The 57,671-nt window shown below is 40.4% G+C and carries 39 protein-coding genes and 1 pseudogene (1 of these 40 running past the window's edge); 4 read left to right on the top strand and 36 right to left on the bottom strand.

All coding sequences use genetic code 11. The features are described 5' to 3' along the window. The 18 genes from ACT29H_RS12955 to ACT29H_RS12870 form a co-directional block, all read right to left on the bottom strand. Nucleotides 1-1,235 carry the 5' portion of an arylsulfatase gene (locus ACT29H_RS12955; protein WP_444822062.1) on the bottom strand. It extends 364 nt beyond the left edge of the window, so only the first 1,235 of its 1,599 coding nucleotides appear in the window; its start codon is at nucleotides 1,233-1,235; its stop codon lies beyond the left edge, outside the window. 81 nt (nucleotides 1,236-1,316) lie between these two features. Then, entirely contained in the window at nucleotides 1,317-2,831 is a 1,515-nt protein-coding gene (locus ACT29H_RS12950) for a family 43 glycosylhydrolase (protein WP_444822061.1), read from the bottom strand. A gap of 11 nt (nucleotides 2,832-2,842) precedes the next feature. Continuing rightward, nucleotides 2,843-5,398: a family 43 glycosylhydrolase gene (locus tag ACT29H_RS12945; RefSeq protein ID WP_444822060.1), complete on the bottom strand. Its 2,556-nt coding sequence runs from the start codon at nucleotides 5,396-5,398 to the stop codon at nucleotides 2,843-2,845. Nucleotides 5,399-5,471: 73 nt separating this feature from the next. After that, entirely contained in the window at nucleotides 5,472-6,209 is a 738-nt protein-coding gene (locus ACT29H_RS12940) for a T9SS type A sorting domain-containing protein (RefSeq protein WP_444822059.1), read from the bottom strand. Nucleotides 6,210-6,233: 24 nt separating this feature from the next. Then, on the bottom strand, nucleotides 6,234-7,250 hold the full coding sequence (locus ACT29H_RS12935; protein ID WP_444822058.1) for a nucleoside hydrolase-like domain-containing protein: 1,017 nt from the start codon (nucleotides 7,248-7,250) through the stop codon (nucleotides 6,234-6,236). 914 nt (nucleotides 7,251-8,164) lie between these two features. Next, entirely contained in the window at nucleotides 8,165-10,987 is a 2,823-nt protein-coding gene (locus ACT29H_RS12930) for a T9SS type A sorting domain-containing protein (RefSeq protein WP_444822057.1), read from the bottom strand. Nucleotides 10,988-11,077: 90 nt separating this feature from the next. Next, nucleotides 11,078-12,736 carry a glycoside hydrolase family 43 protein gene (locus tag ACT29H_RS12925; RefSeq protein WP_444822056.1) on the bottom strand — a complete coding sequence of 553 codons (1,659 nt, stop codon included), beginning with the start codon at nucleotides 12,734-12,736 and terminating at the stop codon, nucleotides 11,078-11,080. Between the two features lie 8 nt (nucleotides 12,737-12,744). Further along, nucleotides 12,745-14,370 (bottom strand): glycoside hydrolase family 43 protein, encoded by a 1,626-nt coding sequence (locus ACT29H_RS12920; protein WP_444822055.1) that lies wholly within the window; start codon nucleotides 14,368-14,370, stop codon nucleotides 12,745-12,747. A gap of 33 nt (nucleotides 14,371-14,403) precedes the next feature. Then, nucleotides 14,404-14,949 carry a DUF4625 domain-containing protein gene (locus ACT29H_RS12915; RefSeq protein WP_444822054.1) on the bottom strand — a complete coding sequence of 182 codons (546 nt, stop codon included), beginning with the start codon at nucleotides 14,947-14,949 and terminating at the stop codon, nucleotides 14,404-14,406. 32 nt (nucleotides 14,950-14,981) lie between these two features. Then, nucleotides 14,982-16,886 carry a methyl-accepting chemotaxis protein gene (locus ACT29H_RS12910; RefSeq protein ID WP_444822053.1) on the bottom strand — a complete coding sequence of 635 codons (1,905 nt, stop codon included), beginning with the start codon at nucleotides 16,884-16,886 and terminating at the stop codon, nucleotides 14,982-14,984. Nucleotides 16,887-17,036: 150 nt separating this feature from the next. After that, nucleotides 17,037-18,077, bottom strand: a complete 1,041-nt coding sequence (locus ACT29H_RS12905) for a glycoside hydrolase family 43 protein (RefSeq protein WP_444822052.1) — start codon at nucleotides 18,075-18,077, stop codon at nucleotides 17,037-17,039. Nucleotides 18,078-18,089: 12 nt separating this feature from the next. After that, a complete protein-coding gene (locus tag ACT29H_RS12900; protein WP_444822051.1) occupies nucleotides 18,090-19,508 on the bottom strand; it encodes a sulfatase in 1,419 nt (472 codons plus the stop codon). 171 nt (nucleotides 19,509-19,679) lie between these two features. Then, nucleotides 19,680-21,809 (bottom strand): T9SS type A sorting domain-containing protein, encoded by a 2,130-nt coding sequence (locus ACT29H_RS12895; RefSeq protein WP_444822050.1) that lies wholly within the window; start codon nucleotides 21,807-21,809, stop codon nucleotides 19,680-19,682. A 26-nt stretch (nucleotides 21,810-21,835) separates the two neighbouring features. After that, entirely contained in the window at nucleotides 21,836-23,332 is a 1,497-nt protein-coding gene (locus ACT29H_RS12890) for a hypothetical protein (protein WP_444822049.1), read from the bottom strand. 489 nt (nucleotides 23,333-23,821) lie between these two features. Further along, a complete protein-coding gene (locus tag ACT29H_RS12885; RefSeq protein WP_444822048.1) occupies nucleotides 23,822-25,327 on the bottom strand; it encodes a sulfatase in 1,506 nt (501 codons plus the stop codon). Between the two features lie 26 nt (nucleotides 25,328-25,353). Beyond that, the gene (locus ACT29H_RS12880) at nucleotides 25,354-26,871 is read right to left on the bottom strand and encodes a family 43 glycosylhydrolase (protein WP_444822047.1); all 1,518 of its coding nucleotides are present in this window, start codon (nucleotides 26,869-26,871) and stop codon (nucleotides 25,354-25,356) included. Between the two features lie 31 nt (nucleotides 26,872-26,902). Continuing rightward, nucleotides 26,903-28,321 (bottom strand): sulfatase family protein, encoded by a 1,419-nt coding sequence (locus tag ACT29H_RS12875; RefSeq protein WP_444822046.1) that lies wholly within the window; start codon nucleotides 28,319-28,321, stop codon nucleotides 26,903-26,905. Nucleotides 28,322-28,331: 10 nt separating this feature from the next. After that, the gene (locus tag ACT29H_RS12870) at nucleotides 28,332-29,762 is read right to left on the bottom strand and encodes a sulfatase-like hydrolase/transferase (protein WP_444822045.1); all 1,431 of its coding nucleotides are present in this window, start codon (nucleotides 29,760-29,762) and stop codon (nucleotides 28,332-28,334) included. Between the two features lie 254 nt (nucleotides 29,763-30,016). On the opposite strand from ACT29H_RS12870, the gene ACT29H_RS12865 reads away from it, so the two are divergent. Next, nucleotides 30,017-31,330 (top strand): hypothetical protein, encoded by a 1,314-nt coding sequence (locus tag ACT29H_RS12865; protein WP_444822044.1) that lies wholly within the window; start codon nucleotides 30,017-30,019, stop codon nucleotides 31,328-31,330. A gap of 16 nt (nucleotides 31,331-31,346) precedes the next feature. Here ACT29H_RS12865 and ACT29H_RS12860 read toward each other — a convergent pair whose 3' ends face one another. From ACT29H_RS12860 to ACT29H_RS12795, 14 genes and pseudogenes are all read right to left on the bottom strand, one after another. Further along, complete coding sequence (locus ACT29H_RS12860; protein ID WP_444822043.1) at nucleotides 31,347-33,224, bottom strand: glycoside hydrolase family 2 protein; 1,878 nt, start codon at nucleotides 33,222-33,224, stop codon at nucleotides 31,347-31,349. Between the two features lie 77 nt (nucleotides 33,225-33,301). Beyond that, nucleotides 33,302-34,798 (bottom strand): family 16 glycoside hydrolase, encoded by a 1,497-nt coding sequence (locus ACT29H_RS12855; protein ID WP_444822042.1) that lies wholly within the window; start codon nucleotides 34,796-34,798, stop codon nucleotides 33,302-33,304. 101 nt (nucleotides 34,799-34,899) lie between these two features. Next, nucleotides 34,900-36,969: a family 43 glycosylhydrolase gene (locus tag ACT29H_RS12850; protein ID WP_444822041.1), complete on the bottom strand. Its 2,070-nt coding sequence runs from the start codon at nucleotides 36,967-36,969 to the stop codon at nucleotides 34,900-34,902. 8 nt (nucleotides 36,970-36,977) lie between these two features. Then, nucleotides 36,978-38,402 (bottom strand): sulfatase family protein, encoded by a 1,425-nt coding sequence (locus ACT29H_RS12845; protein WP_444822040.1) that lies wholly within the window; start codon nucleotides 38,400-38,402, stop codon nucleotides 36,978-36,980. A 17-nt stretch (nucleotides 38,403-38,419) separates the two neighbouring features. Next, the gene (locus tag ACT29H_RS12840; protein ID WP_444822039.1) at nucleotides 38,420-39,508 is read right to left on the bottom strand and encodes a family 43 glycosylhydrolase; all 1,089 of its coding nucleotides are present in this window, start codon (nucleotides 39,506-39,508) and stop codon (nucleotides 38,420-38,422) included. Between the two features lie 103 nt (nucleotides 39,509-39,611). Then, complete coding sequence (locus ACT29H_RS12835) at nucleotides 39,612-40,622, bottom strand: Kelch repeat-containing protein (protein WP_444822038.1); 1,011 nt, start codon at nucleotides 40,620-40,622, stop codon at nucleotides 39,612-39,614. A gap of 281 nt (nucleotides 40,623-40,903) precedes the next feature. Continuing rightward, nucleotides 40,904-42,082, bottom strand: a complete 1,179-nt coding sequence (locus ACT29H_RS12830) for an aldo/keto reductase (RefSeq protein ID WP_444822037.1) — start codon at nucleotides 42,080-42,082, stop codon at nucleotides 40,904-40,906. Between the two features lie 274 nt (nucleotides 42,083-42,356). After that, the gene (locus ACT29H_RS12825; protein WP_444822036.1) at nucleotides 42,357-43,841 is read right to left on the bottom strand and encodes a hypothetical protein; all 1,485 of its coding nucleotides are present in this window, start codon (nucleotides 43,839-43,841) and stop codon (nucleotides 42,357-42,359) included. A gap of 240 nt (nucleotides 43,842-44,081) precedes the next feature. Then, nucleotides 44,082-45,674 carry a sulfatase family protein gene (locus ACT29H_RS12820; protein ID WP_444822035.1) on the bottom strand — a complete coding sequence of 531 codons (1,593 nt, stop codon included), beginning with the start codon at nucleotides 45,672-45,674 and terminating at the stop codon, nucleotides 44,082-44,084. Nucleotides 45,675-45,822: 148 nt separating this feature from the next. After that, the gene (locus ACT29H_RS12815; RefSeq protein ID WP_444822034.1) at nucleotides 45,823-47,139 is read right to left on the bottom strand and encodes a glycoside hydrolase family 27 protein; all 1,317 of its coding nucleotides are present in this window, start codon (nucleotides 47,137-47,139) and stop codon (nucleotides 45,823-45,825) included. A gap of 1,043 nt (nucleotides 47,140-48,182) precedes the next feature. After that, nucleotides 48,183-48,497 (bottom strand): hypothetical protein, encoded by a 315-nt coding sequence (locus ACT29H_RS12810; RefSeq protein ID WP_444822033.1) that lies wholly within the window; start codon nucleotides 48,495-48,497, stop codon nucleotides 48,183-48,185. A gap of 918 nt (nucleotides 48,498-49,415) precedes the next feature. Next, complete coding sequence (locus ACT29H_RS12805; protein WP_444822032.1) at nucleotides 49,416-49,598, bottom strand: Fic family protein; 183 nt, start codon at nucleotides 49,596-49,598, stop codon at nucleotides 49,416-49,418. A gap of 186 nt (nucleotides 49,599-49,784) precedes the next feature. Continuing rightward, nucleotides 49,785-50,852: an ATP-binding protein gene (locus tag ACT29H_RS12800; RefSeq protein WP_444822171.1), complete on the bottom strand. Its 1,068-nt coding sequence runs from the start codon at nucleotides 50,850-50,852 to the stop codon at nucleotides 49,785-49,787. A gap of 24 nt (nucleotides 50,853-50,876) precedes the next feature. Next, nucleotides 50,877-51,212 (bottom strand): annotated as a pseudogene (locus ACT29H_RS12795) (AlbA family DNA-binding domain-containing protein); the annotation flags it as partial. 263 nt (nucleotides 51,213-51,475) lie between these two features. Between ACT29H_RS12795 and ACT29H_RS12790 the strand changes: the two are divergent. Both ACT29H_RS12790 and ACT29H_RS12785 read left to right on the top strand, forming a co-directional pair. Next, on the top strand, nucleotides 51,476-52,009 hold the full coding sequence (locus ACT29H_RS12790; RefSeq protein ID WP_444822031.1) for a glycoside hydrolase family 108 protein: 534 nt from the start codon (nucleotides 51,476-51,478) through the stop codon (nucleotides 52,007-52,009). An 11-nt stretch (nucleotides 52,010-52,020) separates the two neighbouring features. Next, nucleotides 52,021-52,509, top strand: a complete 489-nt coding sequence (locus tag ACT29H_RS12785) for a hypothetical protein (protein WP_444822030.1) — start codon at nucleotides 52,021-52,023, stop codon at nucleotides 52,507-52,509. A 228-nt stretch (nucleotides 52,510-52,737) separates the two neighbouring features. Here the strand turns inward: ACT29H_RS12785 and ltrA are convergent, their stop codons facing one another. From ltrA to ACT29H_RS12765, 4 genes are all read right to left on the bottom strand, one after another. Continuing rightward, nucleotides 52,738-54,135 (bottom strand): group II intron reverse transcriptase/maturase, encoded by a 1,398-nt coding sequence (gene ltrA / locus ACT29H_RS12780; protein WP_444822029.1) that lies wholly within the window; start codon nucleotides 54,133-54,135, stop codon nucleotides 52,738-52,740. Between the two features lie 481 nt (nucleotides 54,136-54,616). Further along, entirely contained in the window at nucleotides 54,617-54,832 is a 216-nt protein-coding gene (locus ACT29H_RS12775) for a hypothetical protein (protein ID WP_444822028.1), read from the bottom strand. Then, nucleotides 54,832-55,575, bottom strand: coding sequence for a hypothetical protein (locus ACT29H_RS12770; protein WP_444822027.1), 744 nt, complete (start codon nucleotides 55,573-55,575; stop codon nucleotides 54,832-54,834). Before ACT29H_RS12770 ends, ACT29H_RS12775 begins: the two co-directional genes overlap by 1 nt. 75 nt (nucleotides 55,576-55,650) lie before the next feature. Continuing rightward, nucleotides 55,651-56,043 (bottom strand): hypothetical protein, encoded by a 393-nt coding sequence (locus ACT29H_RS12765; protein WP_444822026.1) that lies wholly within the window; start codon nucleotides 56,041-56,043, stop codon nucleotides 55,651-55,653. Nucleotides 56,044-57,093: 1,050 nt separating this feature from the next. Between ACT29H_RS12765 and ACT29H_RS12760 the strand changes: the two genes are divergently transcribed. Continuing rightward, nucleotides 57,094-57,441, top strand: a complete 348-nt coding sequence (locus ACT29H_RS12760; protein ID WP_444822025.1) for a hypothetical protein — start codon at nucleotides 57,094-57,096, stop codon at nucleotides 57,439-57,441. Nucleotides 57,442-57,671 lie beyond the last annotated feature (230 nt).

Here is a 57,671-nt window from a genome sequence, read left to right as displayed (position 1 = left end):
AGAAGGGTGTGCCCATCGGATCTTAATGAATCACCCGAAAGCCCTGCCAGCTCTATCGCAGTAGGGAAAAAGTCTGGCAACCAAACAGGTTCATTTTCAACACGGGAGGCAATATTCTGCGGCCACGAAACAAAAAAAGGAATTCTGCATCCTCCTTCAAGAGTGGAAAATTTTCCGCCGGAAAAAGGGCCTTTATTTCTCAACCAGGGATCATCAGGCCAGTCAGGACCATTCCCCCTGTCAGTATAACCACACATGGAATAACCATTGTCTGAGGCAAAAAAGATCACTGTATTTTCATATACACCAAGTTCTTTTAACTCTTCAACTAGTTCTCCCACGAAACGATCTAACTTCAATACCATTGCACCCCATTCCCGGGATAATTGCAAAACACTATCCGGTTGATTCATCTCGGCCAAATCATCCACAATCACCGGCCCATGAGGTAACTGAGTTGCATAATAAAGAAAAAACGGATTACCACTCTGATCAGGACTATTCTTTCTAAGAAAATTGAAAGCTGCTTCTTTTATTTTATTTTCTGAGTAAACATAGCCATAAGGATCTTTCAGCTCATCAATGCATAATCTGCCATTTGCATCATAGGTGTTTTGTGGCTTGTTATCCTCATAATCATAACGCCTCATCATATCAAATCCCTTATTCTCCGGAAAGAAAATCTTCTTTTCGTTTTCTCTTAAATAATCAGGTATGTATGTATGGGCCCTGGTTTGATCATAATATCCATAACTGTAATCAAACCCTTGCTTGTAGGGAACTCCTTCGGTTCCGGGAAGACCAATACCCCATTTACCTGTAAATGCGGTATTGTATCCTGCGGTTTTTAAAACTTCGGCAATGGTTATATCTGAATCTTTCAAATTATCCTGACCTCTGGCGCTGGAATTCATTCTTACAGAAGAATGTCCTGTGTGCAATCCGGTTAAAAGACTGCACCGTGACGGGGCACATGCCGGTGCTGCAGAATAAGCCTGTGTAAAACGAATCCCTTCTGTGGCTAACTTATCTATATTGGGTGTCTGATAGCGCTCTTGCCCAAATACACTCAAATCCCTGTAGCTCAAATCATCTGCCAGAATAAATATAATATTGGGCTTCTCCTGACCGACAACTGGTGTAAATGAAACACATATCGTAGCAAGACAAAAAGTTATAAAACAGAATGCCCTGCGCTTGTTGAAAACTTTTATATTCGATAATTGATTGCTCATCAGAAAGGCTTGTTTTGTTGGTTCTCACTAATGCAAGGAGGTTCAATGACCTCCCTGTTATTTTAAAACACATAAAATGAATTAATAACTTTGGAGTGGAGCTCCACCAAAAAACTCAGGGAAGGACACTTGAACCTCTCCTTCTACGCCCATCTCAAACACAAGAAAGATATCCCTATTCCCTTTTGCTCCTCTTATGAAGGTTTCCGCACGTCCACGGTTTACCTGATTACTGAACTCATCCAATAAAATAGTACCAGCAAGTTTTCCATCAGGACTATCAAGGCGAATTTCAACTTTCCCCTCAGAAATAGTGTTCAAAACATTTAATCCAAAATAATAATATCCGGTACCTAAAGGCACATTTTTAAATTCACAAATCCCGTTTTCAGAAACATTTATTATTTTATTTTGAATGGAAACCCCATCGGAAGTATTTACCTGACCATTCAAGAGCTCAATCGCATAAGGTTGTACAATTTTTACAGGCTCAACCCCCGAAAGCGTTTGTTGTACAGGAACCACATTCCCCTTGTCATCATACTCCAGCAAGTCTATGCAGACAGATCTCTGTGTCCATGTTCCCGGGCCCTGAAATGAATCCTGACGCCAGGAGGAAAGAGCCGAAGTATGGTAAAATAAATATTCATTGCCATGAAACTCAACTATTCCTCCATGGTTGGACTGAAAGACGCGCCAGGGAACAAATTCTTTTCCCGGGTATTTGGGCCCTTCGTTCACATTCACGCCCAATTCATAATTCATAACCCCCCCGTATTTGAAGGGCCCTAACGGATTATCACTGACACCATAATCCAGTGTGGATTTCATTCTTTCTGGATCATCAGGGTTTTCCGGATCAATAGGCTTTCCATAATGAGCATGATAGGATACATAATATTTATTGTCACGCTTATGCATCCAAATGGCCTCCATAAAATCTTCATCATCAACGTCCATATGAATGGGCTTCCCGTCCAGTTCTTTCATATTGTCCTTCAGCTTTGCTCCCCAGTGATTACCAAAATAAAGATACTTTTCTCCATCATCATCAATAAAAACCGATGGATCAATACCCCGTGTTCCTTCAATTTTTTCATTTATTACAGTGAATCGTTTATCAGGTGAATCACTGACAGCTACTGCAATATAAGATTCCGTTTTTCTCTTCTGCTCATCATACCCGTGCTCAGTAAACAACTTTCTTACAGGAAAGTACAAATAATATTTACCCTCATGGTAAACCATATCAGGAGCCCATAATGCCCAGTCTTCACCTTCAGGCTCTGTTGCGGATCCTAAAACATCCCATACATTTAGAATTTCCCCATGATCCACCCAGTTAACCATATCGGCAGATGAAAATGTATGGTATTTATGCATTGTGGAATAACCGCCCCCATGCTCATGATCAACCGAAGTAACCATCCAAACTCTTCCGTCAGGCATCACATGAGGCGAAGCATCAGCAGTGTACATGTGGGTAATTACAGGATTTCCATAAGGGTAGGGCTCCGTGTTCTGATTTTTCTTTCCCTGTGAAAACCCCACATAAAGGAAAGATAGTAAGAAGATAGCTGAAATAAACTTTTTCATAAATAACACTTTTATTTTATTATTAATTTTTTTGACACAGAATAATCTTCACTTTGAAATCTTACAACATATTGACCTTTAGGCATATTACTCAAATCAATATTCCCGGTGGGATTTTCCACACTCAGTGAATAAATTAAACGTGATGAATAGGAATAAAAAGAGATGGTAAAGTCATCCGTAAAACCAGTCTCAAAAAACAACCTTGTTGAAGCCGGATTGGGATAAATCTTAACAAAGGGCACACAATCTGCTGGCTCTGCTAAAAACTGTTTCTTTACCTTAAGCTGAAAACCATTAAAACGAAAAGCGGCTGGCACTCCACGAGAGTTAATAAACTCGAAATGTATATTTTGAAAGCCTTTTTTTAATTCTAAAGCTATTGCTGAGGTAAAGGAATAGTCCATATCTCCACCGGTAAGAGGAACGTTAATTTCTCCAACCTCCCCATGCTCTGTTTTTACAACAATACTGCAATCAGCCTTTTCGGTCGCAGTACGCGCAGATAAATAATAAGTCCCTGATTCCGGGATATTGATCAGATAAGTAGATTGTCCATGTCCATTTATTATTAAGGACTTGGTTTGGCGCTTTTCCTGATTAGTATCATCCAGGCACTTCTGAAGAAATACTTCATCTATTTTAGAATATCTTTCTGCATTAAAAAAAACTTTCTCTTCGCCGGAGGCTCGCCAAATTACAATCTGATCCTCATTTGAAATTCCATTGCTATAACCAATGACTTTGATTTTATATTTCCCTGCTTCTGAAAAAAAAGAATTGTTTATATTATTAAAAGCTCCACTGAATAATTCAGAAAAAGCAATTTCTTTTGGATGATTTTGATTTCTGCCTGCAATAGTGTTCTTCAAATCTGAAAATCCGGAAACGGAAAAATTAGAAACTTCTGAACAATTCTCATGAGGAAACGCAATCTCTCTTCCATTTACATAAAGTTTTAAACTATCATAAACCTGCATTCCTGCACCACTTTTTTCATTAATGATTACGTCAACAGTCTCATTGAACAGCAGACTTGTCCCTGTCGATGGTTCAGAAATCCTAATCGAGGGACTAAGCGGCAAAGGCTTACCGGCAATTAGGCTTGCCGAGTCAAAAAAAACTTCCTCCTTCGGATTCTCTAATGTAAACTTCAGACAAAGATCTTTTTTCCCTTTAGCACCTATCAGTAAGGCGTACTCCGGACTATTGATTTTCTCAGACTCATTTCCTTTTTCTGAAAGTAAAAGTGTCCCAATCAGTTGCCCATAACAATCATCAAGGAATACTTCTACGCTTCCTAAAGCTTCAGACAAATTCCTCAATCCAAAATAATAGTAACCTGATCCCATCGCAACTCCTTTGAACTTAATCCAACCTTCCTTTTGAGATAGTTGGATAGTCCCGTTTTCCATTAAAACAGAATTGGAGTGGATGACAGAATCAGAATCAAGATCTATCCTGTACGGTTGATTTATTCCGGTAGATTGCACACCTCCTAAGGTTTGCCGGACAGGTAAAAAAACATCATATTGATCTTTAATTATTTCATCAATACAAACAGAGCGCCTAAAATCACCGCCTGCATCTTTAAAACCAAAATCAATCCACGAAGAAAGAGCTGAATTATGGTAAAACAAATATTTTTTTTCATGATAATTCACCACACATCCCTCATTGGAATGATTTAATCTCCAGGGAACAAATGATTTTCCCGGAAGTTGAGGCCCGGTCTTTATATTTGCTCCTAATTCGAAATTCAGAACCCCTCCCTGTCTGTATGGGCCCTGAATGTTATCACTTATCTGATAATATATATTGGATTTCTTTCTAAAAGGATCTTCTATGGATTCGGCATTTAGGTTATGCAAATATTTGGTCTGATAACTCAAATAATAACATCCGTCATACTTAAAAAGCCACGGCATTCCCAGATAATCATCTCCTTCCAAATAAAACCGAAATGGGGCTGAGGCCAGATTGGTCATTGACCGATCTAATAATGCGCACATTTTGTTACCCCATAACAAATAAAACTTTCCGTCACTATCCACAAATACAGAAGGGTGTCCTCCAAAAACATTTTCAATACTTCTCTGTAAGAGTTTAAATCGCTTATCAGGCCTTTTACTATATGCAACACCGATACACTCCTTTTCCACATCTCCTTCCTGAAGAATATACGAAAAGAACAAATAATACATGCCATCACGAAATACTACATCACCGCTACCTAATGTTTTAATCAGGCTCAACGAATCTCCGATAGTATTCAAATCAACGATATTGAAAACTTCTCCATGATCTGTCCAATTTTTAACATCTGAAGACGAATACATCCTGAAACTACCTATTTGCGGTTTTTGAGCATCCGTCTGAGCTTCATCAATAGATGCTAACATCCATAATCTGCCATCTGGAAAAACATGCACTGAAGGGGATGCTGTAAAGCAATTCTGGATGACAGGGTTTTGAAAAGGATACTCAACTTTCTTCTCAAAAACCGGCCCTGACCACGCCTTTACGATGGCAAAAACTAAAACAATAAAAACTGAGTATTTTTTCATTAAATCCGGCAATGGCAAACAAAAATGCTTGCTTCAGGAATATCCCTTAAAGCAAGCATTACAAAAAAATTATTTATTCTACAATCAGCTTCCGGTTTATGATTCCATCCTTCATTTCAATCTTCAAAAGATAAATACCACTTTTTAATGAAGAAACGTTAATTTCACCTTTCCCTGAAATTTGCTGGCCGGAAATCACTTCCAGCCCGCTCAGGGAAAATGCGGAAATCATTGCATCTTCCTTACCATCCAGGTCAACAAAGACAACATCGCTGGCAGGACTGGGATAAACGCTTATGTTCTTTTTCACAACATCATTTACAGATGTGTAATCTCCTGATCGGAAATTTACTTTATCCACATTACATAGATAGCCGGTAATCTCACCGATATGCCAAAAAGTTAGTCGAATAGTATGTGACCCGGCAGGTAAACCTGCCAATTCATTGGATGACCACTCATAGGTTCCCCAACCTCCGGTATTAAGGAGTTCAAGCGTGGCCACATCTGCCCCATCCACAGAAACAGTAATTCTGGTACCAGCCTGGAAACCTGAGGTAAGTGCAGAAACTGTATAATTTCCAAGTGCAGGAATATCCACATTCTCATATTCAGCCCAGGTAATAGTACCGTCATAGTTTCCATCAGCATCTACTGCTTTTATTCCGTCAAGTTCAGTTCCGGCATTACTCACTTTAATGTTACCGTTTAAGGTGGTAGCATTTTCTGCTTCGATCTCAAAATCCTGGCCTGACGCAGAATAGGACAATCCCATTAAACACATTCCAAATAAAACTGTAAAAATTCTCATAACTAAAGATTTAAATTAAACATATTAATAAACTGCAGCTTCAGATCGTCTGAGAAGTTCATTGTGTATTCGTTCAGACCAATCTTCGAACAACTTTTTATTTCTTTTTTCTATTTCAGGATAATTTTTACCGTTAGACAAAAGATGATTCAGAGTGACTCCCCATTGTCCCAATAAAACCCAATAGGTAGCAGCATCAGAATGATCAACCGAACCATGAACAAATTTGCCTTCAACGAAAAGCTTGCCGAGATGACTTTCTTTGAATGGATTATAATATTGTTCTCCTTTGGGACTTCCACTCACGATCCCATGCTGTCCGATGGCTCCACATTCATAATACTCGATAAATCCGTTTAATGCCATCCGTTTCAAATAAGCACAAGCCGCTGCATCCTCACGGCAATTGGCAACATCTTCAGGATGTTCCGCAGTGCCCTGATGGAGAGGCGAGTTTGTCCAGTGAGCTATGAATCGCACATTATACAAGAGTTCTTCCTGACCACTATCAATGCAGTGTTTTACCAAAATGGCTGGTTCAGTCAATGAACCCCAACATAATACGTTTAGGACATCTCCCCCGGCCTTAACTTCCGCCAGCAATTCTTCCACTGTATTATATTCATCCAATGAGCTATAATCTTTATCGGGATCAAAACGTTCTCCACGCTCTTTTATGCAAGATTGCATAACGTTAAAAGTCTCCGGAAAACCTCCGATATTTTGATTAAGTTGAGGAAGATCTTTCTTGTAAGCACTTACCATTACAGCATTAAACCAGTCTTTCTGGTTGGGGGTATCCTTATGGGCATCACGGTGAGTACTGGCAACAACGATCCCTTTTGTTTCAAACATATTGCTTAGAAGAAAATAGCCGGCCATGGCCGAAACATCATCGGGATCATTGATTGTACCCATGTGGTTGAATCCCTCAAGAGTCGGATCAGAAATATCTGAAATTATCCAAACTTTTTCTTTTTGAGCTTCAGCACTATTTGAAAACACCAAAAGCAGTAATAAAAATCCAATCCAATATTTCATGACAACAGTATTTAGGTTTTAAGTAAAATTAGAATTCACATGACCGGATTTTTAAGACATTCCATATCATGCTTTCTTTATGTCTATCTTAGGATCGGGTTGCAGGAAACGCACAATCGTTAAACAATTGTTTACCGAAAGTAACATCTAAAAACAGCTTCTAATTTGTTCTTATGTGCAAGTCTTTAATCGTATCATACACCCCCCCCGGTTTTCCCCATTTAAACTGTCCTCTAATAGAACTTTCTCTTATGTCAATTAAGAAATTATCCACCACGATGAAACAAACCATCCAAATAAAAACCTCATTTGAAACATTCAAAAGGCTGAATGAAGATCGGATTTATCTGCTGTTAAATTTGGACAGGATTTCTGTAAAACTTCATTCATTTTGCACCTCAACACTCTGTTCTGTGCTGTATCGCATTTTCAAAAATAAGGCATTAGCATTCCTCTCATTTGTTTAATCATACATTACCTTAGCGCTGAAATGCCACTGTAATTAAAACGATTGCGCAAACCCAACGAAGACTATAGATGTGGACTGCTAATAAACTTCGTATAATAATCTTCAAAACCAGCGGACTCCAGGTGCGAACTATTAATGCATGAGTGTGGTATAAAAAGGTATATTTTTGTCAAAATCAAGGCGTTTTAAATTTTTGCCTCGGAGTTAACTAATTGTTAATGAGGATGCAAAAATTTAAAACAACGATGAGTTTGGCAAGAAAGATGCTTTTTAGACCGGGCTCATTCATAGAACCTATATTTTGCAAAAGAAGAATGATGGAAAGAAAATATCGTAAGACTCTGGAAAGCTTATTTACGTTCGAACAGAACCAATTTCTAAATTCTTTGATACCTCAGGATAACTCGCCCTTTTTTCCACACAATAAATCAACACCTAAGATCTATCACAATACAAGAAATACATTAGAATGATCCGTTCCCCCAAACTTTAAAATATATTTCCCATGAGGTAAATCAGAAACACCGATCTGGTCATCATCTGCAGCTGCAATTTTTCTTTTAATAAGACGACCATTTAAATCATAGATAAGAATTTCCGTCCCCACACCTACATTGTCAATATTTAGTATCGATGACACCGGATTGGGATAAACTTCTACCATGCTCAACCCGCTTTCCTGTATTGAAACATTGGAAGGAGTAGTACGAAAGGTTTCATTTTCAGATATTATGTCACTTGCGGCATACAGCGGCATCTCAGGGCCACAATTTTCTTCAACACGCAAATACCTCCTCATAACCTTTGAATATAGAGCAAATTCCCCTTCGCCCAGATCAACCCATTTGAATTTAGCCCAATCCGTAATGGCGGGTTCATCAGAATCTCCTCTCAAATCGTCAGGTAATGTATAAATGTATCCATATCTGGTAGGATCAGCTTTCACATAATGCCCGTTTTGAGCTTTAAGCGCTATGTAACCATCTCCTGCATTTTCGACCAGGAAGGTATTCTCCAAATTATCAGAATTAGCACAAAGGGGCGCCAGGCTATAAGGTAATGATTCATCAGACTGGACTACCTGATCTGTCTTTTTCGCAATTATCCGTACACTACGATCATACGGAACATATCCGACATCCGGCTCCGAAATCGGCTCCGGCAGCGAAAAGAAAGTTATTGTTTGAAGCAAAGTTCCATTCATGCCATTACTTGATACTGCGGACTCTGGAACTTTCTCGTTGTAATCAAAAAAATCACCATCATCAATATTTTCCACATGGTTTCCTTCAATAACAAGATTGTCAAAATGAATAAAACGCATGTATGCCTTTTGATTGGTTGCCGGGACAACTTCTGTTTGTAGCAAATTATCGCTACGGGAATGATGCTCTATAACAAAATCTTTAAATGTTTTATCTTGAAAAACACTTATCTGATTGGCATTTTCTACATTTTGATCACTCGAAATCCCTATATTAAATACAACATTCTCAGTCCCTGTAATTTTTACATCTTCCCAATAGCCACCAGAATGCTGTTTCAAGTCCCCTGCCTGCAACCGACTATTAAAAACGCCATGATTATGCCAATAACCAGAATTTCTTTTATCGGCAGGTAAAACCGTCTGGTCGAACACTCTGGCTCCTGCATTGTTTTCATTATTCACTCCCCAGCCAAATTGGAAACTTGGACCATTATGGTATATCCGGGTTGTACAATAATGCATTTCATAATCTTCATGAGTATAAGTAATATCATCATCATTAACAGCAAAAATCCCAATATAGGAAGTTCTGGTATCCCCTTCTTGATATAAACCGCCGGCATAACCAACGTCTTTATGATCAATCAAGCTCCCACTTCCACCATATTTGGTCGAGGTGCCCATCCTACGGCTAATGGAAGAAAGACCTTCGACTATCTGTTCCTGAGATTTATTTCCTTTAAAAAAAATACTTGCTTCCCACGAACCTCCTATACCCCAGGCGTTACCTTCTGCAGGCCTGATTGCAGCCCAGGGAGTTCGTCTGCTCCAGTTATCATCTTCCTGATGCACAAGGAAAAGCTCATCACTATAAACACCTCTCCCCCAAACATGTATGGGCTTTTGCGTGCGATTTAAACAAAAACCTCCGTGAAAATAGGCATCTCCTGGGATGTATACTTCTTCAGCAGTATTGTTTTCTCCATCCCCAAAGAAACGAAGATGATTATCTGGTAGATGAATCCCGGGTCCGACAACAATTAAGCGCCCCTGGTCAAATTCTTTATAGGTATTTTCAGGTGCCGAAGCAGGCGCTGGCTTCACCGGATTAATGAATACCATTAAGGGATGTTCATAAATAAGTGCCCCACGGTTAGGATCCTCCCAGTCTTTTCGATTAAATGTAATCATATAATGACGGGAAAAATCCATTTCATCATTCCCGGCTCCGGGTAATGTTACATCAATGGTACTATTATCAACAAGTGTTTTTGTCAAAGGAGCAGGATGTATTTCAAGTTGATCAAACGTAATGGTTTGACTCAAAGCCCCCTCAAGTAACCTAACACGAACCACTACATCCGTTTGGGCATCAAAATTATTCCAGTGTCTGCTATGCAATGTTCTGGAGGGAACATTTGAATTCGGACCATAATTCCCATAGGCATAAACATCATGACCTCCGGTATGGGCCGGATCATTCTGTGATTTTTGGTCCCTTATTTGAGGACGGACTTCATAGGTAGGGGAATATTTCCATTCCCCTTCGGAAACAGGTCGTACCTCTACCTCAAAAAATGATGAAATCCTTGTAGCTTTCCCTTTTTCAGGTTCTGAAGGACATTGATCCTGGATCATTCCAAAGGTAATCCCATTAATGGTTGTATCTTTGGGATTTCTTATTCCCGGTATTTCAGGGTAAACTTCCAATTCTGAATCACTTCCAACAATTCTTATTACATTTGAATAATCAGACTGCGTTTCAGAGTTGACAGCTTTTATTCTTAAATCAATAGATTCAAGCAATGAAAGATTATCAATTTCACAAGAAGTTAAATTGGCACTAACATTTTTTATTACCTCCCACTCTTCTCCATCCTCTCTGCCCTCAATAATAAAAGAGTCTTCTCCGGTACTATTATCTGTCCAAAACAAAACAATCGATTCTGAATTGCTATCTCCCCGATAAAAATAAAAACCATCAGGAGCATCTAGATTCTGGGAAAAAACGGTAAAGACATTACAATAAATAAAAAAGATAATTGTTAGACTTTTCTTCATAGCTTAAAAAATTACATCATTCTGTTAAGTAATTTATTATGGATTTGATTTTAACATGGGAAATGACACAAGCTATAAATCAATCTCTCCTCAATAAGGAGCATATTTCACAAAATCAAAAACAACCTCCTGGTCAGTTTTCTTCCCGCTAGAGGAGCCATACAATCCTACAAAACTACCCGTAAAGCCTTTGGCAATTTCAGAACTAAGTAATCTCGCATCAATCACCTCCCCAACTCTCTTCAATGAATGGCAATGATCCCCTGCGTAGAATTGAAAATCCCATCCTCTGGCTTCAAGCTTAAGGAAAAGATCTTCACCTGTTTTCACATAAAGGGGATACTCACCAATAACAATTTCCTTACCTTGATCAACAGTAACCAAACGACTGTAATATTGGTCTTCCTCCCCGAATACTTCAAATCGAATATGATTCTTATGAGTAATAAAAGCCATAATCCCGGCCACTTCATTTTCAGCACCTGGGTGAAACTCCATTTTTGTTTCAAAATTAAAATGGTGATGCTGTTGCCTTCTGCCAATAAATGCAAAATTATCGCTTGATGTAGCTGTATTTTCAAGTAATCTCATTCGAAGCTGACCATCTTCCGTTTTCAACCAATCAGTGGAAGCTGGAGTCTTGTAAAAGTTCCAGGCCAAATCAAGCCGGTCACCGTAAAAATCATCCTTCCATGGCCATTTTTGCTGACAATCAGCATTCCATATCAAGTCAGGACGTACATCTTCCATGAGTGTCATATTTCCCTTCTGAGGATTATATACCGGCCAGAAACTTCCATCTGAATATTTCTTCCACTCAACCGGAACGAGAAAAGTTTCCCGACCAAGTTTGTGTTTTCCATCCTGCTTTCGCACTCCTAAATGAACAGACCACCACTCACCATTTTGCGTTTCAACCATATCAGCATGACCGGTAGCACCAATAGGTGAGGACTTATCGCGATGTGTTAAAACAGGGTTATCAGGATGATACTCCCACTGTTCGACAGGTGCTTCCAGACTTTTAGTCCTCAAGAATGAAACCGCATGATTTGCCCAGGTTCCTCCCTCTGCAATCATTAAATAATAATAATCCCCTCTTTTGTAAATATGAGGCCCCTCAGCAAAATTATCAGGACCCACTCCGGATCCATCCGTCACATAAATTCTGTCTCCGGTAAAAGAGGCCTCAAGTCGATCGTTTCTTTCAACCGGGTTTAAATCTACCTTTTGAATCCAAACCCAGTGCTTTATTGATCCGCTTTTATTTCGGTCGTTTGATGCCAACCAACAGGTGCCGTCTTCATCCCAAAATAAGGAAGGATCAATCGCAGAGACCATCTTTTTATCTACATCAAAATAAACTGGTTCAGACCATGGCCCTTTGGGATTATCTGCGGTAACAAAGAAAATAATACCAGGTCGTTCGGTGCATATAATATAATATTTACCATCGTGATACCGGATGGTAGGTGCCCACAAGTTAAAATTCGCACCCAACATTTCCGGACGATCGATGGCATACCCTATTAATTCCCAATTAACAAGATCCGTTGAAGTGTGTATGGGAAGGCCTGGATACCATTCAAAGCTTGAATTAACCAAATAATAATTTTCACCAACGCGGCAAATCGAAGGGTCTGGATGAAATCCGGGAATTACCGGATTTTCAAAAGTTTCCGGCACTTGAGCCGATGCGAAAAGCACCACCCAAAGTGCCGAAATAAAAGAAATAATTTTTCTTTTCATGAAGAATTCTATTTACCCAAATATTCAAACCAATCAAAAGAGGCTTCATTTCTGGAAACTAAACCATTGGATGTGGCGTACATTCCGATATATGGTCCGTTAAAACCACCAACTTTTTCATCAGAAATCATTTCAAGAGGTTGACTATCTCCAATGCGTTTAAGATTTTGAATTGAATTTCCGTATTTAAATATAAGATCTAAACCATTTGTTTCGGCCTGAAGAATAACCTCGTCTTCTTTCCAGTCAACTCGTGCAACTTCATGACTTCCTTGAGCATCCACTCGTTTTAAAATCAGCTCATTCCTTGTTTTAACAATGCATACATAACTCTTGCTGGTTCGATAGATAGCTATCCCTGCTTCTTCATTTTTATTTCGTGCATCAAAATTCACCTTGGTGGTTGCAATAAACTGATGATCTGTAATCCTTCGGCCAATAAAAGAAGGATTCACAAGACTATCCAGGACCTCCGGACGCAATTCAACATCCAATTTTCCATTGTCAAGTGAATACCATTTCTCATTTGGCGTTCGCAGAAAATTCCAATACAAAGCCAATTCATCTGAATTAAAATCATCTAAAGAATAATTCCCTGCTACAGGCGTCCATGGCAAGTCTGGTCTGGTCTGCTCATCAAGCAAACGTCCTATTCCCGGGTTAAAAACAGGAGTGGGAATTCCTTCCTGCTTTTCAAATTTTATGGGTGTTAAAAAAGTTTCCCTACCCAAAAGTGTAAAGCCCTGATACTTTCTTTTCCCAAGCATTACAGCCCACCAATCTCCATTTTGCGTCTGCACAATATCGGTATGTCCGACAGAATGTATAGGATAATCTGTCCCTAAATGACGATGAGTCAGGATAGGATTTGAATGATATGGAATATATGGCCCCAAAACATTATCACTGTGATGGGCTGTCACAGAATGATGAAAGCCCGTTCCTCCTTCTGCTACGAACAAAACATAAGTATTGTCAATCTTATAAATATGAGGCCCCTCGGTCCATCGGGCATTCTTGGCGTGCCCATGGGTAAGTTGTTTTCTTTCTCCTAAGAGCTTTCCGCTTTCAAGATCTATTTGTTGAATCCAGACACCATTTTTATTGGGCCATTCATTCTTTCCCGAAATATTTGCATGTCCCACGTAATAACAAGTGCCATCGTCGTCCCAAAACAAAGACGGATCTATTCCTGGTGAGGATAACCAGACCGGATCCGACCAGGGCCCTTTGGGATCAGTCGCAGTAATATAGAAATTTCGATTGCATCCAACGCAGGTGGTGATAATATAAAAACGCCCGTCATGATACTTAATCGCAGGTGCATATATGCCTCGTGAATCAGGCAACCCTTCGGGCAATTCTACCTGATCCGGCCGTGTCAGACCATAACTGATCAATTCCCAATTTACAAGATCCTTGCTATGATAAATGGGCAAGCCGGGAAACCACTCAAAACTGGAATTGACCAAATAATAATCATCACCTACACGGCAAATACTGGGATCCGGGTGAAAACCGGAAATAACAGGGTTTTCAAATTTTTCCGGCGGAATTTGAGCCACCACGGGGGTAACACAAAAAGCAATAAATAAAAGAAGGAATGAATTATATTTTCTTAATATCATCTTCATAGCGCAATATGTTATTTGAATACAATAATATTATTACTGACCAATTTTTATTTCAACAGAAACAGGATCTGCTATATTGCCGGCAGCATCCTCTGCTTCAAAAATCAATTTGTACTTACCGAATTTTACATCGTATGGAACAGGACTCGTACCAAATGGCAATGGGAACTCCTCCTGAAAAGAAAAAGATTCACCGGAAATCTCAATCGTCACAGGATCTAAACTATACGGCTCATCATAGATACCAGCCTGTTGATCCTGAACCCCGATACCGGAAACCGAACTTTTGAGTTCTTCATTTTCCACATTAACAGCTGATTCCATTTCTCCAACATATTCCAATGAAATCGTGGTGCTTGCAAGGTCATAATTATCAGTAATAGTTCCTTCAACACGAATAGGGTCGATAAAGGCTCGTAATAGTTTACCGGAGGAAGGAGAAGTAATCTGGATGACCGGTTTCTCAGTATCCTTTACTTCCTCTTCACCATCATCACTACCACAACCGCTTATCACTATGGGGAGATACAGCAATATTGATAAAAAAACCAACTGGGAATAAATACTTTTCAATTTCATAACTTCTCAATTTTATTAAATACTCAAACAAATTACTCTTCTTCGGACATGTGAAAAAAACTAACCACCCGACTCATAGTGGCAGCATTGTCCGACAATTCAAATGAACGCTTTTGCAGAACATCAGAAAGTGATGCATTTTTCTGGGTAACACTATTTAAATCGTTCATAGCAATAGATATTTGCTGAATTCCCATACTTTGTTCACTTGCAGCAAAAGCGATCTCCTGAACAAGACCGGTAGTTTCTTCAATATCTGGGATCAAAGCATTAAGTTGATCATTTGTCAATGATGCTTCCTTTAACGTTTGTTTAATAGAAGATTCAATCAAGGCTGCTGCATCTTTACTCCTTTCTGCGAGTTTTCGCACTTCTGTTGCCACAACTCCGAACCCGCGTCCATAATCACCAGCCCGGGCGGCTTCTACGGAGGCATTTAACGAAAGAATATTCGTCTGCCTGGCTATATCATTAATCAATGCAATTTTTTCATTCATTCCCTGCATTGTTTCCATAACCTTCCCATATGCTTCTGTGCTACGCCTTATTTCTTTCAGGAGCAATTTTGATTTAACCTCAGTATTGGAAGCATTCTCTTTACTCTGATTAATATTACTTTCTATCTCTTCTATTACAGAACTTATTTCCTCTGAATTTGAGGCCATTTGAGAAGAATTGGAAGATAAGTTTTCTGATTCTGACTTGAGGGCAACAGATTGTTCAATAACAGCATCTGACTCTCTGTTTAGGTCTTTTGCGAACATATTAAGCCGTGAAGCCATTTGATGAATTGACGACATCATCTGCCCAATTTCATCTCCGTATTTCAAAACCTTATTGGATAAACCAAGATTTAATTCTCCCTCTGATATCTTATGCGTGTAATCCTTTACTGTTTTTATGGGCTTCAATATATAGGACACAACAAGAATGATGATCAAAAAAATAACCAAAAGACCGGGTACTCCGACCAATAAGGATGCCTGAACCATTGAAGAAGCCTCTTTCTCAACATCGGATAAGGGAACACCCACACCTCCCCACCAGGATTCACTGGTACCTATTTTAAAAGTGGAAAAAAAGATTTGGTAAGGTTCTCCGTTTATCGGGTATCGAAGAGAAAAATTTTGCTTTTGCTCCAGGGCTTTTTTAACAACCTCGCGTTCCATTGCACCGGGAAATACCTTATCAAATGATTTTCCTACATTTTCAAAACTGGAATGACCGGCAATAGTTCCGTCATTGGACAAAAGCATAGAAACATAATCTGTCCGGGCCGAGTTTTTCAACATTGAATTCAATTCATCCAGAGATACATCGATTCCAAAAACTCCGATTCCCTGTCCCTGAAGGAAAACAGAGGTAGTCAATCTTGTAACTAAACGATTATCCTCATTAAAAAATGGATTGGACAATTGCTCTGTTCTCTTATTTAAATGATTAACAAAAAGAGAATCCTTATATCCGCCTGTTCCTTGAATCAGGTTTATTTGCCGTACATGATTGCTGGTATCTCGCAAATAATAATAAGTATCACGACCGGGATTACCCTTTCCCCAGTCATCATTCAGATATTGCTTTTCTATGGACAAATAGGTCCCGGCATATCGGGGTTGAGAATAAACCAGTCTTTTGATCTGGGTGTTGAAAAATGAGAAACCGGGATTACCCAATTCACCCCATTCAGCAACCAGTCTTGCCATAGTCCGCGCAGTACCCATATCAATACTTAATACAGATCTCATACTGTTGGAAAATCTGAATGATTCAGAATTACTCAACTGAAGAACCGCCGCCTCTGCATTGGATCGTGTTTGTCGTATTATGATGTAAACAATTGAAGAATACACAATGCCAATTCCCACAAAAAGCAAAACGGGAATTTTTATTTTTAAAGGAAGATTTCGAATCCACCCTACCAGTTTTGAAGACCTCATACTACATTTTTTTCAGTTCATTTTTGTCTTCCTGTTTTCCTTGTTGACGTTTGCATCAATATCATCAAAGGGTGTCCAATACCCAATGTTATGGTGTCAGCATAATTCTTTAGAATAGGTTCTCTTAGCCAACACACCACTACTCCCTCGTTAGTAATAAATTACCTGTTCCTCATGAGTTGGCCCCTCAATGATTATTTTTCCGTCAATAATCTCAAACGGATCAATTACCAGTCCCGGCTGTTGATTCTCCCCCTTGAGGATACCATGACAGGAGATCCATCGCCTTCCATCCGGTCCTGTAAACACTTCATTGTGTCCGACAGCCTGCCAGGGACTATCAGGATCTCCCGAATATACAGACCCAAATCTTTTGCATGCAGCTTTACTTTGAGCTCCATAGATAGGATTTCCTTCAAATTTAGACCATGGCCCCAAGGGATGTTTGGCTGTGGCATAGCCAATTTCATAGCCTCTTGACCAGGATGAATAAAACATATAATAGGTATCCTTCTCTTTAATAACATAAGCCCCTTCTATGCCTACATGATCCCAGTCACCGGCAGCACTATCCCCAACAGTAAAACAAATTTCAGGAGTCCCGATAATTTCCATTTTTTCAAGATTTAGCTCTCCTCCTTTAATTTCTCCACTTCCATTATTAAATGCATAGATTTTACCGTTATCATCTTCAAAAAAGGTAAGATCATTACCATTCATCAAGGGTTTCCCGTCTTTCAAGACCTTGTACTCTCCAAGAATGCTATCCGACACGGCAACAAATCCCTTCAGGTGTTTACTGGGAGAACAATCATAGGTCTCATTAAGACTATTGAATAGGAGATAGTATTTGCCCCGTAATTTATGAATCTCAGGTGCCCAAAAGCGATCCAGGTACCATCCGCAGGAATCTAGTTCAGAACGGTCAATCAGCAACTTCTCAAACTCCCACCCGGTAATGGAATCGGATGAATATATTTTGATACCCGGAGACTTCCCTTCTCTTGGCCAGAAAGGAGCGGATGTGCCCATCAAATAAAACTTCCCATCATCATCCTGAAAGATCTGAGCATCCCGGATACCTGTCTGGAGACCTTCGTGAATAGGATTTTGGTATCCAAAGACTGTTTTAGGTTCAGAACAACCACTAATTGTCAGCACTATTACTAATAACAGGATTAATTCGCGCATTTCATTTAAAATTTAAAATTCAACAAATTCCAGCACTCCGGATTTTTCTATTAACTTCTTTTTCAAATCATCATATTTTGGGAATTTGGCAAGATTATACCATTCGTTGGGATCTTCCTGATGGTTATAGAGTTCTTCACTACCATCCTTGTAATGAATATACCGCCAATCGGCATCCCTGATAGCGAAATTCCCGGGATCTCCAAACCACGTGTTAGCCGTGTATGGCCATGCTGAATTTGGATTTTCCAACAAGGGTCTTAATGTATGACCATGTAAATCGCCTTTCACAGGCAGATTACACAAATCATTTAATGTTGGATAGAGATCTATCAAATTAACCGGTGCTTTACATTCTCCCACCGACATTTCCGGAACATGAATCATGAGAGAAGTTTTCGTGGCTCTTTCCCAAAGGGTAAATTTTGTCCAGTGTTTCTTCTCTCCCAAATGCCAGCCATGATCCCCGGAAAGAACAACAATCGTATTATCAGCATAATCCGATTTTTCAAGTGCATCCAAAAGCATTCCTATACAATAATCTGCATAAGAAATACTGGCAAGATAGGCCCTCACGGCTTCTTTCCATTTTCCCTGTCTTACCAAAGCATCCTGCACATGTGGTTTAATAAACCCCTTGGCAATTTCCGGAATATCATCCAGGTCATCTTGAAAAACTTTTGGCAATTGGACTTCGTCAAGGGGATACATGTCGATAAATTCCTGAGGCACGAACCATGGTAAGTGAGGCCTGAATATCCCGCAAGCTGCAAAAAAAGGCTTTTCATGGTTTTTCCCGAGAAAATCTGAGATGTATCTTGTTAACTGATAATCATGAGTCTCTTCTAACTCTTCGGGACATGCTCCCCATACAAAATGTTTACCAAAGAAATCATCTCCAGGAAGTTTTATCTTTGGTTCCGGGAAAGGTTTCGGGGATCTGGTTCCTACATGACCCACCCATTCTTCGTCCCACGACTGCGAATCACTCAACTCAGCGGGCTTCTCTCCGGCTCCCCTGGGATGATGAAACACCTTTCCGGCTGCAATACTGTGGTAACCATTCGCACTGAAGTATTGAGGAAGTGTTACAGCATCTTCTGTTTCACCATTTTTCCTGAAATTTTGTGCATTGGTATATACTCCTGTCTTAAAAGGATAATACCCGGTCAAAGTAGATGCCCGTGATGCATTACATAATGGAGACGGACAATGGGCATTGGTAAAGACAACAGATTTCTTTGCCAGACGATCAATGTTAGGAGTGATTGCCTGAGGATGTCCTTCCAGTACACTATTCCAATCGTTTAAATCATCAGAATAGATGTAAAGAACATTCATCCGCTCTTTTTCAGGCTTACTCTCCACACATCCACAAAAGAGCAATGGAATCAATAAAAAACAGTATATAGTATTGAACCCTGTTCGCATGCTTTTCAATTTTATCTTTAGTATTAAAGTTTATTTTGAGTATGTCCATAAACAAAGCATAGTTTGTTTAGCTTTGTGCCTGATCCAAAAGTGCAAATTACAGTCAGCATCCTTCGGAATAAGTACTTGGGTGCCAAGCATTATACTACAAGTTGTACTTTATGAACAGGACTATTTAATCATCAGCTTCTCAGTCACCATACCATCAGGTGTTTCAACTTCGACCAGATAAATCCCGGGCTTCAGGTCGGCAACCATCAACTCAACCTGATCTGAATTCCATCTTTCCAGGGAACGAATAAGTTGCCCGTTCATATTCAAAAGTTTAATAAATATTTGACCTTTCATTTCCGGGAAAGAAACAGTCACTTTTTCACTGGAAGGATTTGGAAACAATTCAAAGGAAGAAGCCGTAATTTCATCCCCTGTAGAGGTGGGATAGTCAAAATAATCAGCACCTGAAGCAAACTCAATTTCAATGGAATGATCTCCGGAAATTTCGGATAACAGAATATACTGTAGTCTTCCTTTTGATTCTCCATCAATTTTCACATCTTTTATTTTATTTCCGTTGTCGGGGATAATATTAACAACCTGATCCTTCCCACCAAGGCAGGTTATTTCTCCATTTTCTCCAAAAGGCGTGAATGTGCCTCCGGCGTTGGCAGTAACACTTATTGTATATAAATTCCCTTCTGAATTAAAAGTAATATTCCGAACATATTTCTCCTGATCAACATTATCACCATTGGATCCTTCAAGATCAAAATCGAAATAATCTTTATGATTATCCCAGGTAACCAAAACTCCGGCAACAATAAGATTGGTAAAAGTCCATCCTTCAATCCAGTTTTGATCCCGGCCTCTCATAATCTGTTTTGTCAGCGTACCGTTCTCTGTTTGAAATGGATATTCAACTGTAATATTCTTAAATAGAAAATTCTTCAGAAATCCGAATTCTCCATCTTCTCTTATTGCACTATTGACAAGATAGTTTGTCTTATCCTCGATCGTAAGATTTTCGAGCACATTATCCTGTAACTTAATTCCGCCAACTGCTTTTGAGCCACAAAGGATACCGGTATTCTCTTTATTAGGCCAGGGAGTTGACCATTCTGCATTGATGTAATAATTGTTTCTGTATTCGGCATAACCGGTTCCCAGGTTATTCCATCCCATCATCCCTGAGGCACCATTGTTCATGGGCCAGAAAATGGAGTTTTTCACTTCGTGAGGATCCCTGGCGTAATCATAGTCATCACTTGTTTTTATAAAAATCCCGTCAACAACACTTCCACCTGAAGGCCTGACACCATCATTATTCGAAGCCCAACCGATGATTTTAATATTTTTGATATAGGTATCACTACCTGATGGAATGGTATGATGCGTCGGGTTTTCAATCACGATTCCCTCAATGTGAGCATCGTCTGTTCCCAATAGATTAAGATAAGCCTCCTTTTTCCCCTCAGAATCTCTAAACCAATGCCAGGCAAATTTTCTTCCGGTGATTATTCCACGTCCATAAAGCCAGATACCATTGTTCCGGTTAGAAATAACGGCTCCGTTTACTACAGCTCCGCCTTCAATATAAACCCGCTGGTTCTCTTTTAATGGCATTTGCCCTATCTGCCCGGGAACACTATTGAACCGCTCATCCAGATTGTATTCTTTACCGCCTTCAAAATAAATTACAGAAGCAGACTCCAGATTTGCCGAATTTGAATAAACAACTGTGGAGTTACTGCTCTTTGAAGGAGCATTCGTTTCAGGTTTATCCGCGAAAACTACTAATCCATTCTTAATATTGTCCCCACCAGACCTGTCATCATCATAATTCTCCGGCATCACAAATTCAACACTTAAATAAAGAGGCACCTCCGGCTTGTGTTCCAACAAAAACTTGACGGTTTCACCATCGAAATAAATGGGATTAATTCCCAATCCCTTTGGCGAAATTTCAACTCGCGAAGCAGCACTTCCAAACTTTTTAGTGACCTCAACAATCACCTGACCGGAAAAAGCAAACTGCACAAAAGACATGGTTCGGTCATTCAGGTAAGCTGTAACCCCACTCCCTTCATTGGGATAATTGGGATCCACATTCTGATTAGGTTTGGACAAATGCGTAAACACATCTTCAGTTACAGCTCCCTGACGCACTTTCACACTATAATAAGGTGATTCTTCAATTGTCTCCGGCCAATCATAATTTATTAATTCCTGACTTAACCCATTTGAAACAAATAAAGCAATGGCTAATACCGTAAAAACGATTTTTTTGGTAAACGTTGCATTCATATTTTTCAATTTTTAATAGACAATAATTAATTAGATGAGCACTTATTCAATTGTATTTCAGCTTCATCTTCATTGACTTTGAAATCCAGTAATTCTATTTCATCAATACATCTTGATTTGTGAAAGATGTCCTCAAAAACAATTTTTTTAACCAATGCTCCTTTACTTTTAAAAATATAGTTAGAAGCTCGCCAATCCCCGTCAATATGAATATTCTGAAAAGTCAGTTTTTTTAAACTACCACCACTTACATCCAAGCCGAAAACCAATTGAACATCATTTTCGATATAAATATTCTTAAAAACAATATTGGAAATATGGGCACCGTCATTATCCTTTAAGTTAAAAACGGCGGTATTACATGGTATTTTGGGAGTCTTTGGATCATCATTTACAATATAGATATCGGATATTTCTGAGTTGGTGGCTTGCCCGTATTGGTTCCATCCAAGCTGAAAGGCCGCCCCATTAATTTGTTTATAGATTACAAGATCTTTAGCAACTTGATGATCCCGGTAAATCTTCACGATATCATCATTGACTTTAAAAAAGCAATCCACAACGGAAGAATGATGTCCGCCACCCCATCCATCGGTCTGATGCCACCAACCAAACATTTTTAAATTACGGGCATGTACTTCTCCTCTGGACAGAACAACGAAATGGGGGGGATTGGTAAAGGTCAATCCTTCTACCTTTTGATTTCCTGAATCATTGCCTTCAAGCATAATAAGATTATAGGGAATGCCTTCCGTTCCTCCTATCCGTTCCTTGCCAACTCCTGTTATGATACCTCGCCCACGGATGGTAACATTCGATGCCTCTCCTTTAAAACTTCCAATTACAACAGATCCTCCAGGAATGTAGTAAGTCTTATTATCCAAAAGTGGTAATTGATAGCCCATGTAATCCTTACCGGTTTCCTCTCCATAAGAATGGATGCCCTTCTCAAAATAAATCACCTGGTTCTTCGGGTCTTTTATTAAACCAATTACCTGAGAGGCACTCATGGATGTTTTAACCACTCCCACTCCGGGAGCATTAATTTTCGGAATTTTTGTTTCCGGACCATCAGCGAAAAGGAATAATGGATGATCATCCATTCCTTCCATTTTAACATAGAACTTCCCGGGTTTACCCAAAGAAATAACCATTTCTTTATTATCACGTGTAAGATGGTGTTCTACCTGTTTACGTTTAGGGTAAACCTCATACATCCCTATCGAAGACCCGTCTTTTTTACGAATCTTAATTTCTACTTTCCCGGAAAAAGAAAAAGTCGAAAAGTGATTCCATTCAGTCATCAGCCGCCTCTGCCCATGGTCGAATGTATTAAAGTCGGCCATTACAAAAGCTTTTGAACCCTCCCCGTTTTGAGTCACAGTGACATCATAAACGTCAGATCGGATCAATTTCCCCAACCTGCTGGTTGATGCGATAGTGTCAGGATAGTCATAAACCCAAACCTGTGAAAAAGATGAAAGTGAAACCAACAATAGGAGCAGTATTGCAAAAAACCTCATAATTAAAAACTTTACCTTCAGTGATATTCATAACCAGGGTTACATCATTAAAACATGTTTCAGTAACCTTTAAAATGTAAAAATATATTTCACCGGACTGAGCTTTTTGTCTTTTTGTACTCATTGTTGCCGCCTAAGTACAGAACAATGGTAAAAACCTTGTATTCAACCAACAATCATCACCTGAAACCAACTAATCACGGAAAGAAATATCGTTCCCGGAAAGAAAATCTCAATACAAAATTTGTATTGAGGCATTTTCAAATCAACGCTTACCTGAAAAATCATAAAAAAAGGTTGCCCTCAAAAGAGCAACCTACGTAATTTTAAGCCTTGATCATTTTCTATAAAACAACCATTAAAAACATAATTGTAACTTATATCTTTAAATATCAACCAAATTAAACTCACTTTTTTAAATCGTAAAAACAAGCTTATTACGAAATTAACACCTTAACACAAAAAGTCCTTCTTGTGCTCAAAACAAACTTATCGTTTACGAGGCGATGTAATGGCAGGTGGATAAGTGTTTAAGATATTTTCAAGTTCTGCTACAATCGCTGAATTATCGGCTGCTATATTTTTAGTTTCCAATGGATCATTTTCATAATCATAAAGTTCGTAAAGCACTTCAGCATCTTTGTCTTTCAGGCTGGTCCATCTTACCATCCTGTATCGACTGGTTCTGATGGCCTCTCCCAAATGCCGCCATTTGATATAAGCATGGTAGGCATGATCTTTTAATTTGGTTTCACCATCCTTCAAAACCGGCACAAGACTGACTCCGTCAACAGGCTGCACCACATCAGGTTTCTCCAATCCAGCAAGTTCTGCCAAAGTGGGATAAATATCAACGGTTTCTGCAATTTGCATTGTTTCACTGCCAGGTTTTGTTACTCCGGGAGCAACCAAAAGCAATGGAATCCGGTTGGCTTGCTCATAATTGGTATGCTTTGTCCATGTACCATGATCGCCAAGATGCCAACCATGATCTCCCCACAATACAATAATGGTGTTTTTATCCATGTCGAGCCGTTTAAGTTCATCAATTACACGCCCCACCTGGGCATCTGTATAACTTACACCGGCGTAATACCCATGAATGAGCTTCCGCTTCAGCGAGTCGGCATAAATACCATTACTCTTTTGAGGAACCGGCTTAAATTGAGTGATTTCACCATTTCGTTTTCCGGCCAGACGGGGAGCATCTTCAGGAAATTCCTCATACTGAGGCATAGGCAATTCTTCCGGGTTATACAAATCCCAATATTTTTTCGGAACCGAAAAAGGAAGATGTGGACGGGCAAATCCTACAGCCATGAAAAATGGTTGGTCGGCTTTCTTTTTTAGTTTCCGCAAACGGTCTATGGCATGAGTTGCCACACGCCCATCGGCATAAGCATCGTCCAGCACATCCGGACTTTCCCAGGCAGCTCCTCTTGGCAGCTCCTTGTTCGAAGGCGTATCTTCAATGTACATCCTGGTATTTTGGAAATAAGCTTCTTCCCTGGTTAATTCCCGGTTCGTACTTTCAGGTAAAACATATTCAATTACCTTGTCTTTATGATGAGGAATACTCCATGATGCCTCATCATTGGTATTGCCATGACCTATGTGAAAAACCTTTCCCATCGATTCGGCATGATAACCGGCACGCTTAAAGTATTGTGGAAGCGTAACAGCATCAGGATAAGCATCTCTTAATTCCTTGCCAAAATGGACCAACCCGGTACTCGTTGAACGGGAACCGAGCATCAAATTGTACCTTGATGCAACACAAACAGCCTGGTTACAATATGCATTATTAAAACGCATACCCATATCTGCCAGTTTATCGATATTAGGACTAACAGCAATTTCATCACCATAAGTACCAAGGGTGGGTTTTAAATCATCTACTAAAATAAATAAAACATTGGGCTTTTCCGATTGCGCAAAACCACCTGATAGTATAAAAAATACTAAACCAATTATTGTAATAATTTTCAACTTCATACATTTAAATTTTATAGAGTTTTTGCTCATTCGTTTATTTCAGATAAAATAAAGTGGTTAAATACTGCTCTATCTTTCTCTCTACCTTCACAGTACAAACCAACACGCACAGCCCTGTCCCACGGCGGTAAAAAGGCAAAATCAATTGGCTCTTCATTTACCGGCACAAAAACATCTCCGTCAATTCGATACAAAAATGTGGCTTTGGAATTGTTTTCAACCAAAACACTTAGCTCCAATTTTTCATACTCTTGAGGCAAAGCCATTTTGTTGATGGTTTCTTCTTCTTTCCTATTTTTATATTCAATCCACAAGCTGTCGTTATCCAGAACCAAACTTATGTTTTTGTTCTCGTCACCAATTAAAGAAATTCCTGTAGCAGCAGTGCTTTTTTTACCGATGGATAAAGTGGCCTGGTAGTTTTTTGAATAAATCCTTTGCCCCATAAAAACAGGTTTTTGATTATTTGCACCTGAAACAACCAGCGTGTTTTTTCCCATCTTAAAATTTGGCTTATTGTACACAGACCATTGCCACGATGGTTTAATTTCAGCCCCCGAGAAATCGTCTTCAAAATATACAAGGGTGCCATTTGCATTTTTTGTTCCCAAGTCGGATTCAATATAATTTGGCAAAAACGCTATCCAGTTATCATCGGTAATGGCATACTCCCTCAAGATTCCCTGACGCCCGGTAAAAACACCTGTTTCTTCATTATAGCCATGATACAAAAGGTAGTTTTTGTCATCAACAACAATGGGCGTACCATGCCCCTGACATTTCCAGTTTTCTTCATCTCCCAAAATCGGATTATCGGGGTCTTTTTCCCATGGGCCAAGTAACTCCTTTGCCCTGGCTACACCTGTTTTGTATGAGCATCTTCTGCCACAGCAGCCATTTGCTGAATAAAAACAATAATAATAATCACCATGTTTTACAATGGCCTGTCCTTCAATCAATCTGCCTTCCCATTCCAAATCATTGCGAAATAACTCCACCGGTTCGCCCAGGAGTTCGGTACGTTCTTCGTTCATTTCCTGGGCCCAAATAGGTGTAGGTTGGTTTTTACTATTCCCATCGGTTTTCCAGGTTAAATAAAGCTTGTTGTTTTTATCGCGTATGGCAAATCCGTCAATAGAGCCAACCAACGGCTCACAAACCAAAGGTCCATGATCTTTGTATGGCCCTTCAGGCTTGTCGGCACTGGCAACGGCAACGCATAAACCTGCGCCTTTTTTTCGGGCGGTATAATAAACATAAACCTTCCCGTTTTCGGTGCTTATTTCAGGTGCCCAGTAGGAGTTGTTAATCCAGTCGGGTTTTTCGGGAAAAACATTGCTTACCCACTCCCAGTTTTTTAAGTCTTTAGATTTTAATATCGGAAAACCGGGGGCCCAATTAGAGCTGGTAGAAATGCAATAGTAATAATCGCCATATTTAATGATGGATGGATCGGGGAAATCACCATGAACATTCGCTCTTTGAGCAAATGTTGACAAACTCATGATGGTTAAAAGGAAAATCAATATATGGATTGTTTTCATCGTTACGTCTTCTTTATATTCAATTTTTAAATTATTTCGAAACATTGACCTCAAAATGCTCACCCCGCCGCTGAGCGTTGAATTCTTCGCGTTTATCCAGTGGCGCTCCGGGATCTCCCTGTTCATTCATCCAGTTTTCAAGTTCCTGAGCCAATTGTTTTTGAATTTCGCTGTATTCTCTCTTTCCGGCCAGGTTATTTCTTTCGTACTTATCTTTTCCGGGCTCAAATAATTCTTCTTTGGGGCGAAGCATATAGCCGGATACGATATCGAAATTTCTGTCACTCCTGGTAATGTTCAACATCCACGATGGCCAGTATGTAGTATGGTCAGGCTTTCCCATCAAATGTTTTTCAATGTACATGTTTTCATGGTTCAGGTTTAATATGTAATGATATGTACCATCGGTAACTGAACGTATTGGGTACGACGGACCTTCGGGAAAATTGTTATGCATAGAATAAGCATATTGACGGTGGGTATCGCTTTCGCCCTTTAAGACAGATAGAAAACTTGTTCCGTCAAATCCTTTAACATCCCCGCCAATGGCATCCAATAAGGTTGGCAGCACATCGGAATATTGAATTAAGGCATTGGTTCGCGTACCGGGTTGGGCAACCCCTTGCCATTTAACAACAAACCCCGTATGCACCCCGTTTTCATAGTTCGTCCATTTACAATACGGGAACTGCGACCCTTGTTCTGATGTGAAAATTACAATAGTATTGTCATACACGCCTGCATCTTTTAGCACCTGGATGGTTTTTCCTGTTTGTTCGTCCAATACCTCTACCTCGGCAAGGTATTTTGCATATTCCTCTCTTGTTTCTTTGGTGTCGACCATGTACGGGGGCAGCACCAGACTATCGGGATTAAAATGTGAGGGATCGCCTACAGTCCAAGGGGCATGTGGACTGGTAAGGGCTGTAACCAGACAAAAAGGCTGTTCTTTATCTCGGGAAACAAACTCCATCATACCATCGGGGTTGAAACCAGCTGTATTTTTAACACAGTTTCTTTCAACTCCCGGAACCAGTTCAAAAGGAAAAACCGTTTTAGGTTTGATGTGTAATTTTCCTGCGATCCCTGTGCGGTACCCATGCTTACCCAGGTGTTGAACAATGCTTTTGGTGCCGGTTCTTGCTTTCGCGTGATTCCAACATGCACCACTTGTGGCAGGGTACAGTCCGGTATAAAGTTCGGTACGGCTTGGTGTACACATCGACATGGAAACGTAAGCTTTGTTAAACGTTAAGCCTTCAGAAGCCAGCTTATCAATATTGGGGGTTTTTACATTTTTGCCCCCGTAAAGAGGCAAATCGTTATAAGTACAATCATCGCCGATTACGATTAAAATATTCGGTTTATCTGATTGTTGTGCATTTGATATTTGCCAGGCCACACAAGCACAAATAGTGGCAATTAACAATCTGGTTATTTTAATCATCATTCAATGGTTATTAATTGTTTAAATCTTCCCGTTCTCCTTTTTCTAAAACCGGCATCGATTCGTACCATGCTACAACCTGGTTTGACATTTCCTCAACTACATCTTTGTTTTCATCAGCCAGGTTTTGAGTCTCCCCCGGATCTTCAACAATATTATAGAGTTCAGGCTGGCTTCCATCGTATTCGCAAAGAAGTTTCCATTTACCATGACGCATAGCTAAATCAGGCAGATCTTTAAAGCCGTAAAAATTATTTCTGTCGGGCGGACGGCTGTAAAATATCGGGGATTGCCGTGAGGCTTTGGATTCGCCCAAAATTGTTTCAATAAGGTTTTCTCCATCTGTGACAATGCCTTTAGATTCTTCAACCCCTGCAAAATCAAGCAATGAAGGTTTTAAGTCAATGGCGGAAAAAACCGATTCTTTATTTCGTGTACCCATTTTGCTTTCCTCAATAAACCCTGGCCCCCAAACAATTAGTGAAGAACGTATACCCCCTTCGTATAGATGGGTTTTGTAGCCTTTTAAGTTTCCGGCACGTCCGGCACCTTTCTCGGGGCCATTATCAGAGCAGAATACCACAAGCGTGTTGTCACGTAATTTTTCATTGTTCTGTAAGTAATCGAAAAGCTCACCAAACTGTTCATCCATTTCTTCCAAAACCGCCAGATACAAACCGCGTTTACCTTCTTTTTTTGCAACCTTGTATTCCTCGAAAGACGGCCAGAACGGACTATGAACATCATCGGGCCAAATATTTACATAAAAAGGCTCATCTTTAGCAATGGCTTCGTCCATGAATACGACGGCAGAGTCGATAAAACCAGTGGTTATCTCCGACCTTTGCATCCAATAGAAAGGTTCGCCAAGTTTCTCGGCCCCGCCCCAAATGCGCCCGACATTTCCGTTTTCATCAATTGTAAGAGGCAACAGTTTTGCCCCCATTCCTTCAAAGTTGGTGAGCGATTCATCAAAACCATACTCGGTAATAGCCGGGGCATTGGTTACATCCCGCTGGCCACCCATGTGCCATTTTCCAAAATGACCGGTGGCGTACCCCGCGTTTTGAAGACTACGAGCCAGCATCGGGGCCGAAGGATCAAGCCAGTTGGCCATGCCACGTTTCCGGTTGTTTGCGCGGTGCGCCAAATAGGAAGTGATATTCCATCGCTGCGGGTAAGTACCGGTTGAAATAGCCACACGAGAGGGAGAACAAATAGGTGAGTTTACGTAGAACTGTTCAAAGCTGATACCTTCAGACGCCAACTTATCAATATTAGGCGTCTGTGCATCATCATTTCCAAAGCAGGATAAATCTGCCCACCCCATATCATCAATAAAAATTAAAATGATATTTGGGTTTTTACTTTTTTCATTTCTATTGCATGCACTTAAAAAAACAATAGCGATAATTACATAAAGTGCTGTTTTAATTCGTTTCATAAATTCATTTTTAACCTTAGTATTATCGACCAGTATTACAATTCGTGATCCGGGCAAACCCGGCTGCTTCCAGGATAAATTACGGTATAAAGCTCATTAGGAATTGACATAAACTATTACCATCGACAAAACAATTTTATTTAAAGTCACACCTATATTTTTAAAAACATGAATCTATAAGTCTCTGGAATAATTCCTTATTTTTGTTTTGTAAAAAGGACTGTAAAGCTTGTCAAAATTGTAATCAGCACAATATGAACGACATAAAAACTCACCAAAAATGGATTGAAATAATACAAGAACGAAAAAAATGGCCCCGGTATACCCAATGGTCTAATCATGAGTTTGAAATTATCAGCAGGGAAATAGAACAGCTTACCGGAGTTTATATCAGCAGAAACACCATACGGAATGTCATTGAGAAAGTAAAAACCAATGACCCGAATTACAATCCTCAAACAGCCACAAAAAATGCATTTGCAAACTATGTAGGATACAACAACTGGGAAAAACTGGGGAGCGAACACAAACGAACCTTTTCAGTAAGCAAAGCCTTGCTGGCCGGCCTGATGATTTCTGCAATCATGCTTATCATCGTCTTTTTCATATTAAATTTTGACAAGGAAAAACCTACAAAAGAAACCAACAATAGAAATTTTACTTTCAAAGTTGAGAATCCCCGCGGGACGGCCCCCCACACCGTGAAGTGCAAATATGATTTTTCCGGCTTAAATACAGATGATATAGAAATTGATTACCGCCATATTGGTCCCAACGGCAATTATTTACTTCGGAAAATACATGATAAAAAGGGAATTCAAACGCAGTGTTTTCATTTTCCGGGCATATATAGGTTTAACTTATTTATAAATAATAAAGAAGCTTACGACACGCTAATCGTAGTCTATTCGCGAGATTGGTTTATTCATGCATCGGAAGCAAGAATTCAACAGGTTATAGTTCCTGAATATGTACACAAAAGAGGTTTTTTTAGTCCCAGACGTGTATTGTTTGACAATATTCTAAAAAAGAACATTACACGCAATGGATACTTGCATATTCCCAAGCAGGAGATCAACAAAATAGAAGGATTATCAACCAACTATAATATTAGTGTTCAAAACATTCAGGATTACGGAATTCCGGCAAGAAACAGTAGCCTGAAAGTACGTTTCAAAAACGAAGATATCGGGAAAAGAGTTCATTGCTACGAAGCATTAATCATGCTACAGGGCGAAAATGGAAATATTGAAATAAAAATAGCAGAGGAAGGCTGTTCGCAATACACGTTCTTACGCGTTGGGAGTAAAGTATACAGTGGAAAGAAAAACGATATAAGATTTTTAGAAATTGACTTTTCTGACTTTAGAGAAATTGGCATCCGGAGTAACGAAAAGGAAGTTTCATTTTTCACCGAAGAGAAATTGCTTTATACCATGCAGAGCGAACAAGATTTAGGCCGGTTAATTGGCATATCACTCATTTTCAAAAATTCGCCCCACCTCGATTATGTTGAACTTTATAACGAGGGGGGCGATATTATTTATTCCGACTATTTCCAGAATTAGAACGCATCAAAACAATTCATTCCAAAAGTCCTGCTTCTTCATGGATCTCATAAAGCTTTTGAGCAGGAATCTTAACAACTTTACGGTCGTAGGTAATCAGCCCGTTTAATTCCCCCTCAACATCGGTGGTTTGGGTATAAACGCCGGCACTTATACCTTTATCTTTTAACTTTCCAAGTAACCGGGCCGTATTTTCATACCGATTTATGTACTCCTCTTTTGTTTCAGGCAATCCGCCATAGCCCCAGTTATTCGTGGTGGTATCCCACAGGTGACCTTCAACGGGCCAGCCATGGCCGCCAAATTCGCCAACTACCTTTATATAGTTATCATAAAGAGGGATTTCTAAGGGATATTTAGGGTTGGGATAATTGTGCTCATCAGCAATATCACCCACCTCGAAAAAGTTTCCACCACTGGCAATATTAAGCAAACGCGATGGATCATAATCTTTTACAAAATCTCCAACTTCCATACTGCGATGTTGCCCCCAACGTTCATTGAAGGTAGTCCATACCACAACCGACGGGTGATTGTAAAGCACATCTATCATGGTTTGAAGCTCACTCAGATACAACTCATGAGCCCAGTCGGGCCAGTCGGCATCCAATGCATCGCTTTCACTCTTCCACCAGTTCTTATTCTTGGTTGAATAGTCATCTGAAAGGGCCCGAAGCTTTTTCCATTTGGGCCACTCACGACCCCCGCTGCCGCCTGATGTTTGATCCTGCCAGATAAGAAAGCCCATACGATCAGCATGATAGTAATACCGTCGTGGTTCCACTTTTTTGTGCTTACGGATCATGTTAAAGCCGGCTTTTTTCAAATAATCCATTTCCCACACGATGGCTTCATCGGATGGGGGCAGCAAAAAACTACCCGGCCACCACCCCTGATCAAGGGGGCCAAAGTGAAAAATCTTTTCACCATTCAAGGTAAACTGCCAGTTACCATCTTCATCACATTCCTTGCCCACACTGCGAAAACCGGCATAGGATGAGACCTGATCAAGAACAGAGCCATCTTCATCCAGGAGCTCGATTTTCAGATCGTAAAGAAATGGCGAAGATGGCGACCAGAGCTTCACATTTTTAACGCTTAAAAGCACGTCATTTTCAATGCCTCGCTTTTGCTCAACAATTTCACCATTGTCCAGTACTGTAACCTTTAAATTTGTTTTTCTGCCCAGCCCTCCAACTACTGCTTCGGCTTTTAATTCGCCATGCATGTCGGCCAAAACATTAACCGATTTGATGTATGTACCGGGGACGCTTTCTATCCATACTGGAGCCCAGATACCCGAGGAAGGTGTATACCAGATACCTCTGTTGTTGCGTTTTTGCTTGCCTCGAAGCTGATATAAATCAGGATCATCGGTTCCGTCAATCACCCTCAACCTGACTTCGTTTTGCCCATTCTTTACCAAATTGGTAACATCGAAAGAAAACGGCAGATTACCCCCAACATGAGAGCCTGCAAATTCACCGTTTACCCACACCATGCATTTGTAATCGACACCTTCAAAATTCAGCAACTGGCGTTCAGCCTCATCGGGGTTAAGCTCGAAATTTCGACGATACCAGATTACCTCGTCAGACTTAATTCGCCGGCCCACTCCCGACAATGGCGTTTCGATGGCAAACGGGACCAATATGTTTTTCTGCCATTCGTCAGGTTTCGCGGCCCGGTTAGAAGTTACTGCATACTCCCACAACCCGTTCAGATTTTGCCATTGATCGCGCACCATCTGCGGCCGTGGATATTCTTGCCAGACATTTTCGGGAGTTACTTTTTCGGCCCATTCCGACAGAATTCTTTCCTTTATGGGCGAATATTCTTGTGCATAAGAATAAAATGAGATAAAAAACAATACAATTATAACATATTTTTTCATGAGGATAATTTTTTCAACATTCCTAAAACAAAATAAATCGTTCGATAAGTTAAGATATGGTTTTTTCCATAAATTAATTAAGTGTTGTCATGCGAAACTTTAAATTCAGCATCGATGATATCAGGGGTAATTTTAATTTCGGAAGGCTTAATCGGCTGAACTACAGACTGGGGTTCACCTCCCATATCTTTAATAGCAACATTACGAATATAAACATCAGCTCCACGATGTGACTGCAGGGCAACATAACCGCACCCGGGGCGGGCTGATAAAGAAGTCTGAGTTTTTCCCCACATTTTAAAAGAATCGGGAAAATCCTTACGGCTAATGTTAAGAACCAACTCGGTATTATAATAGAGTTTTATGCTATCCCCAATACTGGACAACAAAAAACTGTTCCAGTTATTAGTTCCGTTGTATACATTTTTGTTAATACCAACAATGCCATAAATAGCTCCACTAAGTTCTCTTTTATCACCTATCTCATATCCGTCTTTATTGTACCAAAGGGAATAATTATCATCATCGGCAATTTGTATTTCAATTGCATCCCAAACCGGGTTCGTTGAATTTTCGGTCAAATGAAATTGAATTCCGTTATTGGCTGCCTGATTTTCAAAATCTCCCTCTGTAGTGGCTTTCCATTCGCAGTACATAATAAAATCGGTGACCTTTTGGTTGTATTGTATCCAGCCGGCACCATCTCCCCCGACTGGTTGGCGAGGTCTAAGCATACCATCTATAATATCATAGCTGGCTTTTTTGTTTCCTTTCTTTGTCCATCCGCTTAAATCAACACCATTAAAAATTCGGGTCATCCCTTCAGGCAGTTGGGGATCAAAGGCACTCTCAAGGTAGTAACTATGAATTTCCGCAGATTCAAGCTTACGCGAAAACACCATGCAATCGTCTAAGCAACCATGGAAATGACCATGATAAGCTCCGTTTTTATATAAAGCACCCCACACCATGTCCCTGGTATTTGGTTTTAACACCGGTAGTGTTTTTTTCTTGGCTGCTAACCTGCCATTTATATATAGTCTTAACTTATCACCATCAAAAGTATAGGCTACATGAGTCCATTTATTCAGAGAAATCTCATCAGGCGAATCTAAATATTCCCATTTGGATTTTGACCCGTTTTCAGACTCAAAGTGACCGCCAATTCTAATCTTTCCACGTGTTTTGTTACCTTCGGTCTTTGACAGGATATTCATGTAATAACTCCCTGTTTTTTCAAAAACCAATTTGTTTGAGACACTTCCTTCAGGGCCGTATGAATAAGGCTTAATCCACACCATTGCTGAATGATGATTAACAGCAGGACTAATCCCACTGTTAATAAAGGCATCCTTATTATTAAACTCAGCACTTTTACCTTTTTGCCCATCAACAACAGCAACTTTTGTCATATCTCCATCTGCTTTTAAAGACGACTTGTCAATTACTTTGTTGTCTCTAATATTTTCGAACGTGAAATATTGTATGAGATCATCATCAAGCAATAGCTTATTTTGGGAAAACAAATTACTGAATAAACAAAACAACAAAAAAGTAACAAAAAGATGCTTCATCCCTAAATAATTTTTAAAATAATAAATTTCAATGCATTACACACAATCTCATGATCTCAAGTCTTTAAAATAACGATCTATTGAAAAAACTTTTTGCCGGTTTATTCCACCCGTTCAACCCCTTCTTTGGTTTGTTCAACCATTTTCAATGTTCCATCAGGGTTATAGTAGAGGTAATCGACACGCACATTACGCCGGTATCCGCGCCCTTGTTCACCCCACTTATTGGTAAAATTGCCCACGTGATAAAAATAGTACCACTTGCCTTTAAATTCTATCATTGAATGATGATCCTGCGCACCGGGAGGATTTGGATTTACAGCTCCCTTATATTCAAATGGTCCGTACGGATTGTCGCCAATGGCATAATACCCCTGGAAATCCGGATCTTTCCAATCGGTCCATGAATAATAATACTTTCCCTGATATTTGTGCATGTAAGGGCCTTCACGGAAGTTGTCACCGCCATAATCAATTTCCCGTGGCTCTTCGGCCAGCGAAAGCATGTCGTCCGAAAGTTTGGCGACCAGGGCGTGACCAAAGTAGAGGTAGGCCTGACCATCATCATCAACGAGGCACATGGGATCGATTCCGCTGGTACCTTCCATATAGGTTGATTCAGCAACAAATGGCCCTTGCGGATATTTTGACGTAGCTACCCCGGTTTTCCATTGCATATTTTTATCCATGTGCGGGAAATAGAGATAATAAGTGCCATTTTTGTAAGCAGCACCAGGTGCCCACATCCAGCCACCATCGTCGGTTCCCCAGGGCACATTGCGCGAGTGAAGGATTTCACCATGATCGATCCATGTTTCCATGTCGGAGGTAGAAAAAACATGGTAACCATCCATCCTGGAGTATCCGTGGCCTGCCTTTTCCCTTTGTTCGGGAGTGGAGTCATGGTCTTGCGATGTGTACATCCACAACCGGCCATCATTCCACACATGGCAATCGGGATCGGCAGTACGGATATGGCGAACCAACGGGTTACCCTGAGCTTTAAACATCAGCGGATAATTCAATTCCTGCGGTTTTAAAGCTGTTTTGTTGTTTGCCACAATATTGCTAATGGCCAAAAGTTCGTCGAGCATATAAGGCGCCTGCTTTTTAAATACTTTCATACCATGCTGCTCCTGGGACTCGGTTAACTGACCATTGGTATTAAAATCGTCCAAAGTCAACCCGTATTGCCCTAAAATGGCATAAACGGGAGCCATATCCGAACCATCGGGGCGGTTATAAATAAAGTTAGACGAAATGAACATTTTGCCCATCTCGCTCTCCTTAAACATCTGCACTTTAGGACTTTGAAAACCTTTGGGTGCAAAATAAGGGACTGAGCCATCAACAATCCCTGTTTGACCTATGGACCCCACATCCACAAAACGGAAATTGGCATCGGCTTTAGCAGCCTCTTCATGCACGAATTTACATGCCCGGCAGTCTTCGTTACAATTGGCTACCCCATATTTTACACGGTCAATTGAATCGGTTCTGCACCGTGAGGGATTGTTATGACTTATATAAGAAGTAGTCCAGTGCGAAACGATGAAAAGATTTTGCAAAGCGCTTTTTTGCTCGTTAGCCTGCAAATGCTTTATGGCAATAGCCACCTCTGTAGCAGGCCCCCAAACCAGCACGTAAAGAGGGTTCCCGGCAGAATACTGTTCGCTTTTTAGTTCTTCAACCAACTCACGCACTGTTGCAGGGAGCTTTTTAATATTCTTATAGCTCGCATTAGGGTCGAAACGCTCCCCCTGCGTCGAGGCAAGGCGCAGCGAAGCGGCTATTTCATCGACCGTGGGATAGCCTCCAATGCCGTTTTCCCCGTTCCAATAAGCCACATCGTGCTCGTAAGCCGGTAAAAACCGGTTACGAAATTCTTCTGCAGCATTGGTGCTTCTTTCGGCAGGTGCCCAATCAGATCCAACCACAATACGCACGGTATTGAACCTGTTGGCCAGCATCAGATAGTTGGCAACGCCACAATAGTCATCCGGATCGCTCTCGGTATTGAATTGCGACTTATTCTCGGTTTTATGATTCCAAACCGGCTCGCCCGTTTTAATCCCCGTAAAATCAGAAGTAAGCCAAATATTGGGCTTTTGCCCGGCTATAAAACCATGGCACAAAAACAACGCTATTGACAACAAAAAAACATGTCTCATTTGAATTTTCATTTCTCTTTCAACTTCATTTCAATTTTTCTCATTTCCTCCTCTAAATCCCGGGCGATATCGGGATGTGTATCATACAGATTGTTTTTTTCAGAAACATCCTCTTTTAAGTTAAACAATTGGGGAGGGAATTCTTTCCTGTCTGCAAACCTCTCTCCACTATATGGCAAGTACTTCCAATCACCCTTTCTAATGCCATGAACATCTGTATTTTTAGTGTATAACACATAATCCCGCGAAAGTTTATTATCAGTATTCTCAAGATGAGAAGAGATATCAATACCATGCACACGATCATACTCAGCTCCGGCATAGTTTGCTATTGTAGGAAAGAAATCAACAGTTGAAACAATTTCATGACTAACTTTTCCACGATCCCATTGCCCAGGCCAATACATTACACAGGGTACTCTTACCCCACCTTCATAGTTTGTGAATTTTCCGTCACGCAATGGCTCAGCACTTCCTGCATGATCTCCGTACCCAAGCCATGGGCCGTTGTCGGAAGTGAAAATAATCATCGTATTTTCATCCAGTTCATTTTTCTCCAAATAATTGACCAACTCACCAACATTCCAGTCAATTTCCTCGATGACATCTCCATACAATCCCCTCTCACTGGTATTTTTAAATTCTTCAGAAGCAAATAGAGGAACATGCGGCATGGCAGGAGCTAAATAGACAAAGAAAGGGTTCTCATCGTTTTTTTCAATAAAATCAAATGCCCTGTCAAAATACCGTTTAGTTAACGTGGCTTGGTCACACGGATATTCAACTATTTTATTGCCCTCAAATAAAGGTACCAACTCTTTAATGCCATACTCGGCAATTTTTTTCCGTTTCGTGTAATTTTCTTTAATAAATTCCTGATCCTCACGTGCTTTTTGGAGAGTATACCCATTCCGAAAATTAACACTATCAGCAAATTTCTGCTTAACCCCAATAAACATATCGTTACTGTAAGGAATTCCAAAATATTCATCAAACCCCTGATTTAAAGGCAAACTTGTTTCCAAATCGCCCAAATGCCATTTACCAAAACAGGCAGTAGCATATCCTGCCGTTTTCAACACTTCGGCCAATGTTACCTGCTGTGGATCCATGCCTTTTCGGTCGGGAAAAACAACCCCGCCGACTCCGTTGCCAAAAGAATATTTCCCGGTAAGCAGAGAAGCCCTGGAAGGGGAACAAACTGAAGCCGACACATAAAAATCAGTAAACCGGATACCCTCTTCAGCCATTTTATCGATATTGGGTGTTTTGATCTTGGGGGAGTCATAGCATCCCAAATCCTGATAGCCCTGATCATCGGTGAAAATTATGACCACATTGGGTTTTGATGTTTCATCCTTTTTTATCCCGGATGCTTCTATGGATAAGCAAAATATTGCTATCCCTAGCAAAACAAAAAACCTGGTTAGCATACATCTTGTTTTAAGTATTAAAAATTCTGTACTTCTTCGTCCCCGGGTTTTTCATAATCGGGGTCTAAAGCCCGTACCACAATTTCGCCGTCCACTTTCTTTATCTCAATTGGCACCAGTGTTAAGCCCTGTTTGTTAAGGGTATAGGCCGATTGACTAACATCCTTAGTCCTTGCTTCTTCGCGGGAAAGGGTTGGGTGATTGGCATTATAAAAAGCGGTACACCACCAGTTACCCTCTTTATCTTTAAACGGCGTACCATGCCCCAAAAAGCGACCTGCAAATTTTCGCTCACCATAAGGCCCTTTCAGTTTGTCGGAAACGGTGTAATAGAGGTTATAGGTCCCGTGGCGAAGTGTATCACGCGACCAGGCAGTGCCAAAAAATATGTATTGATCTTCGAATTTAATAATGAAAGCCCCCTCGTGTCCCATTTTACGATTTGATGGACTGATATGTACAGGTTTGCCATCAAAACCACTCAGATCGGGTTTTAGTTTTTGAAGCTGTGCACATTTTGAAACCAACCAATGTGTACCGTCATCATCGGTAAAAATCGTGGGATCGTGCTGACGGCCGAAGTCTTCACCCCATCCATCCCAGGGGCCTTCCAATTCGCTCCCTTCAGTCAGGGCCAGATTACCAATTCCTGCATTTGAAGTATGAGTAACCACCCATCTATTATTTAAATAAAACAACTCGGGTGCCCATAGTTTAAGATGATCAGGTCCCCAGGGCCCGGGGTCGGCATTCCGTTCTTCTCTGAGTTTAACATACTGTTCGTAATTATCAGCATCCTCAATGGTATACGGATAACCAATAAATTCCCATTCAGCGAGGTCTTTGCTGCGGTAAACGGGCACTCCATGATCTATAATTTCCCTGCCATCAGGCGTTTCATCACCATGTTGCGTCACCGATAAATAATAATAACCGTCGGGACCTATCATTATTACAGGGTCACGCATCCAGTCATGAAATACATGCACTGCTTTATTACGGGCAGAAATTTCTGCTTTTATTTTAGCAACATCGCGAGTATAATGTTGAGCTGAGAGTTGACTAACGACTAACATCAGAATAATAAAAAAACCTATTCGTTTCATATCTATAATTTTAATAACCTATTAACAATAAAAGGCACCTCACAATTGAGCCTTAAAACAATATTTTCAATTCAAAAACGCACAAAAAAATTATAGACCCCAACTATTCATTGTCCATAGAAAAAACTTCAATAGAAGTTAAGTTCCCTCCTCCTTTATTAGGGCTTCCGGCTGCTTTATAAATTTTACCTTCATAGTTTATTGCACCGGTTCCGTGACGACCAGTAACCATGGGTGACAGCTGCGACCATTGACCTGTGGAAATATCAAGACATTGTGTTTGGTTGTATGCTTGTTTTTGCCTTCCTTCCCCTCCCATGTAAAGAATATAAGTCCCAATATTCACTGAGCCTCCGGCGGCAGTTGGCACCGGAAGGGATTCAGGTAAAGTATGCCACTTTTTTTCTTTAAAATCATAAACATCAATTTCAGGTACGGTAGAATTAAAAAAAGCGCCGAAATTATCCGGATAATGAACACTGGTATTCCGGCCACCGATGCAATAAAGCTTGCTATCCACAACAATGGCCGGGAAATGATCACGTATGTGAGGCGCTTTGGTAAGCACCTCCCATTCCCCTGTTTTGGGATCAAAACTGTCGAAATAATTGTTGGTCCCACTGGTATGACCATACTCAATACCACAGACCATATAAATTTTCCCATTGTAAACCACAGTACCCGCACCCCCTCGGCGTCTGTTTTCAGGAATTTCGGGGCCCTTTTCCCATTCGTCTGTTTCCGGGTAATAAATCCAAATATTCGCCAACGGTTTTTCACCGGGATACCCTCCGGACATGGCCCCCATTAAATAAATGGCATCTCCGTAAACCACTGCCTGAAAATGATGAATCTGCATGGGCGATTTACTTTTCACTTCCCAACTGTTCGTCTCCGGATCAAAAACATTCACAGGATTTATCCCCCGTCCTCCGATCAAATAAAATTTACCCTTGTATTCCACAAAAGCATTTTCATGACGTCCGGTAACTTCTCCTGTGGCATCAATTGTTTTCCAACGATAATCGGAAAGCAGATTATCCTGAGCGACCACCACATTCCCTCCCGAAACAAGAATTGAGATAAAAAGGAGATAAAAATGCATGTTTTTCATAGGAAGAATTTTAATCAGAAGGAATAATTACTTCCTACAAAAATTATTCTCTGTACTACCTATTAAATCACTTTTAAGTCAAAATCCATATAGAGAGATACATTCTAAATATTATATCGAATGAACCATCTAAAAATAGTTGACAAAATCAAAAATAACCTAAGAAATCCTGCTCAAAATGTTCTACTGTCCATTTTTTGCTTCCAATTGTACAGCATATAATAAACTCAAAAGCCAACCACACTATAATCAACTGTTAAACAAAACACTATCACTCACAGTCACAATCTCTTCAAATTTATTTTTTGCCCTACAACAGACAGATTTTCATGAATCATCTCCTCATTTCTGAAAGCAGAAATAACTCCTGAGACATGAGGATTTTGAAGAACCCACAAGTAAGCCTTCAACTGAAGTTTCATATCTCCGGGAATAGCATGATTTAGTTTATCAATGCGCCATTGAGGAACGGGCTTTAATGAATCGTGAGGAGGAAAAACTGCAGAAGCAGCTTTCATGGCAATAATCCCGAGACCACTCTCACAGGCTTTTCTTAATGGAACATCCACACTCCCCTGATTAACTATATTGTAGGCAACCATGGCCATATCATAAACACCGGAATCCGCAGCCTTCATCAGGTTTCCCGGAACATCAGAATGAATAGAAACACCGAAAAAACGAATTTTACCTTCTTTCTTTAGATCCTCAAACATTTCCGACAATACTTCATCATCCATTTCTTCAGGTACCCGGACACCATGAGGGCAATGCAAAACATCAATATAATCTGTATCCAATTTGATCAGACTTTGTTCGACTGTTTTTCTTAACTCCTTTTTAATTTCATTTTTCCACTTTCTGGTGTTTCCGTAATTTTTGCGAATAACGTACGTAAGATAACCATCCGGGAATTCTTTATCCTGGGTAGGAAAAAATTTATAATAATAACCGGATCGGTCAACCCCTCTGTCCACGATCAACTGGCGGGCTTCATTCAGAAGAGATTTCTGTTTCGAAGGGGGTAATTCATTAAATAGATCCCGTGTGAGCTGATCTATGAAAGGTAAATAAGAACTTATCTTAGTAGAAACAAACAGTTTTTCTCTTCCGGCCATCTTTAATACTTCCCGAACGCCCTGCTCACTTCTTCCTCGCCCATACCGGGAAGCAGTATCCACATAATTAACTCCTTTTTCGATAGCAGCACCAATATATTTATATTTGTCGGGATTTAAACCACCACCACCAATCACCATTTCCGACACCATCATTCCGGTTCGCCCAAGCAGGCGATAGCTCATGCCCGATTGTTTGTTTCGCCACTCCTTCCCTGTTGAAAGATAATGACCCCGTTCATCCTGAAATGAATGACCCGCTGCATATCCCTTGAAATTTCCAGCCATCAAGGCCGATGCCGACAAGGCGACTTTCCTGATAAAACCTCTTCTTGTTTGCATAATCATTAAATTCAAAATTACTCTTCTGAAATGAAGAGATTAAAAAAGGACTAACTGATTGTTTTTAATGTTGTTCTTTCATCAAAGCAAGCGTTACACGAAAAGCCATTGCGATAATGAAATTGCTCAAAAAACCAGGAAACAACACCCAAAAGTGTAATTTTTATTTAGTACCTCAAGTTCAAAAACGGTTTTGAATCCGGGCATGATTGTAATACCTGTTTATAGCCAATTCGGCAGGTTCAAAAGGGGCACTTTTCCTGATATCGAATAATCAATCCCCCTGAGCAACATCAGAACAACCAAAAGAAATATTTTTCACCCGCCTTGTTTCAAAAAACCGTGAATCGTTGTTCTCATCAATACAAGTTCCGTTGATAACAAAATTGGAAAAACTGAAATTTTCAATTTGGCTACTTTTACTTATCCCTACAAGCTTGTTCTTTATCCCCTTTTTCATGTTCATCCTGACATTCCAGTTGCGAAATACAAAATTTTCAATAGGATGAGACCTTCCTTCGGGTGCGATATTAATGACAATGTTTGTTGGAGTTTCAACGGTAACATTTTCAAAAAGAAAATTACGATGATTACCTCCAATACCTTTTCTGCAATTAACAATGCCATGGTTCATTCCTTCCCCGGAATAATCAGTACGGATAACATCCACATTTCGAACGGTAACATTGCTACTGGTAAATCCGCCCCAACTCAATTGGAAAACAGCTCCGTTATTAAGATTCCAGCAAACCACCTTATCGACAGTTATGTTGTCATCATAAAGCTTGATATTATCGTCATTGGCCCAAATAAAACAGTTACTGATTTTTGATCCGGCATAAGCTGCAATTCCATCACAATTGTATATCCAACCCCCGACAATCTTTGTCCACTCAACCCGGTTATTTTGTCCAAGAAGACGTATGGCAAAATGCACGTAGTCAGCAATCGTAATGCCCTTTACCGTTATACCATCTGCATCATTTATAGCTTCAACAGAATGAGATTCCCTTAAATGAAGACGTGCTCCGGAAAGGACTCCTCTCCCAAATATTTTAACATTCGACCTATCCTTTCCATCCATAATAAAAGCACCATATACCCAGGCATCTTGATGGATATATATCTGTTTAATATTGGCTGGTACGTTAAAGACACCAATGTCATGCACTCCGGGTCCAAACCAAATGGCATCATACCCCCCGGTCTCTGAATCCAAACTATGATCAGCACCTTTTATCATTAGCCATTTTCCTTTATCAAAATCAGGGATGACTGTTTCCGGGGGATTCGCAAAAAGTACAAGTGCATGCTTCCACTCCTCTTCACTTCCAATTTCAACAGAGTACTGCCCCGGCCCCGGCAGTGTAAACTTTAATTTATTCGTACCACTAACTCTTTTAGCAATAACTTGTTTTCGGGAAGGCAGAACGCGGTAATCAACATTATCCAGTCGGACTTTCGAAGTGTCAAGCACCTCAACCACTACTTCCACTTCTTTATCTGCGGTAAAACTGCTCCAATCAACGGAGTGTTCTGCATACAATGACAGGGGCCCTTTATCCTTCGGATCGGAACCAGGATCGGTCGGGTCGTATTTATTACACCTGTTATGAAAAACTTCAAGCTGCTTTTCAGCCCCGTTTTCAACCAGACTTACAGAATAAATATCAGAACGGGGAACTCCTTCAAGATGTTCTTCTGCTTTGCAGGAAAAGAAAAAACAAACCGCAAACACAAGTAATATAGAAATCTTCATGGTCATCTTTTTTTAGTGCCAGAAAAAACACTGTGAATTTTTCAGCATTTGATTAAAAAAAATTAAATTTTCATTTTACATAAAACCTGAACAACCCGTTTTTAATAGTATTCCTGCAAACGTCAGGTAAACGTTTAGGTAAAAAGCATTCTCAATAATTGCATTTAAATAAAGAATTATTAAACTCAATTCAACAAAGGAAGAATTCTAGTTTGTTTGCAAAAATGCAACAATAAAAAATCAATACGCAGGCACATAGTTCCTGTCTGATTTATTCAGCCAGCCGGCTTCAATATCTTCCCCGTTTTTTCGTCTGTTATAATAATCCTTATCTTTTCCGGCATAGGGATATTCATCAAAAACATGACCTTCCCCTAAAACTCTGGGATCATTTTGTTTTTTTAACTCAGAAACAAGTAAAACCTGAAGTTCTTTATGTTTTGAAACAAATGCTTCATCTCCTATCAGGTTGTTAATACAATAAGGATCCTCTTCGATGTTATATAACTCTTCCTCTTCCCGTTTTCCAAAACTCCATTCCCAGTAGTATTTCTGTTCAGGAATAAAGAGAGTTTTCAAAACCTGAGTTTTTGTCGGACTCGCATCTACATTGGGATAACCTGTCTCGGGATTACCGGCAGGCCATCTATCCGTCTTAAAATTCTTAAGATAAAGAAACCCATCTTTTACAATTCCCCTTACAGGATAACCAACATCATCCGGTCTGCCTATATCATGCCTTTCCTTTCCCAGTAATACATATTCGCGGTGCGGAACCCTGGATTCAGACAAGTCAGCAGCAAATAGTGGCGCCAGACTTTTGCCTGTTACAGGTTTCATTCCTGATTCATCCACATCAACATTGGCCAGTTCCAGAAAAGTGGGTGCAAAATCAATAAAACTGACATAATCCTCTATTATTTTTCCGGGATTCTTTATCCCTTTACCCCACATAACAGCCAATGGTAAATGATTAGAAAATTCATAGACCTGCCCTTTCACTCTGGGGAAAGGCATTCCATTATCAGCAGTAACCACAACAAGAGTATTATCAAGCATTCCTGTCGCTTCAAGGTGATCAAGCATCTGCCCCAGGTGCTTGTCAAAATGATAGAGTTCCAGAGCATAATCCATCATATCGGTTCGTACCGAATCTGACTCAGGCCAGAAAGGAGGGATTTGAGGAAATTGATTTTTAAACCAGTCACCTGCTTTCATTGACGACTCAAATTCATAGGCTCGATGAGGTTCCAAACTACCATACCAAAAACAGAAAGGTTGATTTGATGGTTTCTGGTCTAAAAAATCCTTGAAGTTTGCAGCGTAATCATTATTTGATATTTCAGTAGTAGGAGGAGTTAGCTTTTGAGCATCCCACCCTTTTCCAGCTAACCGGCGTTTTTTACCATCAATAGTACCTGGGTCGCCGGGGGCCCATTTTTTACCGGTAGATCCGACAAAATAGTCATTTTCCGACAGCACCTCTGCATAAGTTTTAAACTCTTCAGGAAAATAACAAAAGTGATTGGCTGCCTCTTTCAACTGCCAGCTATTGCGACCTGTAAGAATGGCGGCACGCGACGGGGCACATTTGGCATTAGGGGTATAAGCGTTAGTAAAAAGCAAGCCCTGATCGGCAACTCTGTCAAAATTAGGTGTTTTTACCCAGTCGCATCCATAAGCACCCATGTGAGGATAAGAAACATCATCTGCCAAACAAAAAAGAATATTAGGTCTTTCACTGGTCTTTTTTTCAGATTGAATTCCACAACCTGTTGCTAAAGCGAATATTAAGCCTACGATTAATATGTTCGTTACTTCTGTGCTCTTCATACAACTGAATTTTCTCACACAAATGAATGATCGTCAAAAAATAATGGATATACAGTAAAAATATCAATTCGCTTAATTATTACCATAAGCTTAAAAAAGGAGAAAGCCCGGAAAATCCATAAACCGGGCTTTTCTCCCGTCTCTCGCCCTAAGAAAGTTTTACGAGCCTTACCCCATGGGGCTCAATATCAAGCGTCAGATTTCCAACACACTGACCCAGACCCTCCTTACTCCACAAATCTGTGGCTTTTACACCTTCCAGATTCATAAGAGATTTTAGATCTGTATTTACTGCTCTTTTTTCATCCGAAATATTAAACACAGCTATATATCTGGCATCCGATTTTTCATCATCAGCAGTCCACATGACTGTTTCTCCATTTCTGTAAAGCTCCCGGTTGTTCTTTGAGTGTTGATTAATATCGATCACATCCTGATTGGTCAGCAAAGAAATAGTAAAATCATCACACTTAGGCAGATGTCCGCCAAACATAAGAGGGGACTTAAACATAGCCCAGAGCGTGATCAATGTAACCTGCTCATCTTGATTAAAATTGGTATTTCTGTCCTGTCCGCCTGACTCTCCTCGCGGCATGTAACCCAAAGGCAACATATCAGCATCCGGCCAATGTCCCGGGGTAGAAAATGGAGCCCACACAGCACAACGCTCCATTTGTTTCTTCAGAGAGCCCCACTCATCCCAAAAATCAGCAGAAATCCGCCACAAATTGGAATGTTCACGTAAATGGCGGATATTGGTTGTTTCCGGTCCTCCAGGAGAAAGGCTCAACACCATCGGCCGCCCGCAGTTCTCTATAGCACGGTGCACTCCTTCAATATCATCAATGCGGTAAGGAGATCCCTCCCCTGTAGGTGAACCGTCACTATTCTGTACTTCATGCCAGGAATTCATATCATCAGCTTTGATATAATCTACTCCCCATGATGCATATAATTCAAAAATAGAATTATAATACTCCTGCGCTCCTTTTTCAGCAAAATTGAGCGTTCTCAAACTATTGTACCAGGGACAGCTTTCACGATTATAAGATACCTGATCTGCGGTTAAGTCAGTTCCTTTTACAGGTGTTTTAGCATCAACAGCCTGAACAGGGATTCCTCTCATGATGTGAATCCCAAATTTCAACCCCAGGCCATGCACATAATCAGCAAGTGGTTTAAACCCATTTCCATTTGCTGAAGAAGGAAATTTTTCAGGATCCGGAATCAAGCGACCGTACTCATCTATAAGTTGTGGAATGTTTAATTGCTTATAGGTCTCATGTGTTGCTCCCGGCGCAAACCAGGCCAGATCAACTACAATATATTCCCACCCAAACTTTTTCAGATGACGGGCCACAAAATCTGCATTTTGTTTTACTTCTTCTTCTGTTACACTTACACTGAAACAATCCCAACTATTCCATCCCATTGGAGGTGTCAACGCTAATTTTGTAATGTCCATAAATCTTTTCGTATTTTATTTAAACATTTGAAACTTCAATAACTCTATTCTTCAATAGTCACATTATTCAGACATTCCAAAATAAACGTATAACACATATAAACAGTCCCTCAATCGTACACTCTTTAAGCTCATCTGTTCAATTCGGTTAAAAAATCCAATAACAATCACAAAAAAGCTTCATCCCATCTTAATTCTAAATAGCTGTTTTGTAAAACCAGCAAAACAAAAGAGTACAATTATCAATTCATGTGAATTCTTCGGAAATTAAGTCATTATACCATATCCGTCAGGTTATCTCTATAAGAAAAAATCCATTACGCTTCCGAAATAACCTTTCCCCACAAAATTCAGCCTTCAGGCCGGCTCCCTTTTTTGCTCCTTTGTCATCCAGGCGGCAAAAATCCCCACCCCTCAGGACGGGCGAATTCCATGTTTAGGTCGGGCGAATTCCCTTTCGCCCGCAGCACTTTCAGCCCTTGTTACTACATTACAACAAGGCCTGCCACTTCGGGGCTCGCCCGGTCTTTTTGCCCCCTTCCCCGCATCCACCCGCAGTGGTTTCGGAGTGCCACATTTTTAAACCTCCCCGCATTGGCACATTGCCAACAGGTCTGGCGGATTCCGATCCGCCAATCCCTTTTGCCAAAGAGCCACCCAACCCTCCATCAAAAATGCGTCCCCCGGAACCACCCCCAAGCTATAAAAACATAACGCGTTCTTATAGGAACAGCCCCGCATCTATTTCACCCCAGGGCGTGCGATTTCTTTGTAAACAAAGCGGCAAAGCCGAGCACCCAATCGCACATTTTCACTTTAGCCAATCCTCAATTATCTCCCAACCCGCAATTATCTATCATCAAAAACCACCCCTACTCATGAACTCACCTGTTCACCAACTCAAACCTCATCAGCTAACCAAAGCTGTCCCATAAGTCCATTATGTGTTATAGCCACATTCCTTCCCGCTTTTGAGCAAAAAAGGGAGCCGGCCTGAAGGCCCCTTTTCCCCGCCACCCTTTAGCAGTGCGGCAAAAAGGGAGCTACCAGACTTTCAACATCTCCTTGTGTCCGGGGCATTTAGCCCGGGCTCCCTGTCCGGTTTGCATTCCTCTTCCGCTTCGCTCCGGCTCCATGCTACCTGGCCATGTATCCCGTACCAATAGCCCTGGGCACCCCGCAGCAGCAGTGCTACAATCCTCAGCAACACTCATTTCTGTTTTACTTTCAGAACACACCTTTGCAATAGTCCGCACAGCTGTTTTTCCCCGCCCGTCTTCCAAGAACCATCCGCCCCCTTTTTGCCGCGTCATCATAACCCCGGAAGGACCATCCACATACGCAGTGGGTTGGTTCATTATTCGTAAAATCCCGGCTCGTTAAACCACATTTCCCCGCCACCCCAAAAGCGGTATGAAAAAGGTGTAATCCCCTTTAAACACCCATTATTCCGGGGGCACTTGCCCCGTTCTCCCTGGCTAGTTTGCATTCCACCTTCGTTTCTCTTCGGCTTCATGCACCCTGGCCATGCATCCCGGTCCAAAAGCCCAGAAATCCCCCTGCAGTAGTGCTCAATTCCCAACCTCATCAGAATATATCATTACCCCATCAACAAACTTTTATTTGTTCGCACAACTGCCTTTTCTCTCCACGCATTTCACTTATCCGGGTACACCTTTCCCACGTCATTATCGTCCCCAGGAAGGTACATTCGTTTATCTCTAACAGATTATACAACATTGCAGGTCCCTTTTCCAAAAAAGCTCTGGAAAAACAAAGACACCTATTTCTTTGCCATCTAATTAAAATTATGTATAGGCGAATAATGTCAGATTGCGAGATAAAAGCCAAAAACACTCGCAAAAAATAAAAAAAATCGCAAAGTTAGGGCGGTATTCCCACACCCATCCCGCAATAGCCTGTCAAGGTCAAGCCCTCCGGGTTTTGCAAATGCCAGATACTTAATACTTCTTCAGTACCTTTTTTTTGCAAAAACCTTGACAGACTCCCATACCACCCAAATTCACAGCTTTCTTTTTTCTTTTTCTTTTGTCCTTTTAATGTCAGCAGGAAGAATTCAATCGGAGATACCAGACTTTTAATTCAAAACATCACTGATAGTAACTTCCATAATAACTGAATACATTGGCATGCAACACTCTCAAACAACCCCAACAAAAAAAGCCGCTCCCTGTAAGAAACGGCCCTGGCACGGTAGAGGGAATCCCCCCTCCGCTAACTTATTTTTCTCCCTAATTTTTACCCTGGTTTTCTCCCTAAATCATTTCTCTTCCTGCTATTGTTGTTATGTATTTTTGGCTAGGATGATTTGGCTCTTCCGGAATTGTCCGTGCTATCAATCCCTGTTCTAACAAAGGCTGAATATGCCTCCTGAAATTTACAGTTTGATTACTCAGGCCTAACCTTTTAAGCATATCAGCCTTACTCCTCGGTTTCAAACAATATTTTAATAAATGCAGTTTTTTTTCATTTACACTTTTCGCAGGGTTTACTTGGTTACTTACTTAGTTACTCTTGCCCAAATTATTTATGTTTATCACTATGACAATCCGAAAACACGACCATTGATCATAGATCCTAAAAATAAAGAATATGAAAAATAAAACAGTATTTTATGCATTGTACTATCGACTTCCAACAATCTCCCAATACCCTCCTTTAGCCGCCCCTACCCGTTTAAGAACATTCTCACCCCTCATTTTTTTTAACTGATATTCAACACCTTTATCGGTTATTCCAATTTGTTCAGCCAATTCATGAATTGTAATTTCTCTATTTTGCTTTATAAGGGACAAAATTTTCTCCCTGGTTTTCTCCCTGGTTTTCTCCCTAGTTTTCTCCCTAGTTTTCTCCCTAGTTTTCTCCCTAGTTTCACCATCTTCTTCCTTCTCTCCTGCTTCCTTAAAAGTGGAGTTTACAGAAACACCAAACATCCCTATACGATCATAATCGAAAATCGGAGCAGGATTTCCATTTTCTTCCAATTCGAACTTAACCCGGGCTATTCCTCTGTTGAATCTGTTTACATACCCCAGAACTTTCATTGCTTCTGCAATAACCGGATTCCGATAATCATTTACATTTGGAAAATTCTCAGGACGGGCATTTCCATATAATCCCCCTGGATTTATTACCTCTATCCTTTGGGAATAATGATAAAATTTCACCGGCGCATTTGATTCGTAATCCCGATGCATGATTGCGTTCATCAAAAGCTCTCGCAAGGCCCATTTAGGATAATTCAACTGCTTACTCTCTTTCAAAGCTGATATAGCTATAGGTTTTTGCTGGATAATAACATACTCAATAAAAGTATCCAGCTCCTGCAAAATATCAATTAAACTCCCGGTAAACTTTTTCTCGTTTATAATTTCTGAAGCTTCAGTATCTCCATTAAACTGGACATACTGAATGTATGCTCCGGGAATATGACGTTCGACTTCTTTACCAAAAAGCAACATCCCTGCATTTGTTACGCTCCCATAATTCAAGCTATAAAACCTTAAACTCGCAAGTTTTTCTTCCACACTCCTGTGGTCCTTTGACAGAGTTTCTTCATCTAATGCATTGGGAAGATAATTTTCTAGGAAAGTTTTTAGTTTTATTTCATCAACACCATTACCTAATGAAGGACGAATATCATAAGTGCTAACATTTGCTGTTCTTTTTTCAATTAAAAGACGCTCTTCCATCTCACTTGCAATGGCTTTCCGGGGGCCCACTCTTATCCAGGTTCTGCCTCTGTATCTTACAGGAGGAAATGGGGACGGTTGTATCTCCAAAACAATAACATCACCATCAGGAAAACTAAAGGCTTGCGTGGACATTATGGGTTGTGGTAATATGTTCCCGTCTGATCGCAGTCCTCCCAATGATTGGAGTAATTTATCAGTTGCCTTCAATCCGCTAAGAGTGCCATCATCATGAACGCCAATAAGCAGATAACCATTTCTCAATGTTTTTCCAATATCATTCGAAAAGGCACAAATTGCCTGCGAGAATTTATCAGTATCATTCCTTGATATAGTACGTTCTATCTGTTCTGATTCCATATCCCCAAGCAACGCCTGAACTTTTTCTTTTGTCAATTCTACATGATTCATAACTTTTCCTCAGAAAAACATATTAAACATTGATGGATGCCAGATCCCCCAAAGTTGCAAAAAAATATCCATCATTTTCCAGAGATGGCCGATTTCCATATCTCCCAATCTTAATCACCCCAATCTCTCCCATTTCTCTCACAATCCCCCACCTCCCTTGCAAGCAGACACCCTCCTTAATAAATTGCTTCTAATCGATAAAACCCAAAATCATGGCAATTTTTGAAAATGCATTCAACAAAACTCTCATTCACGAAGGTGGATACGTCAACGACCCGGATGACCTGGGTGGTCAAACCTACAAAGGCATTGCCCGAAATATCCACCCCGACTGGACCGGCTGGAGAACCATCGACAAATACAAACAATCGCCCGTTTTCCCGGATAATCTGGATGCTGATGTTCATCTCCCTGATGAGGTCAGACAATTCTTTAAAAATAAATTTTGGGATAAAATAAAAGGCGACCTCATCCAAAACCAGTTAGTCGCAGAATCCATCTTTGACTTCTGCGTTAATTCAGGTGTCAAAACCGGCATTTCCATCGCACAAAGAGTTCTCGAGGTTACCCCTGACGGAATTATCGGCCCTATTACCCTTAATGCCGTCAATAGATTCAATCCGGAACTCTTCCTGGCATCATTTACCATCGCCAAAATTGCCCGGTACGTTCACCTGGTCAAAATCAGACCGGCCAACCGTAAGTTCTTTTTTGGCTGGATCCGCCGTGCTATTGGTGACATCTAAAAACTAAAATCATGAGCTTCATATCCAATCTCTTCAACAAAGGAACCGGAGAGACCATCGTCTCTTCCATTGGCAATGTCATCGACGACCTTACCACAACAAAGTCAGAAAAGCTTCAGCTGGAGCTGGAACTCAAAAAAGCGGAATGGCAACATCAGCACGAAATGCAAAGCCTGAAAATTAAACAGGAAAGTAACATTTTAAAGGATAAAGACTCTGCACGGAACCGGGCAGCAAAAGTGCAGACAAGTCCATCCGCTACGCTGCTAAACAAAAACATCTCTGCTTACCTGGCCATCATTACCACCGTACTCTCTTTTGCGCTATTCTTTGTCATTCTTTTTTATCCCGATTCTCTCCCTCAAAAAGGCAAAGACATTATCATCTATATTCTGGGTGTTCTGAGCGCCATCATTACTCAGGTATTCAGCTTCTACTTTGGTGCTTCTCTCAAACAGGAAGGATCCAACCCACTACCTCCTGATACATCAACTCATTAGGTCTTCAGCTCATCAGCTGAATAACGGAGTATTTGACTGTGCAAGCAGAGCAAGTGTTTGTTCAAATAGTGCCAGTAACAAAGCCTGCTCCGATTTTTCTTCGGGCGAGTATTAACGCTGTAAATGGTGCCTTTTGGACAAAAATCTAAATCGGGTAGGAGAAACGGGATTATTTCCCGTTTCGACCTCCCACACCACCGTACGTACGGTTCCGTATACGGCGGTTCCTTAGCCCACCCTCACTCTGAGGTAGTATTCCGAAAACGTAAGATAACCCGCCTTTGATAGACGTTCATTGGTTATGCTTCGGGAAACAATAATACTATTCGATATATGCCAATATCCTTTACGGGTATTAGCCCACTCCCATGATTTACCATTAGGAATGCCGAGTTTGCGAAGATTGTGATATCGCGTCTTCACACGCTTCCATTGTTTCCATATTACCATCCTGAGCCTTCGCCGATACCATGTATCAATCCTTGAAAGCAGGTTCTTTATATCTGCATACTTGTAATAATTGACCCAACCTTTAATATACGAGGAGAGCCTTTCTTTACGTTTTGCATTGCCCCAGCCATTGCTCCGTGAGGTCAAAAATCTAATCTTATCCTTAAGTTTGATTACAGTTTTAGGATGGATTCTAAAGCGAACCTCCCCTTTTACTCGATAGAAGGAGTAGCCTAAGAATTTAATCCTATTAAAGTAAACTACCTGAGTTTTTGATTTATTGACATTTAGAAACAGACGGTGTTCGATAAAGTGTGTGGTACTTTCCATGACACGTTCTGCTCCACGTTTGCTTTTGCATAGTATAACCATGTCGTCTGCATACCGAACAAAACGGTGTCCTCGGTTAGTTAACTCTTTATCGAGTTCGTTAAGCATCATATTACTCAACAAGGGGCTTAGCGGGCCTCCTTGCGGAACGCCCTGCTGTGTGGTTTCAAACTTGTGTTCGATAACCACGCCTGCATTCAGGTATTTATGGATTAGCGAAACCACCCTGTTGTCATCTATCGTCCTTGACAAAATTTCCGTTAGCTTACTATGGTTGACCGTGTCAAAGAATTTCTCCATATCCATATCAATGGCATACTGATAACCTTCCGATATGAATCGTTTGCATCTAAATAATGCCTTATGAGTGCTTCTTTTGGGTCGAAAACCAAAGCTGTTGTCCGAAAATTGCCGTTCGTAAATAGGCGATAATACCTGATGGATCGCTTGCTGGATAAAGCGGTCTATAACCGTGGGAATACCCAACGGACGTTTACTCGTTTTATCCTTGGGTATTTCTACCCTGCGCACCGGATTTGGATGATACTTCCCGGATTTTATGGATTTTATTAGGTCTGATCCATGGGTCTTTAAGTAATCCCGAAGGACCCCGACTTCCATCTTATCAACTCCATCGCTCCCTTTGTTTCGAACTACGCGTAGATATGCTTTATTCAAATTATAGGGATTCAAGATCTTTCCTAACAATCCATCCTCTTGTGGTGGTGTTACCTCATTGTTTTCGGTTATCCAAATGGAAGTCGGCACTTCGGCATATCCTCGGTGTTCCGCACCTACTTTCTGCCGGTAGCTATCTTTCGATATTTTCTGCTTTCTACCCTTCATTTGGTAATCCTCATTAACTTGGTAACTAAGGTTCAGCCCTTCCTCATGCAAATCGGGACAAAAGTACTATGGCTTCGGCTGACTTCTCACGACAAACTTGTTTTGTCCATGCTTCATACTTCGTTTCAGCATGTCCGTGAGACCTCCCGTGGTAAGATAAATAACTTTCACACCATATCCCCACCGCATTTACACTCCTGTATCCGTATAGCCTTTGGACTTCGTCTTGTTTGGGAAACTCATCCTACAGAATATGCCTGATGCGGTTCGTGTTCCTAGGGGCAGTGTTTTGCGTCCAGCTTCCTTCAGATTCCACCTCACAATGGACACCCTTGCCTTCTGCTAATGGTTGGCGACTATAAACCCCCATCATGGACTTGCACCACTTAGCTATTTACCATGCACGGCACACCAAAAAAGCTCTCCGGCTTCCCGAAGAGCTTTTCATCTCAAACATCAAACAACAACCACTCGTTAGTGGCTATTTTTTTCTTCCTCTCGGAGATGGTTTTTCCTTTGGTCGGTTTAATAAACGCTTTAGCAACAAAGAGACCAGGAAACTAACCGCAGCACCTATGGCAGAAAGCACAATCGTTCCCATCACATCTGCCAGGGAAATATTGGTAAAGATCCCTGTCAGTGTTCCTCCAACAAACCCTGCCTGCCGGCCACGTTCTATGTTTCCCGGGCTCATCATTATTCAACGGCAATTACGCGCAGGGCATTGGTCGAACCATTGTTGAGCTTATACAGCTCACCGTTCACTTCCTGCCAAAACAGGAGACCGAGCATCACTACTCCAACTCCACCTTCAACCGGCTCCACACTCCCGATGGTCAGAGTTTCTTCCAAATGCTCCGACTCATCCAGAGAAAAAGGCTCCCCTTCAACGGTAGCAGCCGCCGATTCCAATCCGTTAAAATCAAAGAAACCGGCTACAGTCACAAATTGCCCATGAGTAGCACCTTCCGGTTTCCGGATGCTGGACGGATTGAAGGCGTCAATAAGCACCTCTGCAACACCTTCCGCAAGACTGGCACCATATCCTTCGGTAAAGATATTCTTCAGGTTACTGTTGGCGTTGAATTCAAAACCCGTCAACAATGCCACATCACCAGCCATCACATTCCGCTCTCCACGAGCCGAGACCTCATCGCTCTTCACAATCTTTGAGAATGCAGAAGACAATCGTCCACTCATCCCCCGGTCAGAAGTTAAGGTCAGTTGCTCGCGAAAAGCATCGCGTAGCAATTTCCCGGCTTTGACGGCTCTCAAAAATTCCTGTCCGTTTTCCCGGGTACGCGCAAACCTCGGATCATTCTTAATACGATCACCATCGATTCCCCCTTTAGTGCGAGCCAGATATTTCCCCCCACTTTTGTAGAAAGTAAGGTCTCCTACTCTTCCTTTCAACTTCAAAAAACTTTCTTGTCTTGCCATAACATTTTAGGTTTTCAGGGAGATGGCTAACCCATTCACCCTCGTTAATGAATCAAACCTATCACTGAAAACCCATTATTTCAAATCATCACGGGAAACCTGACTTCCAATGAGAAAACTGTCCTGCAATGTCTCTTTTTTTATTATTTTTACTGATACATATTTACAAACAGACAATACAACATCAGTATAGATTCTGTATATCTCAAGTATAGATAAAGTATTAGAACCTGACTTATTGTTAAATAAGCAACCATAAAGAAGATGAAGACCAAACGAATTTGCATCTACGCCAAGGACATCCAGCGCATCACCGGCAAAAGTGAGAAAACCGGCTACCGAATCCTGGACAATATTCGCAAGCGCCTGGGGAAAGAGCCCCATCAATTCGTAACCATCAAAGAATTCGCCGACTTCGCCGGATTTGCCCCCGAAGAAGTAAAGGAGTACATCTACGACTAACCCCATTAAATTTAATAGGTTTTACCCCTGTTTGGCCCCATTAAACAGAAATTTCACACAAGACACTAACCAACAACCACAATCCTAAATAAAACCCCTCGTTTCATTCAAATCAGCACTTTCCAAAAAGGTCAAAAGAGAGCCAATTCTAACATCACCACCCATTTTCATAAATACTATTCCATTTTATCTCCATTTACTCCACCTCAGGATAAAACAGCATCTCTCAAACCAACCCAAAACACACAAAATCAACACAATAATTATTGCTTTCACCCTCCCAATTCCTTAACTTTGTAAATGACTTCAAAAGTCAAAAACGCTCAAACATCATCAAAACGAATGAGAACAAAATGGTGAACAACTAAAAAGATATCGAACCAAAGAACTGATTTACAGCACATATAGATAAAATGAATGAATCCCGCCCGGATCACACCAAAATTAAAGACCTGAAATTTTTAAAAAAATTCAGGTCTTTTTTATTTCTAAACCTCACGAAGAAAGCACTCAAAACATTTCTTTATCGGGTTAACAAAAAACCTCTTAAGCTAAACTTTATTGGCATAGATTGGTTACTTACATAGAATGGTCCAGTTCCTGATGGGAATAGAAAAAGACCATCGTCTCATCAACAATGAACGTTTCGATTCAATTTCAAAAAATAAGTTCATAAAGATCTAATCAAGGGGCAATTAATTTATCTATCTTTATGAAATATTTGTAGTGCAGCTCATAAGATTAAGTTTTGCAAACTTGGTTAAAACACTATTAATTTAGTAACCCCTTCCCATTATTAATAAGATTATTTTCCTTTTAGGATAGAGACAAATCTGATTTAGCCCGCCCTCAATTCGATGTATCCCTCCCCCGGCCTAATGTGAAGAAAATCACATTCATTCTAAATAACTTTAGCATATGCATGCTAATTTCGCAAATGAAACGAGCATGACAATGTGAGATTGTCACAACAAGAACATGTATAAACTAATGGTCATGCGAGTTCCATCAGACCAAAGGATGAACCAATTTTTATACTGATGAAATAAAACTATTATGCCACCTAAAACAACACCCGAGTATACCATAAAATTAGGCTTTGAGGAAATCAAGCTACCACTGTTTGAGGATATCTTGATCATAGGCAGGAAAACGCCTTATGGCCGATTAGGTCTTTCAAAACTTTTCGAGTTATTAGTACCAAATCAATTCGACTATATAGAGGTTGACGACAATAATGTGGAGGCTATATTTATTAACCGCAAAATATTAAATAAAATAAACGTCGAACTAGCTATTACTCTATTAAGAAAGAATATTTTCCCTTATGTTTCTCCGAAAGAAATAGTCAAAGTGGATTTTAAAATCAAAATCCAATTTAATTCATTTGATATTAACGCTTAAAATAAAACTGTCATATACCGGATGATTATTATCCCCTGTTTGCATCGTAATTAAAAAAGACAAAAGTATTACTACCGTCAATCGTCCAGTTTTAAAATATTAAAAATAGAAAGGTTGTCCCTAAAGTCAGAAATAATAAATATCACTATCATGACGAGAGTGTAAAATAAACTCTGTCCATAAACTAATAAATCTTAATATTGCAGTTTATGACAGACAAGAAAAAAGAG

This window comes from Thermophagus sp. OGC60D27, assembly GCF_052400625.1.
In the GTDB taxonomy this organism is placed as follows: Bacteria; Bacteroidota; Bacteroidia; order Bacteroidales; family Marinilabiliaceae; genus Thermophagus.
This window is presented reverse-complemented; position numbering and strand designations above follow the sequence as displayed.

Bases quoted from the DNA above. Each gene is read 5' to 3' on its own strand.
- ACT29H_RS12940 (WP_444822059.1), bottom strand. From the start codon at position 6,209: ATGAGAATTTTTACAGTTTTATTTGGAATGTGTTTAATGGGATTGTCC.
- ACT29H_RS12905 (WP_444822052.1), bottom strand. From the start codon at position 18,077: ATGCGCGAATTAATCCTGTTATTAGTAATAGTGCTGACAATTAGTGGT.
- ACT29H_RS12785 (WP_444822030.1), top strand. From the start codon at position 52,021: ATGAGCTTCATATCCAATCTCTTCAACAAAGGAACCGGAGAGACCATC.
- ACT29H_RS12930 (WP_444822057.1), bottom strand. From the start codon at position 10,987: ATGAAGAAAAGTCTAACAATTATCTTTTTTATTTATTGTAATGTCTTT.
- ACT29H_RS12915 (WP_444822054.1), bottom strand. From the start codon at position 14,949: ATGAAATTGAAAAGTATTTATTCCCAGTTGGTTTTTTTATCAATATTG.
- ACT29H_RS12875 (WP_444822046.1), bottom strand. From the start codon at position 28,321: ATGATGATTAAAATAACCAGATTGTTAATTGCCACTATTTGTGCTTGT.
- ACT29H_RS12885 (WP_444822048.1), bottom strand. From the start codon at position 25,327: ATGAAGTTGAAAATTATTACAATAATTGGTTTAGTATTTTTTATACTA.
- ACT29H_RS12765 (WP_444822026.1), bottom strand. From the start codon at position 56,043: ATGGGGTTAGTCGTAGATGTACTCCTTTACTTCTTCGGGGGCAAATCC.
- ACT29H_RS12910 (WP_444822053.1), bottom strand. From the start codon at position 16,886: ATGAGGTCTTCAAAACTGGTAGGGTGGATTCGAAATCTTCCTTTAAAA.
- ACT29H_RS12820 (WP_444822035.1), bottom strand. From the start codon at position 45,674: ATGAAGAGCACAGAAGTAACGAACATATTAATCGTAGGCTTAATATTC.
- ACT29H_RS12790 (WP_444822031.1), top strand. From the start codon at position 51,476: ATGGCAATTTTTGAAAATGCATTCAACAAAACTCTCATTCACGAAGGT.
- ACT29H_RS12815 (WP_444822034.1), bottom strand. From the start codon at position 47,139: ATGGACATTACAAAATTAGCGTTGACACCTCCAATGGGATGGAATAGT.
- ACT29H_RS12855 (WP_444822042.1), bottom strand. From the start codon at position 34,798: ATGAAGCATCTTTTTGTTACTTTTTTGTTGTTTTGTTTATTCAGTAAT.
- ACT29H_RS12840 (WP_444822039.1), bottom strand. From the start codon at position 39,508: ATGAAACGAATAGGTTTTTTTATTATTCTGATGTTAGTCGTTAGTCAA.
- ACT29H_RS12865 (WP_444822044.1), top strand. From the start codon at position 30,017: ATGAACGACATAAAAACTCACCAAAAATGGATTGAAATAATACAAGAA.
- ACT29H_RS12825 (WP_444822036.1), bottom strand. From the start codon at position 43,841: ATGAAGATTTCTATATTACTTGTGTTTGCGGTTTGTTTTTTCTTTTCC.
- ACT29H_RS12770 (WP_444822027.1), bottom strand. From the start codon at position 55,575: ATGGCAAGACAAGAAAGTTTTTTGAAGTTGAAAGGAAGAGTAGGAGAC.
- ACT29H_RS12920 (WP_444822055.1), bottom strand. From the start codon at position 14,370: ATGAAGATGATATTAAGAAAATATAATTCATTCCTTCTTTTATTTATT.
- ACT29H_RS12845 (WP_444822040.1), bottom strand. From the start codon at position 38,402: ATGCTAACCAGGTTTTTTGTTTTGCTAGGGATAGCAATATTTTGCTTA.
- ACT29H_RS12870 (WP_444822045.1), bottom strand. From the start codon at position 29,762: ATGAAACGAATTAAAACAGCACTTTATGTAATTATCGCTATTGTTTTT.
- ACT29H_RS12760 (WP_444822025.1), top strand. From the start codon at position 57,094: ATGCCACCTAAAACAACACCCGAGTATACCATAAAATTAGGCTTTGAG.
- ACT29H_RS12880 (WP_444822047.1), bottom strand. From the start codon at position 26,871: ATGAAAACAATCCATATATTGATTTTCCTTTTAACCATCATGAGTTTG.
- ACT29H_RS12775 (WP_444822028.1), bottom strand. From the start codon at position 54,832: ATGATGAGCCCGGGAAACATAGAACGTGGCCGGCAGGCAGGGTTTGTT.
- ACT29H_RS12860 (WP_444822043.1), bottom strand. From the start codon at position 33,224: ATGAAAAAATATGTTATAATTGTATTGTTTTTTATCTCATTTTATTCT.
- ACT29H_RS12850 (WP_444822041.1), bottom strand. From the start codon at position 36,969: ATGAGACATGTTTTTTTGTTGTCAATAGCGTTGTTTTTGTGCCATGGT.
- ACT29H_RS12800 (WP_444822171.1), bottom strand. From the start codon at position 50,852: ATGGAAGAGCGTCTTTTAATTGAAAAAAGAACAGCAAATGTTAGCACT.
- ACT29H_RS12945 (WP_444822060.1), bottom strand. From the start codon at position 5,398: ATGAAAAAATACTCAGTTTTTATTGTTTTAGTTTTTGCCATCGTAAAG.
- ACT29H_RS12830 (WP_444822037.1), bottom strand. From the start codon at position 42,082: ATGCAAACAAGAAGAGGTTTTATCAGGAAAGTCGCCTTGTCGGCATCG.
- ACT29H_RS12810 (WP_444822033.1), bottom strand. From the start codon at position 48,497: ATGAACCAACCCACTGCGTATGTGGATGGTCCTTCCGGGGTTATGATG.
- ACT29H_RS12895 (WP_444822050.1), bottom strand. From the start codon at position 21,809: ATGAATGCAACGTTTACCAAAAAAATCGTTTTTACGGTATTAGCCATT.
- ACT29H_RS12900 (WP_444822051.1), bottom strand. From the start codon at position 19,508: ATGCGAACAGGGTTCAATACTATATACTGTTTTTTATTGATTCCATTG.
- ACT29H_RS12950 (WP_444822061.1), bottom strand. From the start codon at position 2,831: ATGAAAAAGTTTATTTCAGCTATCTTCTTACTATCTTTCCTTTATGTG.
- ACT29H_RS12835 (WP_444822038.1), bottom strand. From the start codon at position 40,622: ATGAAAAACATGCATTTTTATCTCCTTTTTATCTCAATTCTTGTTTCG.
- ACT29H_RS12925 (WP_444822056.1), bottom strand. From the start codon at position 12,736: ATGAAAAGAAAAATTATTTCTTTTATTTCGGCACTTTGGGTGGTGCTT.
- ltrA (WP_444822029.1), bottom strand. From the start codon at position 54,135: ATGAAGGGTAGAAAGCAGAAAATATCGAAAGATAGCTACCGGCAGAAA.
- ACT29H_RS12935 (WP_444822058.1), bottom strand. From the start codon at position 7,250: ATGAAATATTGGATTGGATTTTTATTACTGCTTTTGGTGTTTTCAAAT.
- ACT29H_RS12890 (WP_444822049.1), bottom strand. From the start codon at position 23,332: ATGAGGTTTTTTGCAATACTGCTCCTATTGTTGGTTTCACTTTCATCT.